This window comes from Slackia exigua ATCC 700122 (genome assembly GCF_000162875.1).
GTDB lineage: Bacteria > Actinomycetota > Coriobacteriia > Coriobacteriales > Eggerthellaceae > Slackia > Slackia exigua.
The window spans coordinates 4,264-47,210 of record NZ_GG700631.1; the positions used below are offsets into that span (position 1 = coordinate 4,264).

The following is a 42,947-nucleotide window of genomic DNA, read 5'->3' on the forward strand; positions in this document are numbered from 1 at the left end:
CCTCTCAGCCCGGCTACCCGTCGTCGGCACGGCGGGCCTTCGCCCCGCCGTCTACCTGATGGGCCGCGACCCCGTCCCCTCCCGCCAAGGCTTTCCCGGAGCCCCCATGCGGGGGCCCCGGCGTATCCGGTATTAGCCTCGGTTTCCCGAGGTTGTCCCGGTGGGGGGGGCGGGTTGGTCACGTGTTACTCACCCGTTCGCCACTCTATGCGCCCCCCGAAGGGGGCCTTAACCGTTCGACTTGCATGTGTTAGGCGCGCCGCCAGCGTTCATCCTGAGCCAGGATCAAACTCTCCGTTCGGAAGCCCGGGCCCGCAGGCCCGGGTAAGACGCTTCCGTGACGTCCCGTCGACCCGGCCCTTCTCATCTTCGGGGCCGGCCCCCCGAGGGGGGGGCGGGCTCCCGTGAGACGGGTCCGTCTCGTTTTCGGAAATGTGGTCCGAATGTCTAGGATTCCATGAATTCGCTTGCGTCACAGTATCCGGCTTTCAAGGTTCCCCGCGCCTCGGGGCTCGCCCTCGGCGCGAACGGTTATGTTACGCGCCGGGCCGGGCCGCGTCAATGGGAAAATGAAAGAACGCCGTTATAGTTTTTTACCTCAGGGCTTTTTCAGCCGGAACCGCAGATGACATCCAACGAATGAAATATGGATACGATTTCACATTGCCGCACGATGCGCAAAAGACAGTCATTCCCGTAGAAACACAAGCGAATCGGGTGCGGACGATGCCGCATCGAAGCGATACCCAAGGGCATCGAAGGCCGTAAGCTCTAAAGGATCGGAGATGCGCCTGGACGCCATGAATCGCACCATCTCGCCACGCGCCATCTTGCACCGCACGCCTTTCTGAACGAACTTGCCTTCATTCCCGACCTCGGCGAACGTGCAGTTCACCAACCTGTCGCGGGGCGACAGGAAGCGCTCGACGACACGTGAGTACTCCTTTGAAGCCAGGTTCACGATCGTGCAGCCGCATGCGTCGGGCGAAGGCGCTTCTCCCCGAGCATCCTGCGAACGACTAAATCTTTCCAGCTCGGACGGCCGTAACGAACGTTCCGATTCGCTCGGATCCTGCCCGACGGACGCCTTTGCGCCCGAGGGCTTGGACCCAGCCGTACTGGCGGGAATAGGAGGTGCGGCAGACGCCTTCGCACCCGAGGAGTCGAGGCACGGCGGCACCTCGCCGACGACCATGCGATACGGCTTATCCGCCCAGAAATCGTACAGGTCGCGCGTTCCGTCGATGCGGGCCTTCGCACCCATCTCGAGACGATACGACACGATGCCGTCGAGCGGGCGCAGCGCCCCGTAGAGCCCCGAAAGAATGACGAGATGCTCCTGAACGTACGCAAGCTCGTCTTCGTCGAACACCGCGGGAGCCATATGCTTGAACGCGATGCCGTCGTACGCGAGGATCGCGGGCGTGAGGTCGCGCCCCGGAATCGAGGCATGGACGATACTGTAGCTCTCACGCGCAAGCGCGTCGCTGCATTTCCAAAGAGCCTGGGCCTCGTCGAGCGCCAACCCACGCAACCAGGAAAGGATGCGACGCGCCTGGCGTTCGTAGAGAGGCACGGTCGCGCATGCCAGCGCGTCCGATCGCTTCATCTGCTTCGTCGGAGATACGATTATCTTCAAGCAGGATGCCTCATGCCCCGAATCCACGCAGACGACCTCCCTTCATTCATCTCTGCCTATGCAGCCGCATGCGGCGGATGCACCATGGAACGGAGGCCGTCCCGCGCAGAATGCGCGTATCACGCTCCGGCCCCGCACGGCGTCGGATCGAGAACGGCAGGCCCTCGAAAGCACGCATCATCTACGAGGATCTGCCGTCGAGCAGGTCGAAGAGCTCCTGACGCGAGCGGACGCCCGGCTTCCTGCAGATGCTCTTGCAATGGTACTTGACCGTGTTGTCCGCAATGCGGAGATTTTCGGCGGCATAGGGCACGCTGCAGCCTCCGCGCTGCAGCGTGCCGCCTTCGGCTTCTCCGCGCATGCGACGCGTTGCATGGCGGTCGGATCTATCGGTCTGTTGCGTCTTCGCCGGATGCGACGGATCCATCCGTCGCATCAGCGGCGTGATCTTCAGAACAGGGAGCCTTCTCGCCTTCGCCGTCCATCGTGTCGGTCGCATCGCTGCGCAGACCCGCAGCGGCATTGCCCGAACGTTCCCCGGACTCGTCGGCGCCGCCGATGTCTTCGGATGAACCATCGGATGCGGATGCCGCATCGTTCGAATCGAATGACGTCTCCTCGAGACCGGCCGTGCCCGCTGCAGGATTTCCGACCGCATCGTCTGCGACGTGTTCATCGTTCGCCGGCGCCTTCGCGCCCATGTCCTTGAACACATAGGTCTTGCCGTGGATGACGACCGTTCCATCAGGGTTGAACTTCATGCTGCTCAAAGGTGCAGCCGGAAGCTCGAACAGGCGATGCGTGAACTCGTCGGCGGTCATGCCGTACATGGCGCTGTACTCGGCGATGAGCTCCTCGTCGCTCTTCTGGCTTCCGCCTCCTTCGAACTGCTCGACCGTGATATCGGGATGCGCGGCGCTCGGATCGTTGAAGACGACCTTGGTGGACCCGTCGTCGTAATACAGAACCCAATAGGAACTCTGCTTCACGATGCGCACGACCTTCTTCTCATGCTGGGTTCCGGGCTTCTCTTCATCTTCCCTAGGATTCTGGGCCCCGGGCTCTTCCCCGTGCATTCCGGAATCGGCCTCTCCGCCCGGATTGTCGGAAGCGGCGCCGGCGTTCTCGCCCCAATCCTCCTTGTCCTTGGGACGCGCTTCGGGATGCAGCACGAGGTATTTGAGCGTTGCGACCACATCGCGGGCGGAGTAGCCGTGGAACTCGTTGAACGGCGGCTTCGAGAGCTGGATGATGGTCTCGATGGACGCATAGTGGAAGTGGTTCTGATGCGGGATGACGAAGCGTTGGTTCTCTCGATCGAACCTGGTCGTGTACGTCACATTCCCGTACGTGATGTATTCGAGGGGCACGATGAGCTTGGCCTCGACATCGTCGTAGGTGAACTTCTCGTTTTCGTCCAAAGGCTTGAAGGCGTGGCCGTGGTTCGCATCGTAATCTTCGATCTTGATATTCGGATACAGCGCGCTCGGATCGTCGTGGGTGACGCTTTCCGTTCCGTCGGCATGATGGATGTGCCAATGGTCCTCATGCTTCTCGATGCGCACGACGCGTTTGGGATCGTTGGGGTTCTGCTCGGCGGGCTTGGCGGGTTTTTCAGGCCGCGCTTGACCGCCTCCTCCGTGGCTTCCCTGGTATTCGCCGATCGCGATGTTGGGGAAGGCGCTGCGCGGATCGTCGTAGGTGATGTATTCGGTGCCGTCGGCCGTATAGGCATGGTAGTGATCGGCATGCTTCAGAATCTTGACGATGGGCTTGCGGGCCAGCTCGCGGATGCTGACGACCCGCACGAAATCAAACCCGGGAGCGGACGGCTCGTAGCTGCTGCCGCCGCCCCCGCCATTACCGCCGGGAACGTACGGAGCATATCCGCCGTCGTCACCGTCGGCGTCGGAGCCCGCATGGCTGGAAGACGAGTGCCGGCCATGATCGGCATGGCTTCCCGTATAGATGCCGATGCCGATATGGGGATACAGGGAGCTCGGATCGCTGTACGTGATGAATTCCCGTCCGTCGGCGGTGTAGATGTGGTAGTGGTCGCCATGCTTCAGGATGCGCACGACATCGTTGCCGTTGACGCGGCGCAGCTCGTCGGCAGATACGACCTTCGCGGTGTTGGTCAGGTCGGATGCGCTCGTGGCTTTCGTGGGATCGGTATACGTGATGATCTCGCGTCCGTCTTTCGTGAAGACGTGCCAATGGTCGCCATGCTTGACGATCTTGACGATTTCGTCGGACGATACTTCAGCGTCTATCAGGACCTCGGTCGTATCGTCGACCGCGTAGGCAGCCGGTTTCTCCGGAACGGCGGCAGGCCGGGGATCGCTCGGTGCCGGAGCTTCATCGGCCGCCGTCCTTCCCGTCAGGCCCGCCGCGAAGACAGCGCCGATCGCAAGCGACGCGGCAAGCACGCACGCCAACGCCGCTCCTGTTTTCTTTCTCATGTGAAAAGCTCCTTATCGAACCATCGCGCCATACGCAGGAGGCGCGAATCCTAACCGTAAACCGCATGGGCCGCCCGATGCGGCATGCATCACTCGAACGACCGCATCAACGCCTCCAGATTCAGCTCCATGAGCTTCAGGTAGCCCATGTCCGCCTCCTCTTCCGTCAGGCTTTCCATCGTGTACAGCGTGTCGGTCTTCGTTCCCGTGTTCTCGGCAAGCGTCTCGGCCACCTTGGGCGTCGCCTTGCCTTCGAAGAAGATGGTACGGATGCCGTGCTGCGTGACGTAGTCGGCGATGGTGGCAAGCTGGCTTGCGGACGGCTCGTCTTCGGGCGAGATGCCCGTGACGGCGACCTGCGTGAGACCATAGTCGTTCGCAAGGTAGTTGAACGCGGCATGCGATACCACGAAACGTTTCTTATCGGGATCGACTTTCGAAAGCTTCTCTTCGAACTTATCGTCGAGCGCCTTGAAATCGGCCTGCGCGGCTTCAAGGTTCGCACGGTAGCAGGGCTCGTTCCCGGGATCCATCGCGCTTAGCTTCTGATAAATGGTATCGAGTTCCGCCTGCGCGTTCTTCACGCTTAGCCAGGTATGCGGGTTCACGCTCGAGCGATCGCCCAGATCGGCGTCCTTGCTCTCGAGCAGCGTAAGCCCTTGGGACAGGTCGAGGAACTTCCCGTCATCCCCTGCCGCATCCTTCAGACCGTCGATGAAGCCCTCCATGCCGGCGCCGTTGTAGACGATCAGATCCGCTTGGGAGATCTTCGCCATCTCATCGGCCTGAAGCTCGAAATCATGCGGTTCCTGATTGCCCTTGATGACGGTGCGCACGTCCATCTTGTCCCCTGCGATGCGCTTCGTCAGATCGTACACGGGAAAGAACGTGGCGTAGACGACCGGCTTGTCCTGAGCCGCCTCCTGCCCGCCATCGTTCGCGGCCCTGGCTCCGCATGAGCAGAGCGCACCTGCGAGCACGCCCGCGACTAGAGCCGACACCACCTTCTTCGCTGCATTCCCCAACACGTCTTCTCCTTGCTCCTTTCGTGCAATAAAACGAATTTGAATATCGTTTTCAATTTATAACCCGCAAAAAGTACCATGTCCCTCACGAATAGTCATCCCCCGATATGAAAAAACCGCCCGGAGGTTATCCGGGCGGCGTACGCGAATCTCCTAGCCCAAGGCCTCTGCCGTCGCTACAGCTCTCCGTGCCATAGGGCGAGGCGCTCGTAGAGAATGCGCGTCGAATCCTCGTAGGCCGCGGCACCGGCCTCGGAGGTTCCTCCGAGCATGATGTCCCATCCCGATCCAAGCCCCTCAAGATCGGGCGAGAACGCATGGCCGGCACCGGGATAGACGTGCGCCTCGAAGCGTTCCGACTGTGCTGCCAGGCCCTCCGCCGCGACCTCGCTTTGCCACATGGCATCCTCGTCGCCGGCGAAGAACAGGGCGTTGCCTGTGAACCCCGAGAGGTCTATCAATGTATTCTCGTCGGCATTCGCGGCGGCCGTTTCGTAACACGCGCGATACGAGGGAGGATAGCCGGTGGCAAGATCCCACAGAAGAAGGGCCGTGATGCCGGCGTCGGCATTCCCCTGCGACACGAAGGGCACGGGATCGCCTTGATAGGTGAAGCTCGGAAGCTCCTCTGAATTCTTATAATCCAAGCCGAAGTAACTATGATCGGCCGGAGCGAAGTTGACGAGGTTGTCGATCGCGAAGCCGTGCGTAACGAGCTCGGCGCTGAATTCCGCTCCCTTCGACGAACCTACCACGGTGATGGGCCTCGGATGGTCTATGGAACCTTCGATATATGCCTCGACTTCGTTAAATTGCTCGAGCGGAACGTTCGCGAGCGTAGGGGCCTGGCCCTCCTGGCCCCAGAAGTAAAGCGCAATCACTTCATAGCCCTGCGCGCAAATCGCCTCCGCCTGGTCATAGGCCGGCGACCCTTCGGAACCGCCATAGACGACGACGGTGCCGGGATGAGTGCGCCGCTCGGGGATGAAATGGAACCCCTTGAGGTAATCGCCCTCGATCGCCCTGATTCCGTCGTTCGTCTCGTACGAGGCTTCCGCACCCATCGCGGCGATATTGCCCATAACCGTATACATGGAAGCGTTATGCCAGCGCAACCCGGCGATTGCGATTATGGTGAGCACCACGGCGAAGATGGTGGCGCCCATCGCTCGAAGCAGCACCACCTTGACCTTGCCCGTAGACCTTGCCTTTCCCATGACATCCTACCTTTCTCCGCCGCTTCGATAACGCGCGAGCGCTTCGTCCAACGCGCGACGGGCATGCTTTTCCTTGAAATGGAACAAGATGCTCAAGGACACCAGAACGGCCAGGAAGACGACCGTGAACGTGGCCCATGAGACGACGTTTCCGATGGGGAACCATCCTGCCAGGATCGCGATTACGGCGAACACGGTATACAGGCTTATCCCGAAGAGAATCGTACGCAGGACGTATCCCATCCGCTTGATGACCGCAGCGGTGAAGAACACGAATTGCAGCCCTGCTGAGATAACGCACGCGCCGAGCGTCCCCCAGCCATACATGATGCCCGGCCGAGCCTCTTCGTCGCCGAAGACGAACCCGAGTGCCAGGCCTGTAGTCATGAAGATCGTGAAGAGCACGCATACCATGATCAGGAATCTCTTGACATGCTGTTTCGGCGTTTCTTCCTCATACCCTACGATATCGTCGCGATTCATGGCGCATTCCTTCCCATCGAGGCCGGCTAGCGCAGGCCGAGCTTATGCTTGATATCGGATGCATATTGACGCGATATCACGACGTCCTCCCCGTTCTCGAGCGTTGCAAGGAGGCGACCATTGATATCGGGTCTTAGCGCCTTGATGCATCCGAAATTCACGACGCATGACCGCGAGACGCGCAGGAAGTCGCATGCGCGAAGGCGCTCCTCGACCTCGTAGAGCGGCATCCCCACGTCGAGCACGTCTTGCTCCATGTAGGCGAACGTCTTCTTGTCCACCGACTCGACGTAGAGCACCTCCGCCGCCGCCGCGACGCGGGTGCGCCCATCCTCATCGACGCCGGTGATCTTGCTATCGCGCAGGCGCAGGCGCGTCACGATGCCGGCCACCTGCTCGTCGATCGCAGGGCAGCGAATCGACACCTCCACGTCTTGAAGACCCTCGTCTTCGATGATAGTTATCTTCATGGTCCGTCCTTCGTGCCGGTTTCCTTCAGACCGAGCGTTCCTTACGTTAAGGAGCATACGCCATGGCATCACCCGACCGCACGATGGCGAACCAAGGTGCATCCTACGCATCCTAAGGCGCGCGAATCGACGATGGCATGCCGACGACGCGATTCTTCCGTGCTATCATTCGTGGCCTGCACGCATGATTCCGCCTACAGCGAAGGGGGGTTCTTTTGGTTCGCGAGGTACTGGAAGAGAGCCCCGCCGTCGGGTTTCGCCTCGCAGCCTTCCCCTGCTTCTCCCTCGCGTTCTTCGGCATCGGCTTGACGAGGCTTTGGTATCAATACAACCTCTATAACCTGCATTTCTCCGCAGACTCGGGCATCGCCACCGTCGCCGCGAACCTCATTCGCGTCGGCGTCATCGTCGTTTTGCTCGTTATCGCGCGGAAGGCGGAGCTTTCGCAGAGGGCAAGGCGGATCCTCGTCTGGGGATCGATGGTCCTCATGACGCTCGCAAGCCTCTGCTACTTCGTCGAGCTGCATGTCGGAACGACCTCGTTCGAGTATCTGCGCTACGTATTCACAGGATTGGGTCTCGTCTGGGGCGCAGGCATGTGGATGGATTTCTTCGACAGGCTGAAACCTTCCGAGGCGCTGCTGTACTGCGCGGGAGGACTTGCGCTCTCCTGTCTGCTCTCGCTTGTCGCAGGCTACCTCACGACCGACGTCTTCGCGCTGTTCAACCTCTTCTTGCCGGCGCTCTGCGTGCTGGCTTGGCTCAGGGCCATGAAGGTGCTCGATCTCAGGGGCGATGCATCGCGCGCCCATCGTCCCTTCGACACGCTCTTCGAAGGAACCGAGAAAAGAGGCATCGCGCAGATCGTGGCAGCCCTCATGCTGTTCGCCTTCGCCTTGGGGATGGGGCTCGGATACCCCGACGGCAGCCTGAGAGAGCTGAGCCAGACGATCCGCAGCGTTCACCAGCTGCTCGTGGTCGCAGCCGTCGCCCTGCTGCTGTGGTGGGCGCTCGTCAGGAAAGGCCGTTTCACGTTCGCCGCTTTCTGGTGGTTCATAAACGTGCTTATGATATTCAGCATCCTGCTGCTCATGAGCGATTGGGGGCCCTCGATCGACGCGAGCGCGTTCCTCCTCACGAACGCGATCAGCTTCTTCTACAGCTTCGTCTTCTTCACCTGCTATATGATCGGGCGTCATTCCGCACGGCATCCCATGTACCTGCTGGGCATCGCCTACGGAGGAACGCTTCTTACGATGTCGCTCGGGCGCATCCTGGGATATGCGACCTACCAGATGCTGAGCGATTCGCTTCCCGTCGTGATAACCATGTCGATCGTTGTCGTCGCAGAGATGGTCATGGCGCTTCGGCCCGACATGCTGCACGGACGCGAGCTGTTCGGCACGAAGGAAGAATGGTCTTGGGATACGGGCGGACGCGCCTCGATCGAACGCGACGGAAATGGGCATGAAGACGCGGGCGCCAAGGACGAGCGTGCACGGAGCGGAAACGACGGCATGGGCGTTCCCGCCGATAAGAGTATCGACGGGTCTCGGCCGCAGATCGCGAGGTTCGCCGATAGATTCGGGCTATCGGACACGGAAAGGCGCATCGTGACGCTGATGTCCCACGGCCGAAGCCGGAAGATCATCGCGTCGACGCTCGGGTATTCCCAGAACACCATCAGAAACTACACCCGCAACATCTACGCGAAGGCCGGCGTGCATTCCAAGCAGGAGCTTCTCGATCTTCTGGATCCGGAAACCAGCGTATGACCGCACGGCAGCGGGCTGAGATGCGATTTTTCGTGTCTCGAGCTGCATGAATCGACGGCAATACGCCGACAATGCATCCATGCGAGAGGAACGAAGATCCAAGCCGGAGGTGCATCGCGGCATGCAAACCCCGCGCATCGAGAAAAGACGATGCGCGGGGACCGAATCAAGCGAATGCCGCCGATTTCGACGCGCCTCTCTGCGATCTTGGACGTACGTGCCCGTGATGTCGCGCGCCTAGGCGGTCGCGCCGGCGTATTCCGCGGCGTTCTTGCCCGCGTTGCGGCCGAAGGTCATGCAGTCGCAGATGGCGTTGCCGCCCAAGCGGTTCGAGCCGTGGATGCCGCCGGTGCATTCGCCGCAGGCATACAACCCTGCGATGGGATTTCCGCCGTCGTCGACCGCCTGGGATTCGACATTGATCTTGATGCCGCCCATCGTGTGGTGCACGGTCGGCACCTTCCTGCAGGCATACCAGGGCCCTTCGGTCATCTGGGCGTCGGCCGTGTTGTCGGCCTTGAAACCGAACTCGTCTTCCTGCGAGCCGTCGACGATGGCGTTGTAGGCGTCGATGGACGCCTTGAGCTTCGCGGGATCCATGCCCGTCGCCGCGGCAAGCTCTTCGAGCGTATCGGCTGCGACGATATGCTTCTGGGCAAGCATGTTCTCGATGGTGGCACCGTTGCGGTCGGGCGTGATCGGAGAAGGATAGCGCAAAACGTTCACGACGACCCAGTACGTCGATTCGGGCTGGGCGAAGATGGCCTTGCAGAGCGCGTCGCGCGCCGCGCCTTCGCTCACGAACCGGTCGCCATCCTTGTTGACGAAGATGCGATTGCGCCCTGACGTGCGAATATCCTCCATCAGGCCTGTACCGGGCGTTCCGCATGGATGCAGCTGGATGTCGGCCAGGCCGGTAAGCGCGGCGCCTGCCCCCTCGGCAAGCTTCAGGCCGTCGCCCTGCGCGCAGGGCTTGATATTGGTGCAGCCGATGCGGTCGTCAAGCACGACGTCCTTCCAAACCCCCGTATTGACCTCCTGGCGATACGCGACATTCGCTCCGAAACCGCCCGTCGCGATGACGACCGCAGGAGCCTTCACGGTGACCTCCTTGCCGCTGCGATGCAGGCCCATAACGCCCGTCACGGCACCGCTCGCATCGGTGACGAGGGTCTGGGCGGCCGTCTCGTCGACGATCTGCACCGTGGCGCCGGTGTCTTCGATGTAGCGCTGGAACGCCCGGATATACGCATTGCCGTACGGGGTTGCCGGATAGTGGCTGCGCTGGCCGAGCGAGCCGGTGGCCGAACCGACCTCGTCTTTGAAGCGGACTCCGACCGATTCCATCCAATGGACCGAATCGAGCGCATTGTCCGTAAGGAAATGGACGAGCTCGGGGGTTCCCTCGTTATGCCCTCCTTCGAGGGTGGCTTCATAGAAGGTCTCGACCGAATCTTCGATGCCCTGCTTCTCCTGACGTTCGGGATCGACGGCGTTCAAAGCGCCTTCCGAGACGTTGGTCGATCCGCCGAGGATGCCGCATTTCTCCATGACGACGACGCGCGCGCCGGCCTGGGCGGCGGAAATGGCTGCGGCGAGGCCCGCCCCGCCTCCTCCGACGACGCAGACGTCGGCCTCGTATTCATCCATGACGTCGTCGACCGGACCGGCCGCGGCCTCGAGCTCGGACGTGTCTCCGGCCTGCGACGCGCAATCCTTGACGCCCTGCAGGAGGGCCGCGCTCGTGATGCTCGCGCCCGTGACGGCATCGCATGCGAGCGACTGCGATTTCACGATCGCGTGGGAAAGCGTCCCGATCGCGCTTTTGCCCACGCCGAGCGATTCCTGACTGCCCGAGGCGTCGATGTCGCCCAACGCATGCTTCGTGAAGCTCACCTTCACCGTGAACGGAGCGTTATGCCCGCTCACCTCCGCCGTATAGTCGCCCGGAACGTACCCCTCGAACCCGCCGGCGCCGGATGTTCCGCATCCGGCCGCGAGACCCATGGCGCCGGCTGCGCCGACGAGCGCCGATCCTTTCAAGAACGAACGCCTGCTGTACTCTGCCATGCTTCATCCCTTCCCTTCGAAGAAAACCGGTCCGTCGTCGCGATGCGCGAAGCGGCGGACAGACGCCCGGGATTCCCTCTGCCCGAGCGCATGCCCTCGAAGGTAGCGGCGTCATGCGGGAAGAAACAGGCCCAAAGAGGCTCTTCCCTTCGTCCAAAATGTACCTACTTGGTATTTTCCCTGATTGAAACGTCCCGTCGAAACCTTGACGCGCGATCGGCGCAGCGGCGCCGACGCGCGCATCGTGATAGGATGCCTTCATCGGCCCTCGTGCGAGAAGGTGGTTCCATGCTCATCGTTTTCATCATCCTCGCCGTCATCGCGGCCTTCGCTGCGATCCTGCTCGTCAACGCCGCGCGCGTGAAGCCCACGCCCGCGCGCCATGCGCTGCCGCCGACCGCGGCGCGCGGCTCTGATGCGGCGGTCGAACGCTTCCGCGAGATGCTGCGCATCCCCACCGTATGGGATCGCGAGAACCCGCACGCCGACCACGAGCCCTTCGATCGGTTCGTTCCGCGCATGCGCGAGCTGTATCCGCGGGTCTTCGGGCAGCTCGAGCTCGAGATGGTCAACACCTACGGCATCCTGCTCGCATGGAAAGGCACCGATCCCGAGCTTGCTCCCGTGGTGCTCATGGCCCACCATGACGTGGTCTCCGCCGATCCGGCCGGCTGGACGCACGATCCCTTCGCCGCCGACATAGAGGACGGGCGCATCTGGGCACGCGGTTCGGTCGACAACAAGGCGCTTCTCGCCTGCCTCTACGAATCGACCGAGATGCTGCTGTCCGAAGGTCACGTCCCGAAACGCACCATCTTTCTCTGGTCGTCGAACTGCGAGGAAGACAATGGCGACACCACGCCCCTCGTCGTCGAGCTCTTCAAGGAACGCGGCATCCATCCCGCCCTGGTGCTGGACGAGGGCGGCGCCGTCATTGACAATGCGCCGCTGGGCGTGGAAAACGAATTCGCCATCGTCGGCTTGTCGGAAAAAGGCATCCTGAACGCTTTCATCACCGTGGAGGCGGATGGCGGGCATGCCTCCACGCCTTCGCCGAACGACTCGACGGCACGGCTCGTGGCGGGGCTGAACCGCATCCGGACGAACCCGCACCCCTTCCGCATGTCGTCCGTGCTCGATGCCATGCTGCGCGAGCTCGCAGCTTATGCAGGCTTCGGATACAGGCTCGTCTTCGGCAATCTCTGGCTCTTCCGACCCTTGGTCGTGCGCATGCTGAAAAACGATCCTGAAACCGCCGCCATGCTGCATACGACGACCGCCATCACCGAGCTTGAAGGGGCGCCCGCCGCGAACATCATTCCCCGCCGGGCGAACGCGACGGTGAACATGCGCATCGATCCGCGCGACACGCCCGAGGCGGCGCTCGCGCGCGTCCGGGAAGCCTTCGAAGGCGACGTCGCCATCCGAACGCGCGACGGCATCGCGCCTTCGCCGATATCGCCCGGTCCGGGAGACGCGGCCTACGAGTACATCCGCGATATCGTGCATGCGGCCTACCCCGATGCCGGTATGGCTCCTTACATCCAGGTCAGCAGTTCGGATGCCCGGCATTTCCATCGCGCGTTCCCGCGCGTCTACCGGTTCGCGGGCATACTGTTCCGCGGCGACCAGCGCACGCGCATCCATGGGCAGGACGAGAACCTCGACGTGGAAAGCTTCAAGCGCGGCGTCGGCTTCTACTACGAGTTCATCCGCAATCTGGATAGGTTCGGTGAGTAGCATGCGGGGCGAATCGGCACGCGAGGAAAGGCCCGGCCGCAGGCGCCCGTTCTACGGCTGGTGGATCGTGGCGGGCGGGTTCCTGCTCATGGCCACCTGCTATACGGTCTTCGTGAACTGCATCCCCCTCTTCCAACCGCGCATCGTAGAGGACCTGGGCATACGCGTCGGACAGTTCAATACCGGCGTATCGCTCTGCACGGTGGTGGCCGTGTTCGCATCGCTTGCCATAGGGCGCCTCATCGATCTGACGGACGTGCGCATCCTCGGCACGTTCACCGTGCTCGTCGCCTTCGCGACGCTGCTCGGCTTCTCGGCGGCTACGCAGCTCTGGCACCTCTATGCGCTCTGCATCCTGGCCGGCATGGTGGTCGTGGCAGGCACGCGCCTGCTTGCGAGCGTGGTCATCGCGAACTGGTTCACGCTCAAGCGCGGGCTCGCCGTCTCGATCGCGCTGTCGGGTTCGGGCGTGGGCGGCGTGGTCCTCTCCCCCGTGACGACGATGCTCATCGAGCAGACCGGATGGCGCGCCGCCTTCGCGACGCTCGCCTTCGTCTGCCTCGCGCTCGGGCTTCCCCTCGTGCTGGCATGCTTCCGCAATAAACCGAGCGACAAGGGGCTGGAACCCTACGGAGCCGGTCAGGTGGAGAAGACCAAGGTCGACCGCTCTCCCGATGTGCCCGTGCGCATCGCGCTCGGATGGAAGGCCCTGCGTCGCAGCGGCGCGTTCTGGATCATGGTCCTCGGCTTCGTGATGATGGGCATCGACAACGGCGCGATCATCACAAACTCGATCTCCAACATGACCTCCGTCAACCTGAACGGCGTCGACGTGGTGACGGGCGGGCACGATCCGCAATGGGCGGGAAACGTCTGGGCGTTCTATCTTGCCTGCGTCATCGCGTTCAAGATCCTGCTCGGACACATCTACGACCGCTGGGGCATGCGCGCAGGCACCGTTCTAGGCACGATCGCGTCTCTTGCCGCCGCCGTTGCCCTCTGCTTCCCGCAGACCGATGCCGGTCCCATCCTGGCCTGCCTGTTCTTCGGGTTCGGCACCTGCATGGGCACGGTGGCGCCGCCCATCCTCACGGTCAAGGAATTCGGCAAGGCCGACCTCGGCACCGTGGTCGGCATCGTCACCGCCTTCGAGATGTTCGGTGCGGCGGTCGGGGCCGTGGCGTCGGGCATGCTCTTCGATGCGTACCTCAGCTTCACCCCGGCCTGGATCATGGTCATGGGAGCGACCCTCGTCATGGGAACGGCGCTTCTCTGGTCGATCCGTGCATCGCGCACGCTCGTGGAACGTGCGACTGCCGAAGGCGCGCCGCTTCTCGTCGAAGACGAAGGAAGGGACTGAAGCAGGAAGGGCCGATCAGACGAGGAATCTGAGCCGGAAAGGAGCCGAGGACCCATGCGACGCACGACGACGGCCGCGCTGAAGCGCACGTTTTTCTGCTTCACGCTCTGCCTCGCCCTCCTTGCCGCGGGGTGCGCATGGGGGCCTTCGCAGACGCAGGAGCCATCGCGCGAATACGGAGTGTTCCTCGGCATCAACGCGACCGATATGGAACGGCTCGAAGGATACGACCTCGTCGTGATCGAACCCTCCGAATTCCAGGCGGAGCAGATCGAAGCGATGCATGCCGCCGGCCAGACGGTCTACGGCTACCTCAACATAGGGGCCATCGAGACATATCGGCCCTATTACGGCCGATTCCAGGGCATAACCCAAGGCGTCTACGAAGATTGGCCCGATGAGCGCTGGGTGGACGTGACATCGCCTGAATGGCAGGAATTCATCGTCGACGACCTGGGCAAGACATACGCCGACATGGGTCTGGACGGTTTCTTCCTGGACAATGCCGACGTCTATCATCACTACCCTTCGGAGGACGTGTTCGAAGGGCTGCGCCTCATCATGAAGGGGCTCAAGGAATACGGCCTGCCCCTTGTCGTCAACGGCGGCGACGACTTCGTCCTACGGTGCATCGACGAAGGCGCCGCACCGGGGCTCTTCGACGGAATCAACCAGGAGACGGTCTTCACCCGCATCGATTTCGAACAGGGAACCTACGGCGTGCAGACGAAAGAAGAAAATGCCTATTGGAAGGATTACCTCGCCACCGTCAAGGACAGCGGCCTTTCCGTCTACCTCTTGGAATACGGAGCCGACCGACGGCTTGCGAAGCGCATAGACGCATATTGCCGGGAACACGGCTTCCTCTGGTACGATGCGGAAGGCCTTGCGCTGCAGTAAGGATGTCGCCGAGACCCGGAGCGCAACCGCCCCCTTGTCGCCTACGCCTTTTCGGCGGGAATCGTCTTTATGGCGAAGACGAAATACAGCACGTGGATAACCCAGATCGCCCCGAGGATCATGCGCCCGATCGCAACGCCGTTCATAAGCACGAAGGCGACGCCCATCACAAGAGTCACGCTCGCCATGATGCTCAGCTTGGTCTTCATGGTCATGGACTTCGATCGCACGAAGCTCGCCAGATGCTTTTCGTACAGGCTCGTCCCTAAAAACCAGGCATGCAGGCGCTCGGAACCTTTCGCGAAGCAGAACGCGGTCGCAAGGTAGAACGGCACGGTGGGAATGAACGGCAGGAAGATGCCGATCGTGCCCAGGGCGAGGCAGATCGTCGCCAGTCCGACCCAGAACGCCTTGGTTAGCCTTCTCACGTCTCCCGCCTTCATCGTCCGATGACGCGTCCGGTGGACGCAGACACATTCAATAGATAGATGCGGGTAACTTTATCACAGCCCTTCGGTTTGCACCTGCGCCACTGCGTTATGCGGACATTACAAAATATCCTATTGCTTTATGTTCGCTAAGGTAGTAGATTAGGACATAACCTAATATTAGGATGTATCGAAACCACGGAGGAACACGCCGGCAAAACAGAAGAGACGCGCCTCGCAACAAGGAACCATGACTGCGTTCAAGGAGAGGCAATGGAAGAGAAGAAGCTTGGGCTTTTTCCCCTTGTCGCCGCGATCCTTGCCGGCATGATCGGCTCGGGCGTATACGACATCGGGTATCAGCTGGCCTCGGTCGCCAGCCCCGGCGGCGCGATTCTTGCATGGATCATCTGCTTCGTAGGCATGCTGTTTCTGGTCCTTTCTCTGCAGAATCTTCTCGAGAAAGAACCGGAAGGCGACGGCATATACATCTACGCGCGCAAGGTCGCAGGACCCATAGGCGAGTTCATGAGCGCTTGGGGCTATTGGGTGTCCGGCTGGATCGGCAACATCGCATTCGCAACCATCATGATGATCGCCCTGGGGACGTTCTTCCCCGCGCTCGGCGACACGGGAGCAAGCTGGCCCGCCATCGCCATCGCGTCGATCGTGCTCTGGGGAATCTTCTTCTTCATCAGGCAGGGCGTGGAAAGCGCGATGATGATCAACTCCATCATCACGATCCTTAAGATCGTGCCGCTTGCGGTGTTCGTCATCGTCACCGTCACGTCGTTCGATTTCAGCGTCTTCACGCAGGACTTCTGGACCAATTTCGCGGGCAATGCGGCCGCAGCGGGTGAAGGGTTCAGCTTGGAATCGGTCTTTTCCCAGGCCACGAATTCGATGCTCTCCATCATCTGGCTGTTCATGGGCATCGAATACGCGGCGCTGATGTCCAGCCGCGCGAAAAGCAAGTCCATCGCTTCCAAGGCGTCCATACTGGGTCTCCTCGTCGGCACGCTGCTTCTGTTCGTCATGTCGATGCTGCCCTACGGCCTCTACTCCGCAGACGAGCTGGTCGCCTTGGGAGAACCCTGCGTAGGAAAGGTTCTCGTGGACTTCATAGGCCCGGTCGGTGCAGGGTTCGTGGGAGGCGCGATGATCCTGTCCATCTTCGGCAGCTGGATCAACTACACCTACGGCCCTACCGAATCGCTGCAGACCCTTTCCGAGCACGGCCTGCTCACCGAACGCTGGGGCAGGAAGAACGCGCACGGCGTCGCATCGTTTTCGCTGCTCATCACGACGGTGCTGTGCCAGCTGCTGCTCATCACGATGCACTTCACGGAAGACGCGTATAACTTCGGTTTCAGCCTGTCCGGATCGGCCATCCTGGTCACCTGGACCTTCATCGTGCTCTATAACTTCGTGCGCGCCGTCAAGAACCCGCATGAGAAAGGCCGGACGAAAAACCTCGTTATCGGCGGCATCGGCACGCTGTACATGCTCTACGCGATGATGGTCTCGGGCTTCGCGTACATCCTGCTGCTCAGCATTCCGTTCGCGATCGGTCTGGGCTTCTATTTCAACGCCCGCAAGAAAGCCGGGGACGAGCACGTCTTCAGCGCCAAGGAGAAGATCGTCGTCGCTGCGGTGGTCCTCGTGGCGATCGGAAGCGCCATCGCCTATGCCGCAGGCCTCGTATAGAACGAACGTCACGAACGAAAGGAGTCGAAAACGATGGGTGCCATCAAGGTATATTCGGAGGTAGGAACCGTCGAAAAGATCTTGGTTTCGCGACCTACCCGCTACTTCGATGCCGTCCGACCCGAATCGCGCGAGTTCCAGCTGGTCGATGATGTGGTCTGGGGCGAACAGGCCGCGCGGGACCACGATGCGTTCGCAGCGCATCTGCGCAGCGTGGGCGCCGAAGTCGTCTATTTGGAAGACCTGTTCGAGCAGTCCCTCGGCGACGAGGCCGACCGTCGCAGGTTCTTGGATGAATACATGACCGAGGACCGCATCTACGATGACGCGAAACGCGAGCAGATCGCAAATTACCTGCTGCCCATGAACGCGCATGATTTCGCCACCACGCTTATGGCCGGCATAGAGAAGACCGACGTGGCGTCGGTGGAGAAACCTTGGAGCCTTGCCGATGTCCTGCCCGACGATACGCCGGACGATCCCTACGCGATGCATACGAGCTGCAACTTCATCATGTGCCGCGATCCCGGATGCTCCGTCGGCTCCAACTTCACCCTCAACCGTTTCGTGCAGCGCACGCGCAACCTGGAAACCGTCGTATGGAAGCACGTGTTCGAAAACGTCGAGGAGTTCGCTGGAGACGCCCGGCTGCTGCATACGAACGACCCGCACGGCGAAACCATCGAAGGCGGCGATATCTGCATCCTATCCCCCGAAGTCATCGCCGTAGGACATAGCTGCCGCACGCTGCCCCAAGCCATCGAACGATTCGCGAAAGCCGTGCTTTCCAGCGGCGACACGTTCAAGAAGGTCGTCGTGTTCGAAATCCCCAAAGGCCGCGCCTGGATGCATCTCGACACCGTGTTCACGCAGGTGGACATCGACAAGTTCACATACTTCCCCGGCATCATGGGCGGCCTGCAGCTCTTCGAGCTGACCTTGGATGCCCATGGCGGCCTGAAGGCCGAATTCACGCAGGAAAAGCTCGGAAAATGCCTGAAGCGTCTGCTGCACCTGCCTGCCGTCAACCTCATACCCTGCGCAGGCGGCGACCCGTACTGGGCCGCCTACGAACAGTGGAGCGACGGAAGCAACACGCTGGCCATCGCGCCGGGCGTCGTGGTCACCTACGATCGCAACCACCGCACCAACGCGGTGCTTGCCGAGCATGGGGTGAAGGTTCTCACCGTTCCCTCAGGCGAACTATGCCGCGCACGCGGAGGCCCGCGCTGCATGAGCATGCCGCTGAGGCGCGCCGACGTCTAACCCTCCCTTACAACCGATGAGGGCCGTCATGCCGAGCGGGAGACGGCCCTCATAGCACCGACGGAACACGATCGAAAGAATAGGACTGCCCATGATCACCAAGAAAGACTTCCTCGACGTGCAGGACTTCACCAAAGAGGAGTTCCTCGAAATGCTCGAGATGATCCGTCTGCTGAAGGAAGCCGACCAGAAGGGCATCCAGCTGCCGCTGCTTGCCCGCACCACGATCGCCCTCATGTTCGACCAGCCCTCCACGCGCACCCGCGTGAGCTTCGAGAGCGCAATGGACAAGCTCGGAGGCGATGCGCTCTATCTTGAGACCAAGACGTTGCACGTAGGCGAGAACCGCGAGACCCTGAAGGACACCGCGCTCGTGCTTTCAGGCATGGTCGACGCCGTCATGATCCGCAACGAGAGCCATGATGCGATCATCGAACTGGCCAAATGGTCGACCGTACCGGTTTTCAACGGCATGAGCAGCGCATGCATGCATCCGACCCAGGCGCTATGCGACGTGTTCACGATCATGGAGAACATGCCCGCTGGCAAGAAGCTCGAAGACGTCAACGTCATGTGGATCGGCGACAACTCCGTCGACCGCAGCGAAGACAACCTGCATATCGGAGGCGTGTGCCGCTCCAATGCGCTTATCGCCTCCATCATGGGCTACACCTTCATCAGCTGCGCCCCCAAGCCAGCTGAAATGCTCCCCCAGGACGTGGCGCTCGTGCAGGCGAACTACAAGAAGAGCGGCGGTCGGTTCATCCAGACCGATGACCCGTACGAATACATCGACCAGGTCGACTTCATCATCACCGATGCGTGGTGGTATCACGGCAGCGACCATCTCAAGGACAAGAAGCTCGACGAGTTCTTCCCCACCTACGCCGTGAACGACGAGCTGATCGCGGCCGCACCGGCATGGGCGAAGGTCATGCATCCGCTGCCCGGCAACCGCGGCTACGAGATCGCCGAAAGCGTCTGGGACGGGCCGCATTCGCTGCTCATCGAGCAAGCGGCGAACCGTTTCCATACCCAGAAGGGCCTGCTCGCCACGTTCATGTATCCGCGCGCGCGCGAGCAGAAAGAAGCGCTGGTGAGCTACTACACCGCACAGGTGGAGCAGGCGCTCACGCAGACCGTGGACAAGATCGCCGGCACCCATTACGACGCGTAGGCCTCGCATGCGGCCGACGTTCGTTGCGAGAACGTCGACTCCGAAACGCGCGTCGTGAATGGGAAACCCGTCTCCTTGTCCGTCATTCATGCGGAAGCAAGTCCCGTGCAGGGACCTGCTTCCGCATTTCCCTTATGGGGACATAGATCGAGGCGATCGGTTCGACAGAACGCCAGGACGTCCCTTATCGGACACTCTTCATCGACCTTTGTTCCCAAGCCCTGCTAGCTTCATCGTTTCCGCTGCATCGCAGGTATAATACGTGCGGTATGAATCAGCTTATCGACCGAGGTGCCCGCATGCTCATCGACGCAACGACCGAATCCCTCCACCCTCTTGAACAGATTTTCTTCGAATTGAAGTACAGTCCGACGATCGAGATGGCAGCAAGCCTGCATGCGATGGAATGCCCGAAACACTTTCCGTCTCAAAAGGACCGGGTGGACGCTACGCGTGCGAAAATGGGTCCCAATCTGCACTCGGAGTTCAATTACATCGTGCGGGAGACGCTTGGGTTCGCGCCCGTAATGGATCTTATCGACCATCTGGAACGAAGCGACATCGACAATATCGCGCTTTTTCTCGACCGCCTGGCCGATGTGGATCCCGTCGAATTCGCCTACGGATATTTCTCGGGGCTCATCCCCAAAAGAACGATCCGCGCATTGCTCAAGGACCCCCAGGCCCGCATCCCGGAAGGCGAGGCGCTCGGCCATTATTTTCCCGAGAAGAGTCTGCGTGCGTATTTCGAAATCCAAGACGAGCTGCGCCCGCGCATCGCTTCGTTCTTGAAAGCATACTGGACGGACGTGTTCGCCCGGGAATGGGACCATATAGGCGCGGTCGAGATCAGGCGGCTTTCCGAGGAGAAGCATGCGCTCGCGGCGATCGGGCACCGGGCGTATCTCGCAGGCTGCCATGCAGGAATCTCGGTCGACGACGATGCCGTGCGATTGCAGAAATCGATGGGATTCACCATCCCCTACCGCAGCATCAAGAAAGTCGAGATCGTCATTTCAGCGTACGTCCGTCCCCATCTGATGATGAACTGCTTCGACGACGTGCTCACCATCTATAAAGGCGTCGACATGGCGATAAGCGATCGGGAAACGTCGTTTGCCGAAGTGGAGAAATTCGTCAAAGCCATCAGCAGCGTCACCAAGCTCAAGATCCTCTTCGAGCTGAATCGCCAAGAGCAGACGACAAAGGAGCTGGCAGAACGATTCGACGTGGCATCGAGCTCCATCTCGGAGCATCTGAAAGCGCTGCGCGAAGCCGAGCTCGTCTATCCGCAACGCGTCCAAAACCAGGTGTACTACCGCTTCCTGCATGAAAACTACGATGCCCAGCTCACCTATCTCAAGGACGCATTCCGGGAACGCTAGAATCCACCGTCGGCATTCGCCCGATGCGCGGGCGTGCGCCACGGATCCTGCCGGGAGGCTCTGAGGTGCGCATGCACCAGGGCCTTCCGGCAAGGCCTTGGCGCGCATGCGCTTCGTCGGAACATCCCGACGCACGGAAAAGCGCGCGAGCCTTGTTGCAAGACCCGCGCGCACGGAGGGGAAGACTATTTCGAAGCCGGCGATTACAGCCGGAAACGACGGGGTTTTCAAACGACCGGCCCGCGGGCGGCTATTCCCATGCGGAAAGCGCCTCGATCTCGGTCGCAGCGATCTCGCCGAAGGCGAGCGCAGGGCCGAGCGTGCCGCCGCCTCCGACATAGCATGCGCCGCCGGCGCCGATGCCCGCGCAGTTACCCTGCGCATAGAGGCGTTTGATGACTTTTCCTTCCATGTCGCGCGTCTGCGCGCGGGCATCGGTCTTGATGCCTCCCATGGTGCCGAGCACCACGGGAACGATTTCGGCCGCATAGTAGGGCGGCGTGTCGATGGGCTTCAGCGTGCGGGCCGGACCGTCGTAATCCACGCTCGCATACGTGCAGTACTTGCCATAGTAGTCCTGGCCACGCCCGAAATCGGGGTCGACTCCCTGTTCGGCATTGCCGTTGTAGCGCTCGATCTCGGCGAGCAGGCCCGTCTCGTCGATGCCGCAGGCAGCGGCCAGCTCTTCAAGGGTCTCGTAGCGCGCGTAGCTCGTTCCGGGCGTGCCCTTCTCCCCTGAATTGAAGGGATGCTCGTCGGCGGCCGCTTGATCGATGATGGCCCAGGCGGGCAGGTGCTCCCATCCGCGCTCGCCCCCGTTGTTCTCGATGCTCGTGAAGCTGCGCCCGACGCAATCGTAGCTCGCGCATTCGTTCGTGAAGCGCTTCCCATGCTTGTTGACGAAGATGATGCCGCGCTTCGCGTCGTCGCGTATGATGGTCGAAAGCTGCGATTTCCCCTGTTCATGCGCTTCTTCGAATTCTTTTTTATAACCCGGTGACAGGAAGGATTCGGCCATGAGGTTCAAATCGGCGCCCAGACGCATGGCCATCTTCTGGCCGTCGCCTTCGTCCGTCGCGATGCCCCAGCTATAGCGGGCAGGAGTGCGCAGGAAGTTCTTCATCATGGACATGTTCCAGTCGAAGCCGCCGCTCGCCATGACGACGGCGCGACGGGCGCGCACGTTGATGGTGCTCCCGCCTGATGCGGCGGATACGCCGAGCACCTCGATCGAACCGTCCTCGGCCGTTCTGGACACGATATCCGTCACCCGGGTGCTCGTCAGGAACTCGGCGCCAAGGGAAGTCGCCGCCTCGATGACGGGCGTGTTGAGCTTGCCGACGCTCGTCTCGCCTTCCGCGACCTTGGGAAGGATCGAGCGGCCGAGCTCTTTCGCCCCGGGGAGAAACATGTTGTAGTCGATTCCCGACTTCCAGAGGGCCCATTCGACGCCGGCCATATCGGCCACGTTGCGGACGGCCGTGTTCACGTTGTCGACGAAGGCCGCGGCTTCTTCGGGCATGTACGTCTCGCCGGACAGGGCCTCGATATAGCGCAGGGCCTCTTCACGGCTGTCGTCGATGCCTTCCGCCACCTCGAGATCGTTCATGGGAGCCCAGACCACGCTCGAGCTGAAGATGGTCGAGCCGCCCGTCTGCGCATTCTTCTCAAGGACGATGACGCTCAGCCCGGCATGCGCCAGGCGCATGGCCGTATAGGATCCGGTGCCGCTTCCGATGATGACGACGTCGGCTTCCTTATCCCAGTTCATCTCTCCGGATGCGGCTTTCGCGCCCGCGTCCTTCGGCGTGCAGGCGGCAAGCGACGCGGTCAGAGCGCCAAGCCCCGCGAGACCGCCTAGCTTCAATGCGTCGCGCCTGCTCATTCCCTGTGCTTCCGGATTCATACGCACCCTCCCAAGTCGTGGCCGGGCGCTCCCCTCCTGGAGCATTCGGCCTGCATTGAGCGCACCATACGATGCGTCCGCCGATTGGGGAAGATGGCGCTTTTCAATAGTTGGATTCCGAAGTTTTACCTGTTCGGACTGCTTAATGACGCGAACATGGGCGAAGGTGTCGATTTTCGATACCTTCCGCTTCTCCGAACGTGCGGCGTAATACGGCTACGACAGCCTCGGCTCCTCGCGCGACGAGAGCACGGCGCGCAGGCAGGCGGCCGCGCGATACGAATAGGCCTGCCCGTCCACGAACCGCGACAGCAGACCTGCATCGGCAAGGTTTTCGAGATCGCCGCGCGCCGTGGAATATGCGATGCCGTACGTCTTCTGATGCGAGGATATGCGGAACGTCTTGTCAGGAATGAGCACCGCGCTGCGAAGCACGTCTCTCTGCCTATGGGCGAGTCCGGGGATGCGGTCGATTCCCGCCACGGCATCCTCGTCGACACGCGCCTTGACGGAAAGCGAGCGCGCGATCGAGCGCACTTCCTTCAGCATGAGACGCATGACGACATCGTAGTAAGGCGTCCAGTCCCCGTTTTCCTCGGCCGTAGCCAGAGCTTCCTCGAACGTGAACGCGGCCGCGTCCCCATACCCCCCTGCGCGCCATTTCTCGAGGATGCGTATCTTCGGAACATACCGGAAGACGGGATGGCCCTGCTGCAGAAGGTACAGGCGGCTCGCCACGCATCCCATGAGGTTGTTGCACGAAGGGAAGAGCGCCGCGCGCCAGAATTGGCAGTTGACGAGCATAGAATTCATGAGGGGATAGCGGGGCGGGTCGCTCGCGCAGCCTGTCGCCGCATCCACGACGATTCGAAGCGTGGGACGCCCGCACCCGTCCCGTCCGCACTCCATCGCGTAGTGCTCGAAGAGCGGGGAGCGAGGCAGGGCATCGGCCGCGGCAAGCGGGCCTTGCGTCCCCTCCGTCAGCTTTTCGTACAGCCCTTCCAGCGTCGCCTCGTCGAACGGGGCGTTCTCGAATTCGTCGAGCCCGTACATGATCCGATGGAAATTGAGGGCGAGCATCTCCGCGGCGTCCAAAGGCGGGCGGTCGCCCAGGATGACGGCGCGAAGATCTTCGTAGCCGACCTCGAAGCCGTCGAATGAAAGGTTGCAGACCATCTCCTCGACGTACTGCTGCGTGATGAACCCTCTGCCCTTGCGTTCATGAGCGCGCAGATCGAGATCGGATCCCTTCCGCGTAAGCGCAGAGATCTCATCGAGGGTCCGCTGAAGGCTGACCGGAACCGTATGCCAACCGTCACGCGATTCGATAGACGAACGCAACGCGCGAGGACTATGGAACGACTGCGCGTAGCGCACGGTGGTCAGCGCCTTCCATGCGTCTTCGATGCCGCAGCCTTCCGGCAGTTCGGAGACATCGATGTCCGCCTTGCGCAAGGGCGCGAGCCATGCGCGCCTCATCAGGCTTTGGAATGCCGTCGTATCGAGAATGCCCCTCATCTCCCTCTCCCTGCGATCTCCTCGCCGCGCTTCGCCCGTGCCCACCGAACCGTTCGGCATGCGGCAAGGCCGTCATCCGAGCGGACGCATCGGCATATATTACAGCCCGCGCGCCTTCAGGTCGCCGACGAGCTGCACGTAGAACTCGCGCACGTCGAACCCGGGTATGTTCTCGCGGTTGAGATCGACCATATCGCCGTGGCTTATGCCGCGCTTTCCCTCGATTTCCAGGAATCGGTACGAATCGCCCCAGGCGAACGACCGCTCTCCGACCAATCCGTCATTCGGGCCGTCGAAGTACCGTGCGATCAGATACGTGAGATTGAGCGGGAAGGTGCCCGAAGACGCCTTGTTCAGCTTCGAGCCGTAGCTTGCGCACCAGACGCCGTCGACCGTCGACGGAAGCTCCGCGTTCAGACGGGCCGCGCCCGAGGCCGTAAGATCCCTGACCGCAGATATGAAATCGGGCGCGGGGTCTCCCAGGGCATGCGCTGCAGTATCGTACGCACGCGCGACGGCCTGCTGCTGCGCCGCAGGCATGATGCCGAGCAGGTAATCTGCGAACTCGCACCCCCTATGCGGCGTGTTGATCGTGACGAGCGATGCGACGTGCTCAGCGATCTCGGGATCGGCGAGCGCGGCGCGGCAATCCAGGCCGCCCTTCGAATGCGCGATGAGATTGACCTTGTCCGCACCCGTCTCGTCGCACACCTCGCGAATGCGTCGCGCAAGTTCTCGCGCGCTTTCCTTGACGGGAAGGGCGGACGAATGGCATCCGTAGAAGATGCGCGCGCCGTTGCGCTCGAGCGCTTCGGGAATGCGGCCCCAGTAGTTCACAAGCTTGGAGTCGCGGAAGAACACGCCGTGCACGAGCAGCAGCGGATAGTTCGTCGCGCAGACGCGCAGAGCCGCGCGGCTCTCGTCGAGGACTTCCCTCTCGTACTCGAAGCGCGCCTCCGCATCCACGGTCGAGATGATTCGCGCGAGAAAGTACAGATGGACGAAGGGAACCAGGCCGAAAACGCCGCCAAGGACGCGCAGGCGCACGCCGAGCTGCATGCTGAATACGTAGGCCCTGATCATGCCGCACCAGAAGACGAAAGCTTCGATCGCGCACGCGATCCCGAGGCACGCCAGCCAGAACATCGGATCGATCGGCGCGCCTCTCATCGCGCCGAACAGAGCGGCCCCGAACGCGACGAAAGCTGCCGCGCACACGATGCCGCACGACATGAGGAACACGATGAGCAGCTCGCACGCCCCTCGGCATGCTTTGATCCGACGTATGCGAGACGCCTCGCCGTACGGCGCCGGCCAGACGCACAGCGCAAGCACCCAGCATCCCAGAATCGCCACGACCGCTCTCGGCACGACGGCATGCAGGCAGGCGCATGCCACGAACGCGCTTACGGCAAGCGTATTCGCGATGCGAAATGCCCATGCAACAGTGCGATTCATGCTGGCATCGCCTCGATGCAGTAGTCGGTGAAGGCCTTCATCTCAGGCGTGGGCTTTCGAGATGAAAGCTGCGCAATGCCGAAGCGCCACGTCACGTCTTCAAGAGGAAGGGCAACGACCGAACTATCGCGCGCGAACAAATCCATCTCTACCAGATGCTTCGCAGAGAACCCTAGCCCCTTGCCCGTACGAGCGAAGTCGAACATGCGGAAAATCTCGGCTGTCGCATAGACTTCGCCAAACTCGATCCCGGCATCCTTCGCCATGTTCCTCAGCGTTACATTGCATTTGAATTCCTCTCCGGGCATGGAAATCCTTCGATCGAGAAAGTCCTCGATGTGCAGGCGATCGTGGCTGGCAAGCTCGTCTTCGGCTGAAATCCAGAAATACATAGGCGTCGAATATAGCTCATAGGTCAAAAAATCGGGATTGTACGGAGCGACCGTCAAAGCAATATCGAACCGTCCCGCCTTCAAACCGATGTCACAGGCACAGTCGTTCAATTCTTCATAACGAACAGCGATGCGTGGATGCTTCCGCCTAAAGCGTTGGATGAAATCGGGGCCAAGGTACCCGAGAATCCCCAAGCCTATGCCGACGCGAAGTTCATGTCGCTCGGCCGCGCGCATAGCCTGGTATTCCGCACGAAGATTCGCATAATTATTCTCGAATACGCTCACGAAATCCAACAACAGATCGGCTTGCGGCGTAGGACGGAGACGTCCCGCCGAGTCGGACTCAAAGAGAATCACCTCAAGCTCGGATTCGAGGGAATGAACCGCTTTCGCCAACCCCTGCGATGACATAGGAATCTTCTTCGCAGCTGCCGAGAAACTGCGAAGCTGATATGCAAGCGCGAAATACTGTAGTTGCTCCCGATACATGGCGTTTCCTCCTGAAGGAAAGATGCCATTGCACGTAACGAATCTATAGTACAACGTCGTGCTTCATTTCAACTGAAACTGATTCTTACACGCCTCTCGCTTCTGGTTGGCGCGTCTCCCATTGCCTAACCTCTATTCTTTCTGCATTCTAAAACCAGGTGAAGAGCTCTTTCGGGCTCTTCGACATGAGCTGAAGGAGGGGATTGCATGAAGGTGAGGGAATCGAGCATCAGTCGTCGCAACTTCATGGCGGGAACAGGACTCGCAATCGCGGGGCTTACCGGAGGAGCGCTTATCGGATGCACACCGGCTGACAAAGGGGCGTCTCGAACTGGCGACATGGGTGGAACCGCCGAGGGAGGAAAGAACGCATTCGGTTTGGATGAATCGGTATGGAAGCTCGACGAGATCGGAAGACCGACTGAAACCATCGATGCCGACGTCTGCATCATCGGCGGAGGCGGAACCGGCATGGCTGCCACCATCCAGGGCGCGGAACTGGGTCTGGACGTCGTGCTTCTCGAAAAGGGCAGCAATCTGGGCGGCGCGTTCTCCGCAACCGAGGGAATGTTCGGCGTGGAATCGCATTGGCAGAAAGAAGCAGGCGAAGGCGGTACGGTGGGCGAAGCGGTTCGCCGCTGCGTGAACTATCACCACTACATTCCAAGCACGCAGCTATACTACAACTTCTTCTCCCAAACCGCCGAGACCATCGAATGGTGCGAAGAGCACGACTGCCGCTTCCGCGCGGTCGTCGACTATGGCGGGAATCTAGCCTGGCACGTGTATTACTACGATGAAAACGCGTCGAGCCCTGGCGCATACTTCACGGACAGCCTCATCAAAGCGACCGAGAAGACAAGCGCCAAGATCATCACCGACTGCATAGCGAAGAAGATCCTGATGGAAGACGGCAAGGCCGCAGGTGTCCTCGCTGAAGCGAATGACGGCACCGTGTACCAGGTGAACGCCCCGGTCGTTATGCTCGCATCGGGCGGCTTCCCTAGCAACATGGAGTTCCTGCATGCTATCTCGCCATACACCGTGAATAAGAATCTCGTATCCCTTGGCGCACCCGGGCGCGATGGAGACGGTCTGCGCATGGGCGTAGATGCCGGCGTCATGCTGTCCGAAGGCTATGGAAGCGTCATGTGGTGCGGGCCTGCAGCTATCGGCGCGCTCTGGGCGACCGACGCCTATTCCGCGTCTGTCCAACCTACGCTCTGGGTGAATCAGGATGCCAAGCGTTTCATAGCCGAAGACCTTTGGATCGGTAATTTCGCCGCCGGCGGCATCGCCTGCCGCGACCAGGAACTTACCTACGTCATCTTCCGCGAGAAGGACCTCGCTGCCTGGGAGCAAAACGGCCCATACGGCACCGTGTTCACCTTCGGCACACCGGGTGTCGCCATGGATAAGGCTCGCGAACAGCTCAAAGGCCTCTCCTCGGTACATACCGCGGATACGCTCGAAGAGCTCGCGAAGAGCGTCGGTCTCGATCCGAAGGCGCTCAAGGAGACCGTCGATGAGTACAACAAGTTCTGCAGCGACGGTTCTGATCCCATCTTCGGAAAGGCAGCAGAATACCTGACCCCCATCGATGAGGGGCCGTTCTGGATCCTCGAAGTAGCCGATGGATACTACACCACGGTCGGCGGATTGGAAATCAACGAGAATCTTGAGGCGGTCGACTGGAATCGCAAGGCCATTCCTGGTCTCTATGTGGGCGGATGCGACACCGGTAGCCTATATGGCGATTCCTACGACGTAGCCACCGCACCCGGGTCCCAAGCATCCTGGGCCATCAATTCAGGACGTCTTGCTATGAAGAATGCTGCAACGTACCTCGGTAAATAACCTTAATCTGCGGCGCGGTCCCTATCCTCTCTTCCTGAGATCGCGCTATAGGGAAACGACGGGCCTTCCGATGCTTCGGAAGGCCCGTCGCACGTACACGGACCGCGACGACGCACGCAAGGACAATGGAGATGTTTCCGTTTGAGGAGAAGGTCCTCGGTTCGAACCGATCGCTGCAGGTTTCTGATTGAGGAGCGTTCGTTGTATACCTTTCACCGAAAAGGGATTTTTCTACCCCCCCCCCTCCCCCCCCGTTTCAAGCAGTATACGCTGTACCGCGGTTACATATCACGAGCAGAAGGAGAAGGGGCATTATGGACGGTTTCAGAAGACGGCATGGTCTGCATGCGATCGAGGCGGCGGTCGCCTTGCTTTTCGCGATGCTCGCAACGCTGGCGCTTACGACAGGAAGCGCTTGGGCGGCGGGCGCATCGATGTCGAAAACCGCGACCGAGCTTACCGATGACAATCGTACGAAGATCACGCTTTCCATCCCCTCCGAGGAGGAGCAGCTCGACACCATGGTCGTCTTCGTGCTGGATAAGTCCAGTTTCTCGGATACGAAGGACAAAGCGCTCGAGATGCTCGACGCCCTCAAGGCGCGGGCGGACGCCACAGGCGCGAACATCAAGGTCGGCGTGATCGAATTCAACCGGACCGCGCACCCTTCCGAGGTGCTCGACCTCACGACCCAGTACGACCAGGTTAAAGACCTTTTCACCAAGCAGACCTCGGGCGGCACGAACATGCATGCCGGACTGCTTGCGGCCAAGGAGATGCTCGCCGGCAACGCCGACATCTCCGACAATCGTAAGTACATGGTGCTCGTATCCGATGGGTCGACATATCTATACTGCCCCGATGGCGATTACACGAAGTGCTCCTCGCGCGCCTATGCACCCACCGAAGTCATGGGAGGCTACGCCATCGGCGGGTACTACGACACCGCATATTATCAACCGAGCCTCGCGGAGCACGGCAACATACCGGTACCGACCACGACCGACGCCGCATCATGGGAAGCCTACCTTAACGACGTCGCAGCCCGCGATGCCGCAAGCAACGGCGCGCAGTACGACTTCGCGTGGAAGTACTATGACGAAGATTGGCCGCACAATCTCGACCTGGCGAAACAGACCTACATCAGCATGGTCGAAAAGATTGCCGAGCAGTACCCCGACCCCGCCGGCGCCGATAAACCCGCATACGAAGCCGCGCTCGCCAAGACCGCGTCCAATACGGACATGTCGCGTCTGTACTGCAACCGGGTCTATCAGGAATTAGCGGCCAAGTACAACACGTTTGCGGTCGGTGCGCCGACCCTCAACCCCGACGGCGCCAACGACGTGAAGTTCGTGCAGTACCTCAACGGCGGCGCCTCGGCTTCCTTCGATCAGATAGAAAACGAGATCCTCTATGCCGTAGGCGCAGGATCGCGCATCGACGACTACATGGGCGTGGACTTCGATTTCGTGAACGATCCTGATTCCATGCAGGTCAAAGTCGGAGACGAAACGCTTGCGGCGGAAAAGACCGCCGAAAACGAATACGGCTTCGGCAAAACCGCCTCGGGATACCGGTATCTGCTCAGTTACGTTCCTGGCGAAGACGAGCACTTCACCTTCACGATGAACGAGCCTGTCACCAACTTCGCACGCGTGCAGCTCGTCTATGAAGAGAAGCTCGTGAACGTGCCGACCGAGCCGGGCGATTATACCTTCGAAACCAATGCGAAAGCCGTGCTGCATCCCATGGATTCTGCTGGAACCATGGGACCCGACCGCGAATTCGAGAAGCCGACCGTCAACCTGACGGTCAAGGCCGTCAAGCCGGGCCCCGACCCGACGCCGACGCCCGATCCGGAACAGAAGCCGACGCCTGCGACGAAGACCCCCGTCGCCTCATCCGTTAAGGGAGGCGCCCTGCCCAAGACCGGAGATACGCTTCCTGTCGGCATCCTCGGACTTATCGCTGTGGGATCAGCGGCTGCCATAGGAACCGCCGTGCGCCATCGGAGAAGTTCCGAACGCTAAGCATCGCGTTCAAAGCCTTGCACTCAGCCCGGCCCCGCGAAGCGTGGGGCCGGGTTTTCATTCGGACGGCTTTACTTCCTCTCGTTCCTCAGCGTCGGATGCAGCAGGCATAAGGCGAGACCCGCCACGAGCAGCACGATGACGAGAACGAAAGACGACAAGGGCGCCCAGCCGTAGAGAGATGTTGAAAGCACCGGGGCGATGATGTAAGTCGCACCGTTGTTCGCGCTGATCAGGCCGGCAAGGCCGCCTTGCTCCTCGTGAGCCATGTCCATGGTGGGGCCGGCATTGTACCCGGGCATGGCGAAGCCCACGCCCACGCCTATGGTCACGGCGGCTATCAGAAGCAGCGCCAACGTATTCCCCGCCAGAAACAGCACGCCGCTTATCGACAGCAAAACGAAACCGACGCGAAGAAGTCTGCGCGCCGACCACTTGAGCCGAGGAACCACGACCGCCTGGCACACGATCATGGTCACCGACATGACGATCATGATCAGCGAGGTATAGCCTGCGGTCAGCGTCTCATCGAGCGCCAAACGGTCCTGGACCGCGAAACCGATGGTGGTCTGCAAGGACGAGAAGGCCAGAAACATGAAGAAGCCGACGAGCAGGAAAGGAAAGACGCGCGGATCGAAATAGGATACCTTGGCCGGCTCGTCGACCGCCCTCGCATTCGCGGAGGGCTTAAAGGCCGCCGCGAGCACCGCAAGGGCTACAAGCATCATGAACGGCATGATGCTCAGGGGAAGCATCAGCCCTCCGATCATGGACAGAACGCCGCCGAAGACCGATCCGATCACACCGGAAAGCCCGTTCATGGCTCCTATTCCTCCGACGGCCTTCACTCGATCCTCTTCCGATTCGCATTGTGACACCAGGTACGACTGCGCCGCCGGCAGGACGGCGGAGATGGCCGAGCCGTACAGGATCCCGCGCGTGGCCACCGCGCCGAACACCAGCCAGAAGCCGGCAATCAGGCCGCGGCTGCCCGCATAGGCGACGAGGGCGAACGACCCTAGCGCCAGAAAGCCCAGAAGCATGGCGAATATCAGCACGCGCTTCGGCCCCACCTTTTGAGACCGACGGCCCCAGAACTGGCTGAGCAGCGTGAGCACCAGCGCGGCCATGGAGATGATAGCGCCCACGTGCCATTCCTCGAGACCGATCATACGCGCCAAAGGCGCCAGAATCGGATTGAGCATCATCTGGCCCATGAAAGCCAGCATGACCACAGCGAGCAGAATGCCCGTCTGACCCTTGCCCGTCGCAGAGGACGCGGCCTCGTTCGTACGTTCGTTCATTGGCGTCTATCGCCTTCCTTCCATAAGTAGAACAATGTTCTAGTGTAGTGTATCAGAAGCGAGCGGAAGGAACATCGAAACAGGGGGCGCGATGAGCGAGGAAAAGACGACGGGACGACGGCGGGGTCTCGACGCGAATAAGGTCGCCGAAGCGGCGAAGGGCATGGCCGCCGAGAAGGGCTTCGACGGATGGCGCATGCGCGACCTGGCGAAACGGCTCGATGTAGCCCCATCGGTCATCTACCACTACTTCCCCAACCGAGAAGCCGTCTGCGACGCCGCCATGGAACTCATCGCGCGTGACATCGCGCTTCCGCCAGAAGACCTGGCCTGGAAGGAATGGTTCCTTCAGACGGCACGAAACCTGAGAGCCGTGCTCCTCTCCTACAACGGAGCAGCAGACCGTCTGATGACGAATCGATTCCCCGCCGCCCTCATACCTTTCCTCGACCGATACATGGACAGGCTGCATGAGGCCGGATTCGACACGATGGCGCCTTTCGCCTACGCGATGTCGATCAACGTCGCGCTCGGCGCCATAGCGGGACGCGACCACCGATCCGCAAACGAGCGCAAATCGGCTGTGGACCTCAAGGAGACGCTCGAGCGCATCGAACGCATGGGAGAGGCGTCCGACGGGATGAAGGAGCTTGTAGAGGGTTTCATAGGCCCGCTCGCCGAGCAGGATGCGCAAGGATCAGGCGGAGGAATCAGCGACCGCTACTTCGAACTGCTCATGCGTTCCGTGCTCGACGGCATCGAGGCGACGCTTCCTCGAGAATGAGAAGCGATCTGCCGCATTTCAGAACGTTTGATGCAGCCTCGGATTGGCGCTGATGCGGTCGAACGACTGTTGCCCTTAATGGGCCCGACGTTTTACCGATCCGCGAGAAACCGTTTCCAACGGATTGACGTCAGTCGTCCAGATACGCGCCGGTCTGGCGGCTCCACAGATGGGCGTATTCTCCGCCGTTCTCGATAAGCTCCGCGTGAGGGCCGTCTTCGACCACGTGCCCGCCGTCGAGCACCACGATGCGATCGAGGCTCGCGACCGTCGAGAGGCGATGCGCGACGACGATGCTCGTTCTGCCCTGCATCAGGCGCTCGAGGGCGTCCTGCACGAGCTTCTCGCTTTCCGAATCGAGCGCGCTCGTCGCCTCGTCGAGCACGAGGACCGGGCAGTCGGCCAGCATGGCGCGCGCGATGGCGATACGCTGGCGCTGCCCGCCCGACAACTTCACGCCGCGCTCTCCCGTGACGGTGTCGAAACCCTGCGGCAAGCGCTCGATGAACTCGAGCGCATTCGCCTGGCGCGCTGCCTCGCGGATCTGATCCATCGTGGCATCGGGCCTGCCGTACGCGATGTTTTCGGCGATGCTTCTATGGAAGAGCAACGACTCCTGCGGCACGTAGGCAATCTGGCGGCGGAGGGATTGCTGCGCGATGTCGGCCACGTTCTGGCCGTCCACGAGGATGCGACCCTCCTGGATATCGCTCAGGCGCAGAAGGAGCTTCGTGAGCGTGGTCTTCCCCGCTCCGCTCATGCCGACGAGCCCGACACGCTGACCGGCGGGAATATGCAGGTCGAAGCCATCGAAGACCATGGTCTTCACGCCGCCGTCCGTATACCCGAACGAGAGGTCTTCGAAATCGATGGCGCCCTCGGTCACATGCAGGTCGGGAGCCCCGGGCGCATCCGCCACGAGGCGCGGCTCGTCGAGCACGACGGTCATGCCGCTCGCATCGCCAAACGCGCGGTTGAAGCGCTGCAGGCCGTTATTGATGAAGTTGAACTGGTTCGTGATCGTGTAGGTATAGGTGAACATCATCACGAGCGTGCCCGGAGTGATGCCGTACCATGCGTTTCCTCCCGCGATGAACACTGCGACCACGCTCATGATGACGACCGTGATGCATGCCGTGATGATGCCGCGCGTAAGCGACGCGTTCATGCGCTTGGAGTCGCGCTTGACAACTTCGCGATTCGCCTCGTCGAACAGGTTGCGTTCATAGTCTTCTCGCCCATAGGTCTTGACCGCGAGAATGTTCGCCACCGAATCGGAAAGGTCGCCCGACAGGTTGTTCTGAGCGCCTGCCGCCTGTTCGTTGAGCGAAAGGATCCGCTTGTACATGCGATACGACACGAACGCGTAGACGGCGAGCAGCGCCATGAGCACCGCTACGTACACGGGCACGCGAGGCGCGAGAATCAGGCAGGTGAAGGTCACGGAGCACAGAACCGGCATGAACGGGAAATTCACCGTTTCGATGAGCTGATTGTACGCGCTCATGAATTTGGAAGTCTGGCTGACGAGCGTGCCGCCGAAGCGGTTCGAATGAAACGCCATCGACTGGTTGCACAGCGCATCGAACGACATCGTGGCCAAATCGTAGGACGCGGCGATCTCAAGCTTGTAGAGCGTGTAGTCCTGCAGCTTGCTGGCCGCCTGTCCGACCACGTTGATGGCGACAAGCGCGAAGATATACGGTCCGAAGGTTTCGAAAACCCGATCGGGAGCGACCGTTCCCTCGCTCACGCGGTCGACCACGAGGCTCATCACGTAGGGATTGCCGTAGGAAAGCAAGGCGACGAATGCGAGCGTCGAGCACATGAGCCCGATGAAATATCCGAGATGGTTGCGCGTGACCTGCCAATAGTAATGAAGCGTGCGGCGTGTGAGCGAGGCCGTCCGCGCGGCGCGTGAATCCTTCGCCATGATGAATCCTTCTTCGTCTGCATAGCGTACGAGGCGAACGTACTCGACAACGTGCCGCGACGCCAGATGCGGGCTTCCAACGAACAGGAAATCCATCGAGAAGCGCGCGTACAGGGCGGCTCGGGCGCGCGGACGGAGCAAGCGCTCGCGCAGGCCGTGGATGAAATCGCCGGCCCCCATCACGATGAATGCCGGGTGGCAAGAAGGCTCATCATGCAGGCCGGCGCGCAAAGGAAAAGGGCCCTCCGTTCAAGGAGGGCCCTTTCAAACATCGAAGGAAACGCTGTTTGACAGCTCTTAGGCGTCGTTCCTGTTCTTGCGACGCAGCGCAACGTAGCCGGCGGCACCCGCAGCGAGGGCGGCGCCCATGGGAAGCGCGATATCGGTCGCGTCGCCTGTCTTGGGCATCGTCGCACGACCGGTCTTCTTAGAATCGGAAGACTTGGACTCCTTGTCCATCGCCTTCTTGGATTCCTTGTCCGTCTTAGCCTTGGAAGGCTTGTTCTGAGGATCCTTCTGGTCTCCCGGCTTTCCCGGCTTGGCGGGCTTCGCCGTCGCCTTGAACGTAGCCTTGTAAGTCACGTCACCCGTGACCGGCGCGACTGCGGTGTCCCAGCCGGCGAAGGCATAGGTGTACGTATCGTCTTCGGCCTTTGTAGGCTCAGGCGAGTCGAACGAGGGCGTCGTGCCGTACGGGACGCCGGCATCGGTCTCGATGACGGTGCCGTCTTCGTTCGCCCACGTGACCGTGTACGTCCTCAGCGTGCGGTTGAACGTCGCCTTATAGGTCGCATCGCCCGTGACGGGCGCGATCGGAGCATCCCAGCCGGCGAAGGTGTACGTGTACTGAGCGTCCGCGGCCTTCGTAGGCTCGGCTCCGTCGTAAGACGGCGTCTCGCCGCGCTTCAGGCCCGCATCCACCTCGAGCTCGGTGCCGTCGTCGTTCAGCCACTTGACCGTGTACTTCGCAAGAGGCGTGCTCGTGATGTTGAACGTGACGGTCTTAGTCGTGGGAGCCACCTTGGAGGACTGCCACGTCGCGAACGGAGTGCCCGACGCGTAGTCGTAGCCTACCGTGCCGCCGCTTCCCAGCTTGATGAAGATGCGGTAGTTACCGTTGCCCCTGAGCGCACCGTTGACGGCGGCGAACTCGTAGTTGTAGAACTGATTGGCCGGATGCATCGCCGGACCGTTGTAGTTCATGACGAGGTAGTTGTCCTCGCCGGAAATGGAGAGCGCGACGCTGTCGTACAGCGCGGGCTCGGTGTCCCACTTGAACTTGTCGCCCACATTGGTCGGCACGCCGTTTTCGAACGTCGCTTCGCGCGCGATGACGTTGTTGCTGGCATCGACGCCGAGCATGTAGGTCTTCCCTTCATGCTCGAACATGAGGGCGATGCCCTTCATGCCGGGTTTGAGCGCGTCGGCCTTGGTCCAGACTTCCTGCTCCGCCCCGGTGACGAGCTTCTCGCTCTCCTCGACGGCGTTGTCGAAGTCTGCGAGCGCATCGTTGCCGTCAGCATCGACGAGCGCGAGAACGCGGGCCGTATAGACCTTGGAAGGATCGAGCCCTTCCACGGTGGTGGGGCCACCGTTATAGGCCACCTCGTAGTTCCCGCCGACCTGGTTGCCGCCGTCGTCGAAGAGGCCGACCGTGAGCTTGTAGCCGCTGTAGTCGACCCCAGAGCCGGGAGCGCGCAGGATCATGCGCGTATCCTCGGCCTCCGCGGAAGATGCGGCCGCATCGCCCCAGGCGATGTCGGAGGACGTGACGCCGGTGACAGCGTCGGATTCGATAGCCTTGCCCGCAGGCTCATCGGCATAGGCCATGGCGGCGAACGCCATGGAGATCGCCACTGCAAGCACGGCAGCGGCGGCAGTGTTCTTCACAACATTAGATGCAGACATCCAATCTCCTTATCCCTTGGATCGCGGAAGCGTCCTGGCGCTTTCCTCGGCATGTTTCCTTCATCTAACTGGTTAACTATTGGAAGTTACCATACGCGTACATCGTTTTGTAAGATAAATCCTCACATTTCGGAAAATATCATCGGAGAATACCTGGGTAGCGTATCCCGTACGCATCATATAGGTCGACGACATGACGAGAACCCTGCGAAGAAGGCTCTCTCGGATGGCGAAAACGGGTTGGCCGGGTTGAAACGCCCTCTTACCATACCGTGAAGCTCGATTCGTTTTTTCTTCTATTCATCAGCCTCAACCCATATGATACCAATGGGCTCTTGGCCTTGGTCGCACGAGCATTGCTATGGCATGCCTTTACGCAAGCCATGCAAACGATGCATTCATTGCCGTCGGTTCGAAATTCTTGATCGATGCAGGCTCTAGGGCATTTCTTTATGCATACGCCGCATCGATTGCAGAGCTCTCGCTCGGTTCGAGGGACGGAGAAAAACCTCTTGCCGGTATGCAAGGGCTTCATGTCGGCCACCTGGCCAATGCACGTGCCAAGCAATCGCATATGCTGATCGCATTGCGTCGCATGCGCTCTCTCCAATGCATTCCTAAGATCTTTCCCGAATAAAAAGGCCGTATTGAGGTCGTCCGTATCGGGCCTGCCGATTGCAACGGGAATTTCTCTCGTTGAAAACGAATGCTCCCCAACGAAATCCCCATACCCTATTACTCTGCCGCTCCTCTCTTGTACCAGGGAAACGATCTCGCTCTTCGCACACAAGACGGTTGCATTCCCATACAGGAGACCTATTGCGACGGGTCTGTTATTGAAGTCTATGCACTTGATGTAATTCCTGAAATCCTTGTATAAAAAGCCTCCGTACACAGGAGCCCCTACAAGAACGAGGTCTTCCTTGCCGATGCCGGCATGGCCCTTTCGATCGATTGCATCCCTTTTGGTCAGGTCGATGCAGTCTAATTCCTCTGGACCGATTCCCTTGACTATGCTTTCGATTATCTTTTCGGTCGTTCCTGTAGGAGAAAAGTAAATCGCCTTCACCCTCATATGCACATCTGCCTTTTTCAGTAATCCGCCTTTTCCATATGGCGTAGATATTCGAATGGATCCCTAGGTTCTGGCCGCTCTCTGCTAACTTAGCATCATCTCTGTCTATTTTTTTCCTTATACAAGCATGTCATGGCAAATCAGCCGTTTTCTCCTTCATCCAAGCGAAGGAGAATGTTATGGTTTGCATATACGTAACACCGAAGCGAATACCCCTAAGGAGAAAGATGAAGACGTTCCGCATATGGCTCATGCTAGCGCTATCCGCAACGCTCGCAGCCTTCGCCCTCGCGGCCTGCTCGACGACGAGCGCGGAAGATGCGTCCGATGCCGATGCCCCGGCCGAGGCCACAACCCAGACGCATGACGTGACCGATGTCTACGGACGTACCGCCACCCTTCCCGCAGACGTGAAGAGCGCCGCGACGGTCGGCTCGGGCGCGCGCTTCGTCGTGTACGCAGGCGGCCAAGACAAGCTCGTCGCCGTGACCGAGATGGAAACAGAACCCTCCATGAGCCGTCCCTACACGGTCGTCCACGCCGACCTGTTCGCATCGCTTCCCGCGACAAGCAACGGCAGCCACCTCATGGAAACCAACGTCAACGCCGAACAGATGCTCGAGCTGAACCCCGACGTCATCATCTCGAGCCGCAGCGCCGAGGAATGCGATGCGTTGCAACAGGCCACCGGCATCCCCGTCGTCGGCATCTCCTATCAGAATCAGCTTTTCTCCGACGACGTGTACGCGTCCATCCGCGTGGTCGGCGAGGCGCTCGGCACCTCCGAGCATGCCGAAGCGACCGTGCGCGCGCTCGAAGGTTGGCAGAAGGATCTGGACGGCCGTACCGCGAAGATCGACGACGCCGACCGTCCGAGCGTGTACGTGGGCGCCGTGAACTACAAGGGCGCGAAAAGCTTCTCCGGCAGCTATTGCAACTACGCCCCGCTCAATGCCGTGCACGGCAAGAACGTCGCCGACGAACTCGGCGAGAAGGGCGCCGTCGACGTCGATCTGGAGCAGCTGGGCGCGTGGGACCCCGACGTCATGTTCCTGAACGCCGGCAACATGGACCTCATGAAGAAGGACTACGCCGACAACCAGGCGTTCTTCGACGGCCTTTCCGCCTTCGAGAACGGCCGCCTCTACACCCAGCCCACATACAACATGAACGGGACCAACGTCGAGATGGGCGTCTGCGATGCCTATTTCATCGGCGCGACCCTCTACCCCGAGGCATTCGCCGACGTGGACTTGGAGGCAACGTACTCCGAAATATTCACGACGATGCTCGGCGGCGACTTCCGTCCCGCAATGAAAGACGCCGGCATGGATTTCAAGACGCTTTCCTTCTCCTAGCCTTCTGCGAGGACACCGAGGAAGCGAACGGACTTAGGGCCTTCCCGTCGCCAGGCGTGAAGGCCCTCGAACGTGAGGCACGATGGAAGAAATCAGGCTGCAGCGCGCACGGGGGCGCCTGCGTGCGAAATCGGCATCCGCAGCTCCCGCAGGCGCGGGAGCATATCGTGGATACCTGCGAAAGAAGCGGCTCGCGGTCATCGGCATCGCGATCGCGACCATGGCGATCGCCTGCGCCTCGTTGGGCATGGGGACGATCGCGCTTTCTCCTGCAGACATCCTGAGCGTCATCGTCGGCACGGCCGACGCTCAGACGACCGCCGTCATCGTGAACATGCGCCTGCCCCGCATCCTTACGGCGCTCGTCGCGGGCATCGCGCTTTCGCTTTCGGGCTGCGCATTCCAAAGCGTGCTGCGCAATCCCCTCGCCTCGGCAAGCACGCTCGGCGTCGCCCAGGGCGCAGCGTTCGGAGCATCCGTCGCCATCATCCTGATCGCTGGCGGCGGAGCCTCAGCCTTCGAAGGCGCGACCTCTTCGGTTAATCCCGTCATGACCGCCGCCTGCGCATTCGCGGGCGCCATGCTCTCCACCGCCGTGATCCTCGGGCTCTCGCGCCTGCGCGAGATGACGCCCGAGAGCATCGTGCTCGCCGGCGTGGCGCTGTCGGCGCTGTTCACCGCAGGCACCACCCTCATCCAGTACTTCGCCGAGGATTCCCAGGTGGCAGCTGTGGTCTTCTGGACCTTCGGCGACCTTTCCCGCGTGAATTGGAGCCAGCTCGCCGTGATGGCGATCGTAACCGCCGTAAGCGGGACCTTCTTCCTCGCGCATTCGAGAAGCTTCAACGCCATAGAATCGGGCGAAGGGCTTGCCCACGGGCTCGGCGTGGCCGTGGGACGCACGCGCCTTGCCTGCATGGTCGCGGCTTCGCTTGCCGCAGCATGCGTCATCGCGTTCTGCGGCATCATCAACTTCGTCGGGCTTGTGGCCCCGCATATCACGCGGCGCCTGCTCGGAGCAGACTATCGTTACCTGATGCCCGCCTCGGCGCTCGTCGGCGCGAGCCTGCTGCTTCTGGCCGACATCGCCTGCCATGCCGTGGTCGCGCCGCTCATCCTGCCCATATCGGCCATCACCGCCTTCATCGGTGCCCCTCTGTTCATCTACCTGCTCTTCAAGGGGGTGAGCCGCTGATGCTGGAAGGTCGCGACCTGCGCTTTTCCTACGATGCTGCCCGGCCGCTGCTCCAAGGCGTGGGGATACGCCTTGAACCCGGGGAATTCCTCGCGGTGCTCGGCGTGAACGGAAGCGGGAAGTCGAGCCTGATGAACCTGCTCGTCGACATCATGCGCCCGCAGGAAGGATCGGTGCTGCTGGATGGCACGCCTCTCCCCCGCGTGCAGAGGCGCGAGCGCGCACGCAAGGTGGCCTATGTGGCCCAGCACAGCCATGCGACGCGCCTGAGCGTCTACGACGCAGTGCTGATGGGACGGCATCCCCATATCGACGCTGGACCTTCGAGCGAAGACCACGCCGTCGTGGAAGACGTGCTTGGACGGCTCGGCCTGGCCGACTACGCGCTGCGCTACGTCGACGAACTGTCGGGCGGCGAATACCAGAAGGTCGTCCTGGCACGCGCGTTCGCGCAGCAAACCGACACGCTGCTTCTGGACGAACCCACGAACAACCTGGACCCCGCGAACCAGCACGAGGTGATGCAGGCGATTCGCACGGAGGTCGATCGGCGCCGCATCGCGGCGGCAGCCGTCATGCACGATATCAACCTGGCGCTCCGCTATTGCGACACCTTCCTGTTCATCAAAGACGGGCAGGTGGATGCGCTCGGCGACGCGTCCGTCGTCACGCCTGAACGCATGCTGAGCATCTATGGATTGGAAACGGATATCATCGAACACAGGGGCCGCCGCGTCGTCGTGGCCCTCTGAAAAGAAAGGAATGGTTCTCATGAACAATATCGCTGCATACTTCAATGGACGTGCGGAAGAATGGGCCGGATGCGAGCCCGGTGCAAGCCCCGTCCAAGGAGCCGTGGCCGCCTTGGCCGACTGCGCGGACGGACGCGTGATCGACGCGGGGTGCGGAACGGGCACCATGGTCGCGCATTGCCTGACGGCCGGTGCACGTGAGGTCGTCGGCGTCGACGTGGCCGAAGAGATGGTGGCCCGAGCTCGAAAGCGATTCGCGGATGAAACGCACGTACGTTTCATCGCCTGCGATATCTGCGATGTCGCCGACGAAGAAGGCTTCGATGCCCTCGTCATCTACAACGCCTATCCGCACATGCTCGACAAGCACGCCGTCGTCGAAGCGGCAGCGCGCCTGGTGGTTCCAGGCGGACGTTTCGTTATAGCGCACGGGACGGGTCGCGACGAAATCAACCGGCATCATGCGAAGGAGCACGTATCCGATACCGTGAGCTGCGAGCTTCGCTCCATTGAGGAAGAGATCGAACCCTGGAAGACATATTTCGACATCGACACGATGGTCGATGCGCCCGGTTTCTACGCGTTCGCGGGACGGAGGAAGTAGCTCAGGGCGAATCGGATGCTGCATCGCGAAACCGGCTCAGCTCGCTCAGGCGATGCGCGGCATTCCGCCCTTAGATGCCATGTTCTGAGAGAATCCACGAGTCTTTCGCCTGCACATTCCAGTATTCGAAAGTTCTGAGAATCGCTTCGTGGGCTTCCCTACGTCATGCATCAGGTCAAAAAACCTGAGCCGAGAGGATGCAAACATCTCATTAACATGTAGAGCTGAAGATATTCAAACCGAGAAATCGACTTCGAGAAAATTCTCAGAAGGGGATGCGGACGATTTCTTGGACCGCCTACACGGCGTATCCGAGCTTCCTCCGATACTCGTCCGGGCTCAGCCACCCAAGCGATTCCCTGATCCTGTCCCTCCGGTAGTACTCGAGGTAGGACTCCAGCCTCGCGACGAATCCGTCGACGCTCACGCCGCGCCAGTCGCGGTAGTAGAAGAACTCGTTCTTCAGCCTGCCGAAGAACCCCTCCATCGCGGCGTTGTCGGGCGTGCACCCCTTGCGCGACATGGAGCGCGCCAGCCCGTGCCGCTCGCAGATAGAGACCCATCCCGGCCAGCGGTAGTGGCCGCCGCGATCGGAATGGACGGTCGTCCGCGCGCCCGGGCGCCTCTGGGCGAGCGCCGCGAGCAGGCTCGCGTCCGCGAGGGCCGCGTCGGGCCGCGGGCCCGCGGCCCAGCCGGCGGGCCTGCCGTCGAAGCAGTCCACGACGGCGCTCAGGTAGGCCTTCGAGCCGCACGGCAGGCGGAACTCGGTGATGTCGGTGAGCCACAGCTCGTCGGGGGAGTCGGCGCGGAAGTCGCGCCCGACCAGGTTGGGAGGGGCCTCCGAAATCTCCCCGGCGTAGGAGCTGTAGCGCCTGCGGCGGCGCCTCGCGTAGACGGCCCCGACGCCCTCCTCGCGCATGATGCGGCGCACGACCTTCTCCGAGACGAGGATCCCCCGCCGCCTCAGACGGGCCCATATCACGCGGTAGCCCCAGGCCCGCCTCCCCTCCTCGGACAGGGAACGGACCTCGCGCCTCAGGTCGGCGTACTTGTCGCGCCCGAGCCTCGCCCTGTGGTACTCATAGGAGCTCTTCGATATCCTCAAGAAACCGGTGATCGAGCGGAGGGGCAGGCCGGTCGCCCGCCTCAATCTCTCGCCGAGCTCGCACTTGCTCCTGTTCGAGATCGAAGCCGGGTCCCACCCGCCCGCTTTTAGGTCGGCCAACACCGCCCTGAGCAGCAGGTTCTCTATCTGGGCAGGCTCAAGGCCCGCC

General features: G+C 61.1%; 33 protein-coding genes and 1 other annotated feature (1 of these 34 running past the window's edge). Of the genes, 15 read left to right on the plus strand and 18 right to left on the minus strand.

Features of this window, described 5'->3' with window-relative positions:
• Nucleotides 1-301: a sequence feature (16S ribosomal RNA rRNA prediction is too short), on the minus strand; it reaches 617 nt to the left of the window's first position.
• 387 nt (nucleotides 302-688) lie between these two features.
• The 7 genes from HMPREF0762_RS06200 to HMPREF0762_RS06230 all read right to left on the minus strand — a co-directional run bounded on the left by HMPREF0762_RS06200 (nucleotide 689) and on the right by HMPREF0762_RS06230 (nucleotide 7,296).
• Nucleotides 689-1,639 carry a YaaA family protein gene (locus HMPREF0762_RS06200; RefSeq protein WP_040619512.1) on the minus strand — a complete coding sequence of 317 codons (951 nt, stop codon included), beginning with the start codon at nucleotides 1,637-1,639 and terminating at the stop codon, nucleotides 689-691.
• 181 nt (nucleotides 1,640-1,820) lie between these two features.
• Nucleotides 1,821-2,000, minus strand: a complete 180-nt coding sequence (locus tag HMPREF0762_RS06205) for a helix-turn-helix transcriptional regulator (RefSeq protein ID WP_006362682.1) — start codon at nucleotides 1,998-2,000, stop codon at nucleotides 1,821-1,823.
• A gap of 25 nt (nucleotides 2,001-2,025) precedes the next feature.
• Nucleotides 2,026-4,101, minus strand: a complete 2,076-nt coding sequence (locus tag HMPREF0762_RS06210) for a hypothetical protein (protein WP_006362683.1) — start codon at nucleotides 4,099-4,101, stop codon at nucleotides 2,026-2,028.
• 89 nt (nucleotides 4,102-4,190) lie between these two features.
• The gene (locus HMPREF0762_RS06215; RefSeq protein ID WP_006362684.1) at nucleotides 4,191-5,129 is read right to left on the minus strand and encodes a metal ABC transporter solute-binding protein, Zn/Mn family; all 939 of its coding nucleotides are present in this window, start codon (nucleotides 5,127-5,129) and stop codon (nucleotides 4,191-4,193) included.
• 173 nt (nucleotides 5,130-5,302) lie between these two features.
• Entirely contained in the window at nucleotides 5,303-6,343 is a 1,041-nt protein-coding gene (locus HMPREF0762_RS06220; protein ID WP_006362685.1) for an acyl-CoA thioester hydrolase/BAAT C-terminal domain-containing protein, read from the minus strand.
• A 6-nt stretch (nucleotides 6,344-6,349) separates the two neighbouring features.
• On the minus strand, nucleotides 6,350-6,826 hold the full coding sequence (locus tag HMPREF0762_RS06225; RefSeq protein WP_006362686.1) for a DUF3021 family protein: 477 nt from the start codon (nucleotides 6,824-6,826) through the stop codon (nucleotides 6,350-6,352).
• 26 nt (nucleotides 6,827-6,852) lie between these two features.
• Entirely contained in the window at nucleotides 6,853-7,296 is a 444-nt protein-coding gene (locus tag HMPREF0762_RS06230) for a LytTR family DNA-binding domain-containing protein (RefSeq protein WP_006362687.1), read from the minus strand.
• 215 nt (nucleotides 7,297-7,511) lie between these two features.
• Here HMPREF0762_RS06230 and HMPREF0762_RS06235 point away from each other — a divergent pair, with 215 nt between their 5' ends.
• Nucleotides 7,512-9,071 carry a helix-turn-helix transcriptional regulator gene (locus HMPREF0762_RS06235; RefSeq protein ID WP_006362688.1) on the plus strand — a complete coding sequence of 520 codons (1,560 nt, stop codon included), beginning with the start codon at nucleotides 7,512-7,514 and terminating at the stop codon, nucleotides 9,069-9,071.
• Nucleotides 9,072-9,308: 237 nt separating this feature from the next.
• Here the strand turns inward: HMPREF0762_RS06235 and HMPREF0762_RS06240 are convergent, their stop codons facing one another.
• Nucleotides 9,309-11,141, minus strand: a complete 1,833-nt coding sequence (locus HMPREF0762_RS06240) for a flavocytochrome c (RefSeq protein WP_006362690.1) — start codon at nucleotides 11,139-11,141, stop codon at nucleotides 9,309-9,311.
• 288 nt (nucleotides 11,142-11,429) lie between these two features.
• On the opposite strand from HMPREF0762_RS06240, the gene HMPREF0762_RS06245 reads away from it, so the two are divergent.
• Genes HMPREF0762_RS06245 through HMPREF0762_RS06255 form a run of 3 tightly spaced genes read left to right on the plus strand, consistent with a single transcriptional unit; the run spans nucleotide 11,430 to nucleotide 15,141 of the window.
• Entirely contained in the window at nucleotides 11,430-12,881 is a 1,452-nt protein-coding gene (locus HMPREF0762_RS06245; RefSeq protein ID WP_006362692.1) for a M20 family peptidase, read from the plus strand.
• Nucleotide 12,882: 1 nt separating this feature from the next.
• Entirely contained in the window at nucleotides 12,883-14,241 is a 1,359-nt protein-coding gene (locus HMPREF0762_RS06250; RefSeq protein ID WP_006362693.1) for an MFS transporter, read from the plus strand.
• A gap of 54 nt (nucleotides 14,242-14,295) precedes the next feature.
• Entirely contained in the window at nucleotides 14,296-15,141 is an 846-nt protein-coding gene (locus HMPREF0762_RS06255) for an endo alpha-1,4 polygalactosaminidase (RefSeq protein ID WP_006362694.1), read from the plus strand.
• 41 nt (nucleotides 15,142-15,182) lie between these two features.
• Here the strand turns inward: HMPREF0762_RS06255 and HMPREF0762_RS06260 are convergent, their stop codons facing one another.
• Nucleotides 15,183-15,569, minus strand: a complete 387-nt coding sequence (locus tag HMPREF0762_RS06260; protein WP_245935544.1) for a YbaN family protein — start codon at nucleotides 15,567-15,569, stop codon at nucleotides 15,183-15,185.
• A gap of 273 nt (nucleotides 15,570-15,842) precedes the next feature.
• Here HMPREF0762_RS06260 and HMPREF0762_RS06265 point away from each other — a divergent pair, with 273 nt between their 5' ends.
• From HMPREF0762_RS06265 to HMPREF0762_RS06280, 4 genes are all read left to right on the plus strand, one after another.
• Complete coding sequence (locus HMPREF0762_RS06265) at nucleotides 15,843-17,276, plus strand: amino acid permease (RefSeq protein ID WP_006362696.1); 1,434 nt, start codon at nucleotides 15,843-15,845, stop codon at nucleotides 17,274-17,276.
• Between the two features lie 33 nt (nucleotides 17,277-17,309).
• Nucleotides 17,310-18,542 (plus strand): arginine deiminase, encoded by a 1,233-nt coding sequence (locus HMPREF0762_RS06270; protein ID WP_006362697.1) that lies wholly within the window; start codon nucleotides 17,310-17,312, stop codon nucleotides 18,540-18,542.
• A gap of 91 nt (nucleotides 18,543-18,633) precedes the next feature.
• Nucleotides 18,634-19,719, plus strand: a complete 1,086-nt coding sequence (locus tag HMPREF0762_RS06275) for an ornithine carbamoyltransferase (protein ID WP_006362698.1) — start codon at nucleotides 18,634-18,636, stop codon at nucleotides 19,717-19,719.
• Between the two features lie 299 nt (nucleotides 19,720-20,018).
• Entirely contained in the window at nucleotides 20,019-21,104 is a 1,086-nt protein-coding gene (locus tag HMPREF0762_RS06280) for an ArsR/SmtB family transcription factor (RefSeq protein ID WP_115314260.1), read from the plus strand.
• A 250-nt stretch (nucleotides 21,105-21,354) separates the two neighbouring features.
• Here the strand turns inward: HMPREF0762_RS06280 and HMPREF0762_RS06285 are convergent, their stop codons facing one another.
• The 4 genes from HMPREF0762_RS06285 to HMPREF0762_RS06300 form a co-directional block, all read right to left on the minus strand.
• Nucleotides 21,355-22,989 (minus strand): FAD-dependent oxidoreductase, encoded by a 1,635-nt coding sequence (locus HMPREF0762_RS06285; RefSeq protein WP_245935543.1) that lies wholly within the window; start codon nucleotides 22,987-22,989, stop codon nucleotides 21,355-21,357.
• Between the two features lie 237 nt (nucleotides 22,990-23,226).
• Complete coding sequence (locus HMPREF0762_RS06290) at nucleotides 23,227-24,528, minus strand: Fic family protein (protein WP_245935542.1); 1,302 nt, start codon at nucleotides 24,526-24,528, stop codon at nucleotides 23,227-23,229.
• Between the two features lie 99 nt (nucleotides 24,529-24,627).
• On the minus strand, nucleotides 24,628-25,986 hold the full coding sequence (locus tag HMPREF0762_RS06295; protein ID WP_006362702.1) for an esterase/lipase family protein: 1,359 nt from the start codon (nucleotides 25,984-25,986) through the stop codon (nucleotides 24,628-24,630).
• A complete protein-coding gene (locus HMPREF0762_RS06300) occupies nucleotides 25,983-26,870 on the minus strand; it encodes a LysR family transcriptional regulator (protein WP_006362703.1) in 888 nt (295 codons plus the stop codon). The genes HMPREF0762_RS06295 and HMPREF0762_RS06300 overlap by 4 nt, the downstream gene beginning before the upstream one ends.
• 207 nt (nucleotides 26,871-27,077) lie before the next feature.
• Here HMPREF0762_RS06300 and HMPREF0762_RS06305 point away from each other — a divergent pair, with 207 nt between their 5' ends.
• Both HMPREF0762_RS06305 and HMPREF0762_RS06310 read left to right on the plus strand, forming a co-directional pair.
• A complete protein-coding gene (locus HMPREF0762_RS06305; RefSeq protein ID WP_040619357.1) occupies nucleotides 27,078-28,727 on the plus strand; it encodes an FAD-dependent oxidoreductase in 1,650 nt (549 codons plus the stop codon).
• A 314-nt stretch (nucleotides 28,728-29,041) separates the two neighbouring features.
• Nucleotides 29,042-30,760: a vWA domain-containing protein gene (locus HMPREF0762_RS06310; protein WP_006362705.1), complete on the plus strand. Its 1,719-nt coding sequence runs from the start codon at nucleotides 29,042-29,044 to the stop codon at nucleotides 30,758-30,760.
• Between the two features lie 71 nt (nucleotides 30,761-30,831).
• On the opposite strand, the gene HMPREF0762_RS06315 is transcribed toward HMPREF0762_RS06310, so the two are convergent.
• A complete protein-coding gene (locus HMPREF0762_RS06315; protein WP_006362706.1) occupies nucleotides 30,832-32,064 on the minus strand; it encodes an MFS transporter in 1,233 nt (410 codons plus the stop codon).
• A gap of 91 nt (nucleotides 32,065-32,155) precedes the next feature.
• Here HMPREF0762_RS06315 and HMPREF0762_RS06320 point away from each other — a divergent pair, with 91 nt between their 5' ends.
• Nucleotides 32,156-32,848, plus strand: a complete 693-nt coding sequence (locus HMPREF0762_RS06320) for a TetR/AcrR family transcriptional regulator (protein ID WP_006362707.1) — start codon at nucleotides 32,156-32,158, stop codon at nucleotides 32,846-32,848.
• A 130-nt stretch (nucleotides 32,849-32,978) separates the two neighbouring features.
• On the opposite strand, the gene HMPREF0762_RS06325 is transcribed toward HMPREF0762_RS06320, so the two are convergent.
• From HMPREF0762_RS06325 to HMPREF0762_RS06335, 3 genes are all read right to left on the minus strand, one after another.
• Entirely contained in the window at nucleotides 32,979-34,781 is a 1,803-nt protein-coding gene (locus tag HMPREF0762_RS06325; protein WP_040619513.1) for an ABC transporter ATP-binding protein, read from the minus strand.
• A 297-nt stretch (nucleotides 34,782-35,078) separates the two neighbouring features.
• Nucleotides 35,079-36,689 carry an LPXTG cell wall anchor domain-containing protein gene (locus tag HMPREF0762_RS06330; RefSeq protein WP_006362709.1) on the minus strand — a complete coding sequence of 537 codons (1,611 nt, stop codon included), beginning with the start codon at nucleotides 36,687-36,689 and terminating at the stop codon, nucleotides 35,079-35,081.
• 262 nt (nucleotides 36,690-36,951) lie between these two features.
• On the minus strand, nucleotides 36,952-37,764 hold the full coding sequence (locus HMPREF0762_RS06335; RefSeq protein ID WP_006362711.1) for a flavodoxin domain-containing protein: 813 nt from the start codon (nucleotides 37,762-37,764) through the stop codon (nucleotides 36,952-36,954).
• Nucleotides 37,765-37,991: 227 nt separating this feature from the next.
• Here HMPREF0762_RS06335 and HMPREF0762_RS06340 point away from each other — a divergent pair, with 227 nt between their 5' ends.
• From HMPREF0762_RS06340 to HMPREF0762_RS06355, 4 genes are all read left to right on the plus strand, one after another.
• Nucleotides 37,992-39,122: an ABC transporter substrate-binding protein gene (locus HMPREF0762_RS06340; protein WP_006362712.1), complete on the plus strand. Its 1,131-nt coding sequence runs from the start codon at nucleotides 37,992-37,994 to the stop codon at nucleotides 39,120-39,122.
• A gap of 82 nt (nucleotides 39,123-39,204) precedes the next feature.
• Nucleotides 39,205-40,317 (plus strand): FecCD family ABC transporter permease, encoded by a 1,113-nt coding sequence (locus tag HMPREF0762_RS06345; protein ID WP_006362713.1) that lies wholly within the window; start codon nucleotides 39,205-39,207, stop codon nucleotides 40,315-40,317.
• Complete coding sequence (locus HMPREF0762_RS06350) at nucleotides 40,317-41,069, plus strand: ABC transporter ATP-binding protein (protein ID WP_006362714.1); 753 nt, start codon at nucleotides 40,317-40,319, stop codon at nucleotides 41,067-41,069. Before HMPREF0762_RS06345 ends, HMPREF0762_RS06350 begins: the two co-directional genes overlap by 1 nt.
• A gap of 19 nt (nucleotides 41,070-41,088) precedes the next feature.
• Nucleotides 41,089-41,673: a class I SAM-dependent DNA methyltransferase gene (locus HMPREF0762_RS06355; RefSeq protein WP_245935541.1), complete on the plus strand. Its 585-nt coding sequence runs from the start codon at nucleotides 41,089-41,091 to the stop codon at nucleotides 41,671-41,673.
• A 298-nt stretch (nucleotides 41,674-41,971) separates the two neighbouring features.
• On the opposite strand, the gene HMPREF0762_RS06360 is transcribed toward HMPREF0762_RS06355, so the two are convergent.
• On the minus strand, nucleotides 41,972-42,947 hold a 976-nt coding region (locus tag HMPREF0762_RS06360), incomplete at its 5' end, for an IS3 family transposase (protein WP_006362717.1).

Excerpts from the sequence above, each read along its gene's own strand:
- HMPREF0762_RS06205 (WP_006362682.1), bottom strand. The coding sequence starts at position 2,000 with ATGCGCGGAGAAGCCGAAGGCGGCACGCTGCAGCGCGGAGGCTGCAGC.
- HMPREF0762_RS06210 (WP_006362683.1), bottom strand. The coding sequence starts at position 4,101 with ATGAGAAAGAAAACAGGAGCGGCGTTGGCGTGCGTGCTTGCCGCGTCG.
- HMPREF0762_RS06220 (WP_006362685.1), bottom strand. The coding sequence starts at position 6,343 with ATGGGAAAGGCAAGGTCTACGGGCAAGGTCAAGGTGGTGCTGCTTCGA.
- HMPREF0762_RS06225 (WP_006362686.1), bottom strand. The coding sequence starts at position 6,826 with ATGAATCGCGACGATATCGTAGGGTATGAGGAAGAAACGCCGAAACAG.
- HMPREF0762_RS06230 (WP_006362687.1), bottom strand. The coding sequence starts at position 7,296 with ATGAAGATAACTATCATCGAAGACGAGGGTCTTCAAGACGTGGAGGTG.
- HMPREF0762_RS06240 (WP_006362690.1), bottom strand. The coding sequence starts at position 11,141 with ATGGCAGAGTACAGCAGGCGTTCGTTCTTGAAAGGATCGGCGCTCGTC.
- HMPREF0762_RS06245 (WP_006362692.1), top strand. The coding sequence starts at position 11,430 with ATGCTCATCGTTTTCATCATCCTCGCCGTCATCGCGGCCTTCGCTGCG.
- HMPREF0762_RS06250 (WP_006362693.1), top strand. The coding sequence starts at position 12,883 with ATGCGGGGCGAATCGGCACGCGAGGAAAGGCCCGGCCGCAGGCGCCCG.
- HMPREF0762_RS06255 (WP_006362694.1), top strand. The coding sequence starts at position 14,296 with ATGCGACGCACGACGACGGCCGCGCTGAAGCGCACGTTTTTCTGCTTC.
- HMPREF0762_RS06265 (WP_006362696.1), top strand. The coding sequence starts at position 15,843 with ATGGAAGAGAAGAAGCTTGGGCTTTTTCCCCTTGTCGCCGCGATCCTT.
- HMPREF0762_RS06270 (WP_006362697.1), top strand. The coding sequence starts at position 17,310 with ATGGGTGCCATCAAGGTATATTCGGAGGTAGGAACCGTCGAAAAGATC.
- HMPREF0762_RS06275 (WP_006362698.1), top strand. The coding sequence starts at position 18,634 with ATGATCACCAAGAAAGACTTCCTCGACGTGCAGGACTTCACCAAAGAG.
- HMPREF0762_RS06280 (WP_115314260.1), top strand. The coding sequence starts at position 20,019 with ATGCTCATCGACGCAACGACCGAATCCCTCCACCCTCTTGAACAGATT.
- HMPREF0762_RS06285 (WP_245935543.1), bottom strand. The coding sequence starts at position 22,989 with ATGAGCAGGCGCGACGCATTGAAGCTAGGCGGTCTCGCGGGGCTTGGC.
- HMPREF0762_RS06290 (WP_245935542.1), bottom strand. The coding sequence starts at position 24,528 with ATGAGGGGCATTCTCGATACGACGGCATTCCAAAGCCTGATGAGGCGC.
- HMPREF0762_RS06295 (WP_006362702.1), bottom strand. The coding sequence starts at position 25,986 with ATGAATCGCACTGTTGCATGGGCATTTCGCATCGCGAATACGCTTGCC.
- HMPREF0762_RS06300 (WP_006362703.1), bottom strand. The coding sequence starts at position 26,870 with ATGTATCGGGAGCAACTACAGTATTTCGCGCTTGCATATCAGCTTCGC.
- HMPREF0762_RS06305 (WP_040619357.1), top strand. The coding sequence starts at position 27,078 with ATGAAGGTGAGGGAATCGAGCATCAGTCGTCGCAACTTCATGGCGGGA.
- HMPREF0762_RS06310 (WP_006362705.1), top strand. The coding sequence starts at position 29,042 with ATGGACGGTTTCAGAAGACGGCATGGTCTGCATGCGATCGAGGCGGCG.
- HMPREF0762_RS06315 (WP_006362706.1), bottom strand. The coding sequence starts at position 32,064 with ATGAACGAACGTACGAACGAGGCCGCGTCCTCTGCGACGGGCAAGGGT.
- HMPREF0762_RS06320 (WP_006362707.1), top strand. The coding sequence starts at position 32,156 with ATGAGCGAGGAAAAGACGACGGGACGACGGCGGGGTCTCGACGCGAAT.
- HMPREF0762_RS06325 (WP_040619513.1), bottom strand. The coding sequence starts at position 34,781 with ATGGCGAAGGATTCACGCGCCGCGCGGACGGCCTCGCTCACACGCCGC.
- HMPREF0762_RS06330 (WP_006362709.1), bottom strand. The coding sequence starts at position 36,689 with ATGTCTGCATCTAATGTTGTGAAGAACACTGCCGCCGCTGCCGTGCTT.
- HMPREF0762_RS06335 (WP_006362711.1), bottom strand. The coding sequence starts at position 37,764 with ATGAGGGTGAAGGCGATTTACTTTTCTCCTACAGGAACGACCGAAAAG.
- HMPREF0762_RS06340 (WP_006362712.1), top strand. The coding sequence starts at position 37,992 with ATGAAGACGTTCCGCATATGGCTCATGCTAGCGCTATCCGCAACGCTC.
- HMPREF0762_RS06345 (WP_006362713.1), top strand. The coding sequence starts at position 39,205 with ATGGAAGAAATCAGGCTGCAGCGCGCACGGGGGCGCCTGCGTGCGAAA.
- HMPREF0762_RS06350 (WP_006362714.1), top strand. The coding sequence starts at position 40,317 with ATGCTGGAAGGTCGCGACCTGCGCTTTTCCTACGATGCTGCCCGGCCG.
- HMPREF0762_RS06355 (WP_245935541.1), top strand. The coding sequence starts at position 41,089 with ATGAACAATATCGCTGCATACTTCAATGGACGTGCGGAAGAATGGGCC.